Source organism: Mesoplasma photuris ATCC 49581 (assembly GCF_000702725.1).
In the GTDB taxonomy this organism is placed as follows: domain Bacteria; phylum Bacillota_I; class Bacilli_A; order Mycoplasmatales; family Mycoplasmataceae; genus Tullyiplasma; species Tullyiplasma photuris.
On record NZ_JNJI01000002.1, the window covers coordinates 57,672 to 115,342 of the forward strand.

47 protein-coding genes and 4 tRNA genes (2 of these 51 cut by a window edge) are annotated in these 57,671 nt (G+C 28.3%); 9 read left to right on the top strand and 42 right to left on the bottom strand.

Annotation, left to right across the window (positions count from 1 at the left end):
* The 14 genes from T347_RS0100255 to T347_RS0100325 all read right to left on the bottom strand — a co-directional run.
* Positions 1-104, bottom strand: the 5' portion of a protein-coding gene (locus T347_RS0100255; RefSeq protein WP_031542082.1) for an AAA family ATPase. It extends 433 nt beyond the left edge of the window; only the first 104 of its 537 coding nucleotides appear in the window; it begins with the start codon at positions 102-104; the stop codon falls past the left edge of the window.
* Between the two features lie 65 nt (positions 105-169).
* Entirely contained in the window at positions 170-985 is an 816-nt protein-coding gene (locus T347_RS0100260) for a hypothetical protein (RefSeq protein ID WP_031542084.1), read from the bottom strand.
* Between the two features lie 71 nt (positions 986-1,056).
* The gene (glpK, locus tag T347_RS0100265) at positions 1,057-2,565 is read right to left on the bottom strand and encodes a glycerol kinase GlpK (protein ID WP_031542086.1); all 1,509 of its coding nucleotides are present in this window, start codon (positions 2,563-2,565) and stop codon (positions 1,057-1,059) included.
* A 15-nt stretch (positions 2,566-2,580) separates the two neighbouring features.
* Complete coding sequence (gene glpO, locus T347_RS0100270; RefSeq protein WP_031542088.1) at positions 2,581-3,741, bottom strand: type 2 glycerol-3-phosphate oxidase; 1,161 nt, start codon at positions 3,739-3,741, stop codon at positions 2,581-2,583.
* A gap of 22 nt (positions 3,742-3,763) precedes the next feature.
* The gene (locus T347_RS0100275) at positions 3,764-4,528 is read right to left on the bottom strand and encodes an MIP/aquaporin family protein (RefSeq protein ID WP_031542091.1); all 765 of its coding nucleotides are present in this window, start codon (positions 4,526-4,528) and stop codon (positions 3,764-3,766) included.
* A 156-nt stretch (positions 4,529-4,684) separates the two neighbouring features.
* Positions 4,685-5,893 carry a phosphoglycerate kinase gene (locus tag T347_RS0100285; RefSeq protein ID WP_031542094.1) on the bottom strand — a complete coding sequence of 403 codons (1,209 nt, stop codon included), beginning with the start codon at positions 5,891-5,893 and terminating at the stop codon, positions 4,685-4,687.
* A gap of 120 nt (positions 5,894-6,013) precedes the next feature.
* On the bottom strand, positions 6,014-7,030 hold the full coding sequence (gap, locus tag T347_RS0100290; protein ID WP_031542096.1) for a type I glyceraldehyde-3-phosphate dehydrogenase: 1,017 nt from the start codon (positions 7,028-7,030) through the stop codon (positions 6,014-6,016).
* 86 nt (positions 7,031-7,116) lie between these two features.
* On the bottom strand, positions 7,117-8,007 hold the full coding sequence (locus tag T347_RS0100295) for an ATP-binding protein (protein ID WP_051635996.1): 891 nt from the start codon (positions 8,005-8,007) through the stop codon (positions 7,117-7,119).
* Between the two features lie 12 nt (positions 8,008-8,019).
* The gene (locus T347_RS0100300) at positions 8,020-9,240 is read right to left on the bottom strand and encodes a DnaD domain protein (protein WP_031542101.1); all 1,221 of its coding nucleotides are present in this window, start codon (positions 9,238-9,240) and stop codon (positions 8,020-8,022) included.
* A 143-nt stretch (positions 9,241-9,383) separates the two neighbouring features.
* Positions 9,384-10,217: a DNA-formamidopyrimidine glycosylase gene (gene mutM / locus T347_RS0100305; RefSeq protein WP_031542103.1), complete on the bottom strand. Its 834-nt coding sequence runs from the start codon at positions 10,215-10,217 to the stop codon at positions 9,384-9,386.
* Positions 10,218-10,225: 8 nt separating this feature from the next.
* Positions 10,226-12,943: a DNA polymerase I gene (gene polA, locus T347_RS0100310; RefSeq protein WP_031542104.1), complete on the bottom strand. Its 2,718-nt coding sequence runs from the start codon at positions 12,941-12,943 to the stop codon at positions 10,226-10,228.
* A 12-nt stretch (positions 12,944-12,955) separates the two neighbouring features.
* Positions 12,956-15,910 carry a DNA polymerase III subunit alpha gene (gene dnaE, locus T347_RS0100315; protein ID WP_031542106.1) on the bottom strand — a complete coding sequence of 985 codons (2,955 nt, stop codon included), beginning with the start codon at positions 15,908-15,910 and terminating at the stop codon, positions 12,956-12,958.
* A 42-nt stretch (positions 15,911-15,952) separates the two neighbouring features.
* Positions 15,953-17,164: a tRNA uracil 4-sulfurtransferase ThiI gene (gene thiI, locus T347_RS0100320; RefSeq protein ID WP_031542108.1), complete on the bottom strand. Its 1,212-nt coding sequence runs from the start codon at positions 17,162-17,164 to the stop codon at positions 15,953-15,955.
* Positions 17,164-18,939 (bottom strand): hypothetical protein, encoded by a 1,776-nt coding sequence (locus T347_RS0100325; RefSeq protein WP_031542111.1) that lies wholly within the window; start codon positions 18,937-18,939, stop codon positions 17,164-17,166. The genes thiI and T347_RS0100325 overlap by 1 nt, the downstream gene beginning before the upstream one ends.
* Before the next feature lie 243 nt (positions 18,940-19,182).
* Between T347_RS0100325 and rpsD the strand changes: the two genes are divergently transcribed.
* Complete coding sequence (rpsD, locus tag T347_RS0100330; protein ID WP_031542112.1) at positions 19,183-19,806, top strand: 30S ribosomal protein S4; 624 nt, start codon at positions 19,183-19,185, stop codon at positions 19,804-19,806.
* Positions 19,807-20,034: 228 nt separating this feature from the next.
* On the opposite strand, the gene tyrS is transcribed toward rpsD, so the two are convergent.
* From tyrS to ytpR, 3 genes are read right to left on the bottom strand one after another with little or no spacing between them, the layout of a single operon-like run.
* Positions 20,035-21,276, bottom strand: coding sequence for a tyrosine--tRNA ligase (tyrS, locus tag T347_RS0100340; protein ID WP_031542114.1), 1,242 nt, complete (start codon positions 21,274-21,276; stop codon positions 20,035-20,037).
* An 8-nt stretch (positions 21,277-21,284) separates the two neighbouring features.
* On the bottom strand, positions 21,285-22,349 hold the full coding sequence (locus T347_RS0100345) for a nicotinate phosphoribosyltransferase (RefSeq protein ID WP_031542116.1): 1,065 nt from the start codon (positions 22,347-22,349) through the stop codon (positions 21,285-21,287).
* Positions 22,339-22,929, bottom strand: a complete 591-nt coding sequence (gene ytpR, locus T347_RS0100350; protein ID WP_031542119.1) for a YtpR family tRNA-binding protein — start codon at positions 22,927-22,929, stop codon at positions 22,339-22,341. Before ytpR ends, T347_RS0100345 begins: the two co-directional genes overlap by 11 nt.
* Positions 22,930-23,015: 86 nt before the next feature.
* On the opposite strand from ytpR, the gene T347_RS0100355 reads away from it, so the two are divergent.
* Both T347_RS0100355 and T347_RS0100360 read left to right on the top strand, forming a co-directional pair.
* Entirely contained in the window at positions 23,016-23,849 is an 834-nt protein-coding gene (locus T347_RS0100355; RefSeq protein ID WP_031542121.1) for a DegV family protein, read from the top strand.
* Positions 23,850-23,861: 12 nt separating this feature from the next.
* Positions 23,862-24,707 carry a DegV family protein gene (locus T347_RS0100360; RefSeq protein WP_031542124.1) on the top strand — a complete coding sequence of 282 codons (846 nt, stop codon included), beginning with the start codon at positions 23,862-23,864 and terminating at the stop codon, positions 24,705-24,707.
* A gap of 49 nt (positions 24,708-24,756) precedes the next feature.
* Here the strand turns inward: T347_RS0100360 and T347_RS0100365 are convergent.
* Together T347_RS0100365 and T347_RS0100370 are read right to left on the bottom strand one after the other, a co-directional pair.
* A tRNA-Trp gene (locus T347_RS0100365) sits at positions 24,757-24,831 on the bottom strand.
* A 41-nt stretch (positions 24,832-24,872) separates the two neighbouring features.
* A tRNA-Trp gene (locus T347_RS0100370) sits at positions 24,873-24,948 on the bottom strand.
* 121 nt (positions 24,949-25,069) lie between these two features.
* Here T347_RS0100370 and T347_RS0100375 point away from each other — a divergent pair.
* The 6 genes from T347_RS0100375 (at position 25,070) to T347_RS0100400 (ending at position 29,920) form a co-directional block, all read left to right on the top strand.
* Positions 25,070-25,393 carry a hypothetical protein gene (locus T347_RS0100375; RefSeq protein WP_031542126.1) on the top strand — a complete coding sequence of 108 codons (324 nt, stop codon included), beginning with the start codon at positions 25,070-25,072 and terminating at the stop codon, positions 25,391-25,393.
* A gap of 108 nt (positions 25,394-25,501) precedes the next feature.
* On the top strand, positions 25,502-27,298 hold the full coding sequence (locus tag T347_RS0100380; RefSeq protein ID WP_084323916.1) for a PTS transporter subunit EIIC: 1,797 nt from the start codon (positions 25,502-25,504) through the stop codon (positions 27,296-27,298).
* Positions 27,299-27,404: 106 nt separating this feature from the next.
* Positions 27,405-27,614, top strand: coding sequence for a hypothetical protein (locus T347_RS0100385; protein ID WP_031542130.1), 210 nt, complete (start codon positions 27,405-27,407; stop codon positions 27,612-27,614).
* A 2-nt stretch (positions 27,615-27,616) separates the two neighbouring features.
* Positions 27,617-28,375 (top strand): phage minor capsid protein, encoded by a 759-nt coding sequence (locus T347_RS0100390; RefSeq protein ID WP_031542132.1) that lies wholly within the window; start codon positions 27,617-27,619, stop codon positions 28,373-28,375.
* Between the two features lie 8 nt (positions 28,376-28,383).
* A complete protein-coding gene (locus T347_RS0100395) occupies positions 28,384-29,052 on the top strand; it encodes a copper homeostasis protein CutC (RefSeq protein WP_031542133.1) in 669 nt (222 codons plus the stop codon).
* Positions 29,053-29,134: 82 nt separating this feature from the next.
* Entirely contained in the window at positions 29,135-29,920 is a 786-nt protein-coding gene (locus tag T347_RS0100400; protein ID WP_031542135.1) for a GNAT family N-acetyltransferase, read from the top strand.
* A 49-nt stretch (positions 29,921-29,969) separates the two neighbouring features.
* On the opposite strand, the gene T347_RS0100405 is transcribed toward T347_RS0100400, so the two are convergent.
* The 23 genes from T347_RS0100405 to T347_RS0100515 form a co-directional block, all read right to left on the bottom strand.
* On the bottom strand, positions 29,970-30,422 hold the full coding sequence (locus T347_RS0100405) for a Fur family transcriptional regulator (protein WP_031542137.1): 453 nt from the start codon (positions 30,420-30,422) through the stop codon (positions 29,970-29,972).
* Between the two features lies 1 nt (position 30,423).
* Positions 30,424-30,651 (bottom strand): acyl carrier protein, encoded by a 228-nt coding sequence (locus tag T347_RS0100410; RefSeq protein WP_031542138.1) that lies wholly within the window; start codon positions 30,649-30,651, stop codon positions 30,424-30,426.
* Positions 30,652-30,688: 37 nt separating this feature from the next.
* A complete protein-coding gene (locus T347_RS0100415) occupies positions 30,689-31,009 on the bottom strand; it encodes a hypothetical protein (RefSeq protein WP_031542140.1) in 321 nt (106 codons plus the stop codon).
* Positions 30,996-32,042, bottom strand: coding sequence for a hypothetical protein (locus tag T347_RS0100420; protein WP_031542141.1), 1,047 nt, complete (start codon positions 32,040-32,042; stop codon positions 30,996-30,998). Before T347_RS0100420 ends, T347_RS0100415 begins: the two co-directional genes overlap by 14 nt.
* 57 nt (positions 32,043-32,099) lie before the next feature.
* Positions 32,100-32,175: transfer RNA gene (locus tag T347_RS0100425), tRNA-His, on the bottom strand.
* 112 nt (positions 32,176-32,287) lie between these two features.
* Positions 32,288-33,733 (bottom strand): carbohydrate ABC transporter permease, encoded by a 1,446-nt coding sequence (locus T347_RS0100430; RefSeq protein ID WP_031542142.1) that lies wholly within the window; start codon positions 33,731-33,733, stop codon positions 32,288-32,290.
* Positions 33,734-33,742: 9 nt separating this feature from the next.
* Positions 33,743-34,720, bottom strand: coding sequence for a carbohydrate ABC transporter permease (locus T347_RS0100435; RefSeq protein ID WP_031542143.1), 978 nt, complete (start codon positions 34,718-34,720; stop codon positions 33,743-33,745).
* The gene (locus tag T347_RS03940; RefSeq protein WP_051635997.1) at positions 34,720-36,636 is read right to left on the bottom strand and encodes an ATP-binding cassette domain-containing protein; all 1,917 of its coding nucleotides are present in this window, start codon (positions 36,634-36,636) and stop codon (positions 34,720-34,722) included. The genes T347_RS0100435 and T347_RS03940 overlap by 1 nt, the downstream gene beginning before the upstream one ends.
* Position 36,637: 1 nt before the next feature.
* Positions 36,638-39,067: a lipoprotein gene (locus T347_RS0100445; RefSeq protein ID WP_031542144.1), complete on the bottom strand. Its 2,430-nt coding sequence runs from the start codon at positions 39,065-39,067 to the stop codon at positions 36,638-36,640.
* A gap of 1 nt (position 39,068) precedes the next feature.
* Positions 39,069-40,019, bottom strand: a complete 951-nt coding sequence (locus T347_RS0100450; RefSeq protein ID WP_031542145.1) for a DHH family phosphoesterase — start codon at positions 40,017-40,019, stop codon at positions 39,069-39,071.
* 146 nt (positions 40,020-40,165) lie between these two features.
* Positions 40,166-41,788, bottom strand: coding sequence for a hypothetical protein (locus T347_RS0100455; protein WP_031542146.1), 1,623 nt, complete (start codon positions 41,786-41,788; stop codon positions 40,166-40,168).
* 92 nt (positions 41,789-41,880) lie between these two features.
* A complete protein-coding gene (leuS, locus tag T347_RS0100460) occupies positions 41,881-44,298 on the bottom strand; it encodes a leucine--tRNA ligase (protein ID WP_031542147.1) in 2,418 nt (805 codons plus the stop codon).
* 148 nt (positions 44,299-44,446) lie between these two features.
* Positions 44,447-44,523, bottom strand: a tRNA-Ile gene (locus T347_RS0100465).
* A 68-nt stretch (positions 44,524-44,591) separates the two neighbouring features.
* A complete protein-coding gene (locus tag T347_RS0100470) occupies positions 44,592-47,180 on the bottom strand; it encodes an MOLPALP family lipoprotein (RefSeq protein ID WP_031542148.1) in 2,589 nt (862 codons plus the stop codon).
* Between the two features lie 93 nt (positions 47,181-47,273).
* Positions 47,274-47,666, bottom strand: a complete 393-nt coding sequence (gene rpsI / locus T347_RS0100475; protein WP_031542149.1) for a 30S ribosomal protein S9 — start codon at positions 47,664-47,666, stop codon at positions 47,274-47,276.
* Positions 47,666-48,118 carry a 50S ribosomal protein L13 gene (gene rplM, locus T347_RS0100480; protein ID WP_031542151.1) on the bottom strand — a complete coding sequence of 151 codons (453 nt, stop codon included), beginning with the start codon at positions 48,116-48,118 and terminating at the stop codon, positions 47,666-47,668. Before rplM ends, rpsI begins: the two co-directional genes overlap by 1 nt.
* Before the next feature lie 126 nt (positions 48,119-48,244).
* Complete coding sequence (locus T347_RS0100485; protein ID WP_031542152.1) at positions 48,245-52,426, bottom strand: FtsX-like permease family protein; 4,182 nt, start codon at positions 52,424-52,426, stop codon at positions 48,245-48,247.
* 192 nt (positions 52,427-52,618) lie between these two features.
* Positions 52,619-53,359 carry a tRNA pseudouridine(38-40) synthase TruA gene (truA, locus tag T347_RS0100490; RefSeq protein ID WP_031542154.1) on the bottom strand — a complete coding sequence of 247 codons (741 nt, stop codon included), beginning with the start codon at positions 53,357-53,359 and terminating at the stop codon, positions 52,619-52,621.
* A gap of 1 nt (position 53,360) precedes the next feature.
* Entirely contained in the window at positions 53,361-54,341 is a 981-nt protein-coding gene (locus tag T347_RS0100495; protein ID WP_031542156.1) for an energy-coupling factor transporter transmembrane component T family protein, read from the bottom strand.
* Positions 54,342-54,349: 8 nt separating this feature from the next.
* Complete coding sequence (locus tag T347_RS0100500; protein WP_342665912.1) at positions 54,350-55,192, bottom strand: energy-coupling factor transporter ATPase; 843 nt, start codon at positions 55,190-55,192, stop codon at positions 54,350-54,352.
* 305 nt (positions 55,193-55,497) lie between these two features.
* On the bottom strand, positions 55,498-56,361 hold the full coding sequence (locus T347_RS0100505; protein WP_031542161.1) for an energy-coupling factor transporter ATPase: 864 nt from the start codon (positions 56,359-56,361) through the stop codon (positions 55,498-55,500).
* A 571-nt stretch (positions 56,362-56,932) separates the two neighbouring features.
* Positions 56,933-57,292 carry a 50S ribosomal protein L17 gene (gene rplQ, locus T347_RS0100510; RefSeq protein ID WP_031542163.1) on the bottom strand — a complete coding sequence of 120 codons (360 nt, stop codon included), beginning with the start codon at positions 57,290-57,292 and terminating at the stop codon, positions 56,933-56,935.
* A 23-nt stretch (positions 57,293-57,315) separates the two neighbouring features.
* Positions 57,316-57,671: the 3' end of a DNA-directed RNA polymerase subunit alpha gene (locus tag T347_RS0100515; RefSeq protein WP_031542166.1), read on the bottom strand. 607 nt of this gene lie beyond the right edge of the window; 356 of the gene's 963 nt are visible here — the last part of the coding sequence; its start codon lies beyond the right edge, outside the window; the stop codon is at positions 57,316-57,318.

Consider the following 57,671-nt stretch of genomic DNA (forward strand, 5'->3'; position numbering starts at 1 on the left):
AGGTAGTGATCAGTATCAATAAATTTAATATTTTCTTTTTCTGAAATATATTTTCCTAATGTAGTTTTACCAACACCAGCAGCACCAATAATTTGAATTTTCATACTACCTCCAATTAATATAATATTATCAAAAAATAGGACGAAGTCCTATTTTAAATTTGAGTGCTTTAGAAAATGAATGATATAGGTAAGAAATAATTAGTATTGCCAAATTGGTCGAATAAAGGCTTACCAATAAATATTTCTTTATTGTAATTAATCATTCGATAAAAGTAATTATTAATTAAAACATGAACTTTGTTTTCATCTTTAATACTAAAGATAAAAGTTTCTTTTAATTCTTTTGATGATATCAAAATTGAAAATTCATCAAATTTAGTTATAGTTAAATCATCATTTGATTTAAAAATTTCTTTATCATTTTTATAAATCTTATTGTCATTTGTTAAATAAATTGTGTAATCATCAAAATTAATAATATTTGTTATGTTTTCTTTGAAATTTTTAATTATGTTATTTTCAAATAAATAAATTTTTTTATCTGAGAAACTTTTTAAAACCAATTCGTTTTGTTTGACACCTAAGATCACATAGTTATTAAGTTTTTCAATTATTTTTCCATTTGAATTTTTAACATAAGATTTATCACTATCAATAATCGAAGTTAATTTATCATTTTCAAAATCTATTAAAGAAAAAATAAATCCACGATGATATTCTAATAATTCTAATTCTGATTCAGATATTTCCAATAAATTAGAATAATTTGGATCAGGATTATTTAAAAAATTATTTTGAAAACTTTTAATCACTAAATTTTCTTTTAAAATTTTTGCATCAATCTTCGCTAAAAAATTTTGATCATGATCAAAATCAGAATTTGTAAAATATATATCATTACCAGTTACTCAAAAATTAGTTATTCATGAAGAATTTAAATATTCTTTTAAAACCAAACCTTTTTTAACTTTAATTTTAGCCATATAAATCCCTCTACTTATTTAATATTTTATATAAAAAAATAGGCAAAAACCTATTTTTGAATTATTTAATATTATTCAATATCTGTTAATCAACTAAATGTTCTTTGAACAGCAGTTGTTCATCCTTTAATTAAATGATCTGCTTCTTTTTGAGAAATTGATGGACTTAATTTAAAATCAACAGCAACATTTTTTTTAATTTCTTCAACTGAATTTCAATAGCCAACTTTTAAACCAGCTAAATAAGCTGCTCCCATTGCTGTTGTTTCAATATTTTTCGGTTTAACAACAACTGATTGAGTTATATCAGATTGGAATTGCATCATAAATTTATTTTGAGATGCACCGCCATCAACCTTAATTTCTTTGATTGGTGCTTTTGTGTCTTTTGCCATTGCACTTACGACATCATAAGCTTGGTATGCAATTGCTTCAAGTGTTGCTCTAACAATGTGTTCACGTTTTGTACCTCTATCAAGTCCAAAGATTGCTCCACGAGAATATGAATCTCAATATGGTGAACCTAGACCTGTAAATGATGGTACTACATAAACCCTTCTATTATCATTAACTTGACCAGCATATCATTCTGTTTCAATTGCGTTATAAATAATTCTTAAATTATCTCTCAACCATTGAATAGCGGCTCCCGCCATCATTACTGATCCTTCTAAAGCATAAGTTATTTTTCCATCATATGCATTTGCAACAGTTGTTAATAAACCATGAGTTGAAAATACCCTTTCTTCTCCTGTATTCATTAAAATAAAGCATCCAGTTCCATAAGTAACTTTAGATTCTCCTTTATTAACACATAGTTGACCAAATAAGGCTGATTGTTGATCACCAATTGATGAGTTAATTGGAATTTGAGTTAAATCATTTCTTGAAATTAAACCTGGATAAGTTTTTCCAAAATCATCAGCACAATTTTTGATTTCTGGTAAGATATTTCTTGGAATATCAAATAAAGCTAATAATTCATCATCTCAATCGTTGGTATGGATATTATAAAGCAATGTTCTCTGAGCATTAGTGTGGTCTGTTAAAAATAATTCTCCACCTGTTAAACGGAAAATTAATCATGTATTAATTGTTCCGAACATCAATTTTCCTTCAGCAGCTAATTTTCTAGCATCTTCAACATTATCTAATATTCATTTTACTTTAGTACCTGAGAAGTATGGATTAATAATCAAACCCGTTTTCTCTCTAACCATATCAACTTCTTTTTGACCCATTGATTCACAATATTTTGCAGTTCTTTGATCTTGTCAAACAATAGCATTATAAATTGGAAGTCCGGTTTCTTTATTTCAAATAACAACAGTTTCACGTTGATTTGTAATACCGATAGTTTCGATTTGTGAACCTTTAATTTTTGATTTATTTAAAACTTGTGTAAAAGTAGATCTTTGAGTATTTCAAATTTCAACTGCATCATGTTCAACTCATCCTTCTTGTGGAAAGTATTGAGTAAATTCTAATTGATCAACTGCGACAATTTCACCTTTTTTATTTGTGATAAGTGTTCTTGCTGACGTTGTTCCTTCATCAAGAGTTATAATATATTTTTCCATAGTTTCTCCTTTATATTAAAATAGGGGTAAAATTGATTTTTCTTTTGGGATTCAATTTTTATTTTTTTCTAATTCACCAGCTGTTTCTTTCACTAAATCAATTACCATATCAGCTATTGCTGGTGCCGAGGCAATTGCTGGTGATTTCATACCAGCAACGTTAATAAATTTTTTATCACCGCTTGCATGTTTGATTCAAAAATCATCATTAATTGGTTCAATTGGTCTTGATCCAGATAATGTCATGCAAGTTTTATCCATATTTATTGATGGAATTAGTTTTTTACCAATATTTCCAATGTTATTAAATTGTTCAGCTGTAACTAATCTTGTTTCATCTTTTGGTACATTATCAACCGCTGTTGGACCCACTAAAACGTGACCATCTAACATCGGAGCAACAATTACACCTTTTCCATGAATTGTTGGAACCATGAATACTACAGAATTTACAATTCCGGCTTCGGTTTTTTCTAAAATTCTATATTCACCTCTTTTTGTAACTAAATTAAAGTCAGCATATCCAGCCATTTTAGAAATCATGTCTGCATAGTGTCCTGCTGCATTAATCACATACTCAGCTTCAATTGTTTCACCTTTTGATGTTGTGATTAAATATTTTGAATTATTATGTTTAATACTTACAACTTTTGCATTAACCTTTAAATCTACACCATTTCTAACTGCATTTGTGAATAAAGTTTTTGTTAATTCTGGAGTGTCAACAGCAATTGAAGAGTTGCATACAAGAGCACCAACTGCTTCTTTTGAAATATTCGGTTCTCTTTTTTGCAATTCCTTTGCATCAATTATTTCTAATTCAGAGGCTTGTAATCCGTTTGTCAATCCTCGTTCATATAGCATATGAATATGTTTCATTTCCTCTTCACTAAAAGCTACAATTGTTGAGTCAATTCTTAAAAATGGAAATTCCATTTCTTTGATTCAATCTTCATATCTTAATTTACCTAATTGATTTAATTTGGCATTGAGTTTTCCTGGTGTCGGATCAAATCCACCATGCACCAATCCTGAGTTACCAGCAGTTGTTTCCATAGCAACTCTTGCGTTTGCTTCTAATACAACAACTTTTTTATTATATTGAGCAATTTCTCTTGCAATAGAGGCTCCAATAATCCCTCCACCGATAATACAAATATCATATTTATTATTCATACAATTTCCTTCTTTATTTTTTCTAGAATGCTAAGAAAATAGCTCCTACTAAGATTCCACCTAGCATTGGTCCTGCCACTGGAATTCATGAATATGATCAATCTGAGTCGCTTTTTCCTTTTAAAGGTAAAGCAAAGTGAACTAGACGTGGTCCTAAATCACGAACTGGGTTAATTGCATAACCAGTTGTTCCTCCAAGTGATAATCCGATAGCAATAATTACAATACCAACAACAATTGGTCCAAAGAATTCTCCATTGAATCTTCCCATTGATAAGGCAGCAAATACTAACACTCCTGTTCCAACAGTTTCCATAGCTAAATTTAATCATTTTGCTCTTGTTGTTGCTCCAGTTGCATGCATTCCTAAAACATTTGCAGTTGCGAATTCATCGTTTCCTTGTAATGTCATTTGAATGTGTTTGAAGTATAATAAGTCAATAATTAATTGACCCAACATTGCTCCAATCAATTGAATTGCTAATAGTCCGATAAATATACCAGTAGCCGCACCACCTGAATATCCCATATTCATAATTGGTGCTCCTTCATCAGCAATCATAGCTCCAATCATTACAGCTGGATTGAATCATCCAGGACCACTAAAGGCTGCTGCTATCATCGCCGATACTGTTACGGCAAAACCTCAACCAATTGTAATTGCTAATCAACCAGCATTATTTCCTTTTGTACCTTTAAGTACACAATTTGCAACAATACCATTACCCAATATAATCAATAGCATTGTTCCAAATAATTCTGTTAAGAATAATTCTGTTAAGTTCATGTTTTTCCTTCCTTTTTTTGTTTTGTTACCTTCGTTCAAAGGTTATTATCATTATACTTTATTTTTCCATTTTTTCCATTTTTTAAACAAAAAACTGGAAAAAATGGAATGTTATCTCATTTTGAGACAAAAAAAATAACCCGTAGGTTATTATAATTATTTAGATTGAATTGCTTCAATTCCAGGTAAAGCTTTACCTTCCATGTATTGTAGTGAAGCTCCTCCACCTGTTGAGATTCATGAAAAATCATCTTTGAAACCTAATTTAATTGCAGCAGCAGCAGAATCACCACCACCAATTAAAGTAAATGCATTATCTAATTTAGCAGCTGATTCACAAACTGCAACTGTTCCAGCTTTAAAGTTTTCAAATTCTGAAACTCCCATTGGTCCATTTCAAACAACTGTTTTAGCTCCAGCTAATTCTTTTTGGAATAATTCAATTGTTTTTGGTCCAATGTCTAATCCCATTAATCCTTCTGGCACATCTAGTCCACAAAATGTTGGTTCAACATCAGCGAATGTTGAAGCACAAGCAGCATCAACTGGTAAGATAATTTTACCGTTTGCTTTAGCTAAATATTCTTTTGCTAATTCAACTTTATCTTCTTCTAATAGTGAGTTTCCAATTTCGTGTCCTAATGCTTTCATGAATGTGAAAGTCATTCCTCCACCAACTAAAATTTTGTCAACTTTAGTTAATAAGTGATCAATAACTCCAATTTTATCTGAAACTTTTGCTCCACCTAAAATTGCTACGAATGGACGCTCAGGCGCATCAATTCCTTTACCTAAGTTTTCAACTTCTTTTTCAACTAAAAATCCTAATGCAGATTCAGCAATGTTTTCTGAAATTCCTACGTTTGAAGCGTGTGCACGGTGTGCTGTTCCAAAAGCATCATTTACGAATACATCACCAAGTGATGCTCAGTATTTACCTAATTCAGGATCATTTTTAGATTCAGCTTTAACAACTTCTCCATTTTTAACATCTTCAAAACGTGTGTTTTCAAATAATAATACTTCTCCGTTTTTTAATTCATTAATTGCAGCTTCTAATTCAGCACCACGAGTTTGAGGAACAAATTTAACTGTTTTACCTAAAACTTCTTCTAATTTTTTAGCAACTACTGCTAAAGATTTAGTAGCTTTATCTTCTTCTGTTTTAATTCTTGATAAGTGTGAAAATAAAATAATTTTCGCATCATTTTCAATTAAATGTTTAATTGTTGGCATAGCTGCTTGAATACGGTTATCATCAGTAATAACACCTTCTTTAACTGGAACGTTAAAGTCAACACGAACTAATACTTTTTTACCATTAACTTCAATATCTTTTAAAGTTTTTTTGTTGTTGTAATTCATGATATTTCTCTCCTTTTAATATACATAATAATTTTATAACAATTAGGTAATTAATTGTCAAAAATATAAAAAGAACCCTTGGGTTCTTTTTACTATTAACTATATTTTAAGTACTTAAAATTATAATCCTGTGAAGTATCCAATTGTTCTTACTAATTGTGATACATATGATGATTCATTATCATATCATGAGTTAACTTTAACTAATTGTTTTCCATCTTGACCTAAAATAACTTTTGTCATTGTAGCGTCATAAATTGAACCAAATGATGATCCAATAACGTCTGAAGAAACGATTGGTTGAGTGTTGTATTTGATTGCTTTAGCTAAATCAGCATCTGCTGCAATAGCTTTTTTCATTGTATCGTTGATTAATTCAACTGAAACTTCTTTTTCAAATTCAACTGTTAAGTCAGTAATTGATCCTGTAATTGTTGGAACACGTAAAGCAGCTCCATCTAATTTACCTTTTAATTGAGGTAAAACTAATGAAACAGCTACAGCAGCACCTGTTGTTGAAGGGATAATGTTTGCCATAGCAGCACGTCCTCTTCTTAAATCAGCGTGTGGTAAGTCTAATAATTTTTGGTCATTAGTTACAGCGTGAACTGTTGTCATTAATCCTTTTTTAATTGTGAATGCTTCATCTAAAATTTTAGCCATTGGTGCTAAACAGTTAGTTGTACATGAAGCTCCTGAAATGATGATATCGTCAGCTGATAAATCTTTGTGGTTTACTCCGTAAACAACAGTTTTTAAATCACCAGTAGCTGGTGCTGAGATAACAACTTTTTTAGCTCCTGCTTCAACGTGTTGAGCAGCTGCTTCTTTTTTAGTATAGAATCCTGTTGATTCAACTACTAGATCAATTCCAAGTTCTCCTCAAGGTAAGTTTTTAGCTTCTCTTTCAGCGAAGATTTTTACTTCTTTTCCATCAACAATGATTGAATTTTCAGTAAATGAAATTTTTCCTTCTTGGAATTTTCCTTGTGCTGAATCGAATTCTAATAAGTACGCTAATGTTTTAGTATCTGTTAAGTCATTAACAGCAACAATATCAAAACCTTGGTTAAATAATTGTCTAAAAGTTAAACGTCCGATTCTTCCGAATCCATTAATAGCAATTTTTTTTGACATAATTAAATTTTCCTCTCTTATTTAATATACATAATTATTATATAACTTTATTTTGAAATATAGTATAAAAAAACAATCAAAAGGTTTTACACTCTATGATTGTTTCCTTTTAATTCAGCCTCATCTGCAAGTACTTTAATACGCTCCATAAATCTTTGTTGTTTTATTTTTTCTAGTGCTGAGTTATCATTTTTAATTGAATAGTTTTTTTCTAATTCATTCATACTAAAGTTTGAAGAAAAGAAAGTCATTTTTTTATTTTCCATTCTATAATTTAATATTGAAAATAAGAAATCATCTCTTCATCAAGTTGAAATAGATTCACCACCAATATCGTCTAAAAATAGAAATTCTGAATGTTTTAAAATAGAATTTAATGATTCGCTTTTTTTAGTTTTAACTTGATCGGTAAAACCTTCTTTCATGGTATTGATTAAATTACCAACACCAATAAAAGCAACTTTCCTTCCATTGGCAGCTAATGTATTTGCTAAAACTTTTAATAAGGTTGTTTTTCCAACTCCAGGAGTACCAAATAAATAAATACCTTTTCCAGTCTTGTTATTAATTTTTTTAAGTGCTGTTGATAAAAACATTTTTCTTTGTTCAATTTCGCTGTTAGAAAATTGATCATATGCTTCAACTTCTTTAATATATTGACCAGGTGATGCAATATTAAATGAATCGATATCATAATCTATATAATTAAAATTATTTTTTAGTTCAAAGTTTTTATTTTCAAATCTTCAATGTGCACATTTTTTTAAAGAAATATAAAAACGTTCGTTCTCATATTGTAAAGATGATCGATATCCTTTTGTTTTTTGTTTACATTCTGACATTGGACCAGCTTCACACAAAATATATTTATCAACAAAATCCTCTAAAACGAACTGGTTTCGTTTTAGAGTATCATCAGATATATTAAATTTTTCAATAACTCTAGCTACTGCTGGATTTTGTTTAATATGATCCATGTGATTCCTTTTCTATAATAATTTTTCTAGATTGTCCAATTCTTCTAAAGTTGTAGTTGTTGTCAAATCAATTGATTCATATTTTGATACGAATAAATCTTTATTAGTTTTTTCTTCTTTTATTAAAGGTTTTTTTGAATTTGTAATTTCTTTTAGAAATAACATAATTTCTTCAGTTGAGTGAATAGCATTTTCAACTAAAGTATCTGCAATTTTTTGTAAATAATTAGTAATGATTTTACCTTTATTTTTATAGAATGAATAATCAATTAAGCAATTCAGTGCTCCATCAGTTAATTTGTTTTGATCTTTAACTTCTTTTAAAGATTGGGTCATAATTGGTCCTGGTTTTTCTTCTAATAACTGTTCATAATATTCTTCAAAAGTAAAATTTTCAAATTCTTCTACTTTAATTAATTCATTCTTAGATAATTTTGTTTTTAATTTAACTTTTGGTTTAGCTAATTCTTTAGCAATTTCACTTTTAAAAATATTTTCATTAATAACTTTTGTTGCAAAATTATATGATTTTTCAATAATTAAAACCAATTCGATTTCAGTAAAAGTTTTAGCTCCTAATGCTGTTTCAATTAAAGAAATTGTTTGAGGATCTTCTAAACTAATTTGAAGATTTCTTTTATTTAAAAGTGAAGTTAAGGTTTTTTTATCAACAAATTTATCCATTAAATTTTTTCTTTTTCTTGAAATAATTACAGATGTGTATGCTGTTTTTAAATCATCAGAAATATCTTCTTCAAAAACTTCAGCGAAATTAGAAGTAATTTCTTCAAATTCATCTAAATCATTATGTAAAGAAGTTTCTATAAAAGTAAATTTGACTGCTTCATAATTTTCTTCACCCAATTTTTTAATTAAGGCACAATTGAATCATTCGTTATTTAAAAAATCTTGCGGAGATAATGGAGTTAAAATTTGAAATTTACGATTTTGGGTTTTTCTTGATATTGAAGTTTTAATTAATTTTAAAGCTTCTAATTTTTTCAAATTTTTGTCAAGTTGTTTTTCTGTACCGCTTGTTAATGCAATAAGCCTACCTAATTGGAATGATACTCCATATTTTTTCATGAACTTATATTCATCAACTAAAGTTAAATATAGACCAATTGCAGACGATCCCGCGATTGGCTGATAAAGTTTTATTAAAATAGAGGTATCAAATTCACTTATATGCTCATTACAAACAACATTATATTTAGCGTCTAGAAAGTTCATTTTTACCTCCATTTGTATATAACAATTATTCCACTAAAAATAATTTTTTTTGAGAATTTTTTCAACTTTTTAAATTATACATTTCAAAAAAAATCTAAACCTTTAATTTAATAAGGTTTAGATAAGTTTTCCACTTTTCCACATTAAAATTTTTGACATTTTGGACAATATTCAGTGCCTCTTCCATTAACTTTAGTAAATAAAATAGTTTCTCCACAAACAAGACAAGCTTGTTTTCTACGTGAGTGGACCATTAATTTATCTTGATAGTGTCCTGTTTCAGTTGCAGAAGATTTAAATGAGTGGAAAGTTGTTCCTCCCATTTCAATAGCCGCTAAAAGAATTTCTTTAGAATTTTGTAAAATTGCTTTTACTTCTTCGAGATTTAAAGAATCTGCTGATCTTTCAGGATTTACTTTAGACTTGAACAAAACTTCATTAACATAGATATTTCCAAGTCCTGCTAGCTTTTCTTGATCTAAAAGCAAGGTTTTAATTGCTTTTTTAGACTTTTTAGTAATTTTATATAAATACTCTGGAGTTGCTAAATCAGTTTGCATTGGAGTTGGACCTAATTTATGAATAGAACTCTTTGCAATGTAATCTTCTTTTGAATATAATTCCAAAGTTCCAAATTTACGTGAATCATAATATCTCAAAACTTGATTATTATCTAAATGAATTTGAGCTTCTAATCAACTTTCTTTAAACTGTAATTCATCTATTTCTTCAACAGATCATTTACCTTCCATTCTCAAATGAGAAACCATAACATGTGTATCTAATTCAATTAATAAGTATTTAGCAATGTTTGTTACACGTTGAATAGTTTGCCCTTTGATTATCGATTTAAATTCTTCTATACTAGGAGTTTTCAACAGTTTAGTATAGAAAATTTTCGAATCTAATATTTTTGTATTTTGAATCTTTTTATTTAAAATTTTTGCAACCGTGGTTACTTCTGGTAATTCTGGCATGTTTCCTCCTATTTTAGTTCAAATCAATTATTTCCGCTTGATTCAGAAACCTTAAGTTTAACTTTAACTTCTTGTTCAATATTAAATTGTTTAAACATAGAAATTAAAGCATCATTCATTAGTGCTTTTATTTTCACTATATGATCATTTTCGTCTTTATGAATTTCAAAAATAATTTCATCGTGAACTTGAGCAATCATTTTCGATTTAAGATTATTAGTTCTTAAATAGTTGTTAATATTTATCATTGCAACTTTTAAAATATCAGCAGCTGTTCCTTGTATTGGCATATTTACTGCAACTCTTTCACCAAATTGACGTAATAAATATTTGGTTGACTTTAATTCATCGATCAACCTTTTTCGATTAACTAATGTTGATGCATAATTAGTAGAATTTGCATTTGCGATCATTTCATTTTTAAAAGCTAAGATATCTGGGAAAGATTTATAATATGCTTCAATAAATATTTTTGCTTCAGGAATCGATATATTTAAATCTTGTGCTAAACCATAATCACTTAAACCATAAATAATACCAAAGTTAAAAACCTTAGCAATTCTTCTTTTATCTTCATCGACAATTTCATTTTGATCTAAATTAAAAATTTTACGAGCAGCTTCTGCGTGAACATCTCTATCTTCTATGAAAATATCAATCAAGCTTTTTTCATTTCCCATTTGTGCTAATACTCTTAATTCAATTTGAGAATAGTCGAATGAATAAAATTTATAATCTTTTTCAGTGACAAATATTTTACGAACTTGTTTTTGATCATTATCATGAACAGAAATATTTTGAACATTAGGTTCTGAAGAAGATAATCTTCCAGTATTTGTTAATGTTTGATTAAAAATGGTATGTATTTTTCCATCTTTAAAAATGTATTTTTCAAAACCTCTTAAATATGTTGAATATAGTTTTGAGAATTTTCGATGTTTAAGTAACAAAGGGATGATTGGATGATCATTTTTTAATTTATCTAAAACATCTTTCCCTGTGCTTCCTTTTGCTAGGTCTTTTAGCCCTAATTTAATAAATAAAAGTTCTTGAATTTGTTTTGGAGATTGGAAATTGAAAGATTCTCCAACAAAATCTTTAATCATTTCTTTCATTTCACTTTCGACTTCATTCAATTTTGCAAGTATATAAATTGTTTGAGCTTTTAGTTCTTTCTTATCAATATTAATTCCGTTTTGTTCCATTTCAAATAAAACAAATGCAAAAGGTAAATCGATTAAGTTATATAAATCAAATTGTTCTGTTTTTATCATTCTTTCAATTGCGTTTTGTTTTGTTTTGTTAATAATGAAAGCTTTTTTAGAAATAAATTCAGCTTTTTTATCTATATCAATTTCAGAATTTTTCTTAACTCCTCTACCAAAAATGAACTCATCTTCGATGATGTTTAAATCAGGAGAAATAACTCTTGTATGAGATGAGATATTAGATTTAACATTGGCATCAATTGTGTAACCAGCAATCATCATGTCATAAACAAAACTTTTTATTGAAAAATCATATCCAGAATTTTTAAGTAAAGTTAGTGTAGCTTTGATATCATAAGTATTTTTTAATTTAGTTTCGTCTTTTAGAAATTCGCTTAATGCATCATCAAATGAGCTGATGATTTCAGTATTGAAAATACTCAATTGTTGTTGAGCTGGTTTAACATCAATAAAAAAGTTTCCATTATCATTTGAAATTCCATATCCCACTATTTTAGAAGTGTGGTAATTTTCATCCAGTGTTTGAATGTAAATTGAGTTTTCTAAGCATTCTAAAGATCTATCTCATTTTTTTAAAATTTTATATTTAATAATTTCTTCAGAATTAATACCTTCAGCCCTTGTTGATAATCTTTTTACTAAAGAATACATTTCGTATTTTTTTAAAAATTCTATCAGAGGATAAACAGAGATATTTAAAGGTCTAAATTTTAAATTATCGATATGAATATCTGTTGATATAGTTGCAATTTTTTTACATAAATATGCAGATTCTTTACCAACTTCAAGTTTATTCTTAAGAGTCCCTTTGATATTTTCAATATTTTCATAAATAGATTCAATAGTACCATATTCAGTAACTAGTTTGATGGCTGTTTTTTCACCGACACCTTCAACTCCTCTTAAATTATCTGATGGGTCACCCATCAAACCTTTTAAATCACAAACTTGAGTTGGTGTACATTTTCATTTTTCAAATAATTCATCAAAACTGTATTCTTTTAAATCACTTGTACCAGAAATTGGTAATAGAATTTTAGTTTGATCAGAAATTAATTGAAACATATCTTTATCTGATGTTAAAATTTCGATTTCATAATCAGTACCTAAATTAGTTTCAATATATTTTGAAAGAGATCCAATGATGTCATCAGCTTCAATGTTCTCTAATTCATATCAATCAATTCCTGCTGCATCTAAAAATTCTCTAACCATTGCAAATTGGGGAATTAAATCTTCTGGTGTTTCTGATCTACCAGCTTTATAATCTTCAAGCATATCATGTCTAAACGTTTTTTTGCCAGCATCAAAAGCAACTTTAACATCATAGTAATCTCTTCTATCTAAGAGAGAAGTTAGCATATTTGCAAAAGAATAAATTGCATTTGTAGGAATTCCTGTTGATGTTCTTAAAATATTTCCTTTATATGCTCCAGCGAAATATGCTCTAAACAATAATGAATTTCCATCTACTAGTAGTATTTTTTTTGATCCCATTGTTTCTCTTTTCTATTTTTTTACTATTTTAACAATTTTATTAAAGACTGCCTTTACATTTTGATTGTATTTTTCAATTTTTATTTCTAAAATCAAAATCATATCTAATGTTAAATCATATTTAATATTTTCAAAACTCGATGAGAATATTGTCATGTCAATCGAGTCAGTATTATCTGTTAATTTAACAAATGCCATTTCCAAATTGTTTTTATCTTTGATAATTTTTATATCTTCTACTCTAACCAAAATATTACATGTTTGGATTTTATTTTTTGCAACAATTAAATCGACTGGTTTAGATATAGCGTTTTCATTTTTGAATCTGATAATTGGATCACCATTAATATAAAAACCATACATTTCTTTTTCAAACTCAGATATCAACATTTCATCAATTGTTATTTCATCTAATAATAAAGGAAATTTTGCTAACGGATCATCAATTCCCGTTGTTGCTTGAGCTTTATTATAAATTGCATCAATATTTTCTAATATCGTTAATCTATTATAACCAAAATTATCAAAAACTCCCGCTTTTGCTAACAATGCAAATTTTGATTTAGTAAGACCTTTATTGTGCATAAAAGTTATAAATAATGTTAAGTTTTCAAAAACATCAGAATTTAATTGATGGGCTTCTCTAAATATTTTTACCATTTCTCTTGAAATACCTTTAATTGAAGTTAGAGGCATAAAAATAACTTTATTTGATGGTACATAACCAAAATTAATGCTTTTAACGGTTGGTGTTTTTATTTTAATTCCATATTGATTTAATTCTTTAATATATTGATTTGTTTTAACACTGTCACCAATTACTGAATTTAATAGTGAACTGTAAAATTCTTCAGTGTAATGGGTTTTAAAATATGCCAATCAATAACTTATTAAAGAATATGCAATTGAATGTGACTTATTGAAACCATATTCAGCAAATTTAGATATTCACTGTCAAATGGTAATTGCTTTTTCTTCGGTGTAACCATTTTTGATAGCTTCTAATAAAAATTCTTGGTGCACTGAATTCATATATTCATAATTTTTCTTACCCATAGCTCTACGAACAACATCAGCTTTTGCTAATGAAAAATTAGCGACTTTTTGCAACATTTGAATTACTTGTTCTTGATAAACAATAATTCCATAAGTTGGTCTTAATATTTCTGACAAACTTTCATCAATTAAATAATTATTTAAATTAGAATTTTTTCTTTTTAAATATTCTGGGATGAATTCTTGCGGTCCTGGTCTATATAATGCAGAAACTGTTGAAATATCTTCTAAAGAATTGACTTTCATTTGCATAGCTAAATTTGTCATTCCTTCTGATTCAAGTTGAAAAATACCACTTGTGTTCCCTTTTTGCAATTCATTAAATGTTGCTTGATCATTTAAAGGAATTTTTCGTAAATCAATTGATAATTTTCTAGTTCTTAAAACAGTTGCCCTAATTTCTTGAATGGTTCTTAAATTTTTTAGTCCTAGTATATCCATTTTAATTAGACCTAGATCTTCTAAAAAATTCATATCATATTGTGTTTGATTAATACCGTTGTAACCAATTTTAATAGGTAATATTTCCCTTAAGTCTTTATCACTTAAAATAATACCAGCAGCATGTGTACCTGTTTGTCTTGGTAAAGAATTTAATTTTTTAGCTACACTAAAAATTTCTGGATAAACTTTAGAATACATTTTTAGTTTTTCGTTATTAGCAATTATTTCATCTGGTGATTGATCATTTTTAACTGGAGCATGTTTTGTAATTTCGTTCATCAATGATACTTCATGACCAAAAAAACGACCAACATCTTTTAAAGCCATTTTCATACCAATTGTTTGGTATGTTACGATTGTTCCAACATTATAAACACCATATTTTTCAAATAAATATTCAATAACCAAATCTCTTCTATCATCTTGAAAATCAATATCTATATCTGGAAGTGTAATACGTTCAGGATTTAAAAAACGTTCAAATAATAAATCAAATTTCAAAGGATCAACTTCGGTAATATTTAATAAAAATGATACTAAACTACCAGCTGCTGAACCTCTTCCCGGACCAACTATTATTCCGTTATCTTTGGCAAATTTAACATAATCTCAAACTACTAAAAAATAATCATTAAAATTCATCGAATTAATAACTTCTAATTCAAAATCTAATCTATTTAAATACTCTTGCTCACTTTTAACAGGACTAAAATTTGATAAATACATCTTTAAATTGTTAAGACATAATTCTCTCATGAAAGTTTTGCTTGGCATATTATTTGGTGTTTTATATTTGATGAAGTGCTGTTCATTATTTTCAAAAATATTTAGATTTACTTTTGATGCAATTAAATTAACCAAACTGTTATGATTATCAAAATTATAATTTCTTAAATCTTCATTTTTGGGATAATGCGCTTTTTCAACTAAAATATGATCATTAATCGTTAAATTGTTTTTTATACCCATCAAAACTTTGAAATCTTGAAATTCTTCATTATAGAAATAATTTATATCTCTAAAATATATTTTTGCATTGTTTGTATTAATAAAATTTTCATTTCCAACAATATTTATTATTTGTTCATCTAAATTATTAAAATTTGAAATAACAAAAATATTAGAATTAATATTTTTAAACATTAATTCAATTTTTTGTTCATTAGTCATTTTATTTGAAGATAACTTTGATGAAATAAATAAAATCTTTTTATAACCATCAGAATTTAAAGGATACAGATTGATTTTAAATTCTTCAAGCATGATTGTTATACCAATTATCGGTTTAATATTTACAGCTGTAGCTTTTTTAACAAATTCTGCAACTCCATACATTGTTTCTTTTTCAGAATAAAATAATACATTCAAATTATTGGTTTGAGCAAATGAAATATAATCATCTATTTTAATAAATGATTCTTGAAAATTATATGCTGATCTAATATTAAAATGAGAAATATAATTCATCGTGCTCCTCTCTAAACCGAAAAATTAACGTTGCCGTTAATTTTATTCTTCAGTTTTTATTATTTTTTCAACTTTAGTGAATTCACCATCTTTAAAAACAAATTCTTCAATGAAATTTTCGATAGTATAGTCTAAAATTTCATTTCACATAATCGCATTTTCTTGTGCTTCAGCAACTCACATTTTTGGTTTTGTTACTGGGTTTTTAGGAACAAACAAAGAACACGCATCATCAAATGGAAGAATTGATGTTTCATAAGTATTGATAAATTTTGAAATTTCAATAATTTCTTCTTTATCATAAGTTAATACCGGTCTTAAAATAGGATAAATACTTGTAGCGTTAATTACATTTATACTATCAATAGTTTGTGAAGCTACTTGACCTAAACTTTCTCCAGTTATAATGCCTTTAATTTTATTTTTTCTTGCTAGTTCATTAGCGATTCTCATAAACATTCTTCGCATAATAGTTATTTTGTAACTTTCATCCGGAATATGATTCAATTCTTCTAAAAGCATTGTGAAATTACATACATACAATTTGAATTGATTTGAATTATAACGAGAAGTTTTTTTAGCTAACTCAAAAACTTTGTGTAAAGCTTTTTCATTTGTGTGAGGTGGTGTCATAAAATGTAAAAAATCTACATGCATTCCACGCTTCATTGTTAAAAAAGAAGCGACAGGAGAATCTATTCCTCCACTTAATAGTGATAATCCTTTTCCAGAAACTCCAACAGGTAAACCTTTTAATGCTGAAATTCTTGAATCAAAAATGTCTACATGATCTTTTTTAACAACAATTTCAATTTTTAAGTCAGGATTATGAACATCAACAATCAAATCACCAATCTCTCTCAAAACTTTTGGAGCAATCGTTTGTTTCATTTCAGTTGAAGTCATTGCAAAAGATTTATCTTTTCTTGTAGCTTCTAATTTGAAGCGTTTTTTATTGGATTTTTTAGCGATTTCAATAACAGCTTTAGTAATTGCATCAATATCTTTTTTTGTTTTTTCAACAACAGAAATTGAGTAAATACCGAAAACAGTTTGTAACTCTGCTACAACATGGTCAACAATTTCAGCATCGACCTCTAAAGTTAAAGAATTATTGTCTCTAATGTATTGAACTTGATCCTTATATCTTTTTAATTTGAACTTTATATTTTGAATCAATTTTTGAATAAAGACGTTTCGATTACCACCTTTTAAAGTTAATTCTCCGTATCTTATTAATATGTTTTTTTTCATTATCTTCCCATTTCCCTTCTTAAACTTTCTAGAGTTTTTATAGACTTATTAATCATTTCTATTGGTGAAAGAGTTTCATAATCATAAATCATATCATCAATTGTGCTTTGAGCCATTGTTTCATCAAATTTTGCCAAATATGCAGTTGTGTATCCAATTATTTCGTTTGCAAAAACATCTAATGAAACAATCATAATTAACTGATTAAATATTGTTCTTAATTGAGAACCCACTAATAAGTCCATTTCTTTTTCTAGTGATCTTAATTTACCTAAACTAATTTTTATATCAGAATTCTTAATTGAATTTTCGATCGATTTCAAATCTTTTTCAATTGCTATAATTTTTTCTGTATATTCTTTTTTTCTAATGATTGAATCGTATTTATCAACTATTAAATCTATTGTGTGAATCATTTCATAATTTTCATTGATTAGGTTTTCAAAATCATTCATTTTATCTTCTTTAGATGCTAAATCTTGCATAACATCTTGATATTTAATAAAAATGAATTTGATTGTTGAAATTACTTTTGATAAATCTATTTTAAATTCATCCATATCAAAAGAATTTTTATTTCTTCTTTCATTTAAATCATCAAAAGTAGTAATTGTATCGAAAGTTATTTTTTTAAGATCGCGTAATAATTTTTCGCGTTTTTTTAAATCTTCTGGTAGTAAATCATTTCTATTATAAGCAATCATTTCTGAAACAGAGTTATAAATTGTTGAATTAAGTGCGTTTAAATAACCATAAATATCTTTTTGGTTTTTATTGAAAAACATTTGAATTTGTTCATAAAAATAAAATGTGTTTTTGAAAATTTTAATATCTGATAATAACGCATCTAATTTAACTACAGCCTCTACTCACAATCTGTCATTTGTTTGTCTTAATTCAGATTTAATTTGTAACAAGTCCTTTTCAAATTTAAAGATTCGATTTCTTTGAATTTCAATTGAAGGATCACTTTTAATTTTGTGCTCAATTCCTTCTAAAATATATTCTCCATTTGAAATACCATCAAAAATATTGCAGTGAAAAGAAATGTTGTCATAGATTTTTTTGAAATCATCTAAAAATGATTGATCATGAACAATATTTAATAAATAAGAATCTATTTCCAAAGAAAGTTTTTTTCATGAATAAATTAATTGTGATTTAAATTTATCAAAAGTATTCCCTTCAGACATTTGTCTTTGATCATCAGGAAATTTTTTTACAAAAAGATCGATATCTTCAATACCTTTGTAAATGTTAATTTTTTCATCTTGGAGTTTTTTTATGTAGTCAAAAATATAACGCATATCTTTATCAATTGCATCAAGTTCTAAATTATCATTTTCAATTTTTTTTGATAACAAATTTACTTGTTTAATAAGACTTGGAGTAATAATTTTTCTTGTTCTTAAATTTTGTAATACCGTTGTTAATTCTAAAGCATTTTCTTCATATCTATTTTCAATAATATTTATGTATTGTGCGTATCACTTATGAACAGCACCACTTAACGATTTCATTGAAGGAACAATATTATTATTTTTCTGAGCTAAAAAACGACGTAATAGTTTAATTTTTTTAAATAGAGGACTATATCTTTGATCATCTAATCTGTTAATTGATCTTAATACTTTTTGGAAAATATTTTTATAAGTTATTAAATAAATAATAGATAAAATAATTATTACAAATGCAACTGAAAAAATTACAATTGCAATTATGTTTGATGTAGGAAGTTTACCCTGAATATCTCATGCCAAAATTGTTTTATTCATAGTGCCCCCTTTTCTATAAGATTATAACAAAATTAAAGAGTTTAAAAATGGTGTTGAACAACTAAAAAAATAAGTTATAATTAAATAGTTATTTACATATATCTGCATTTAAATATACATTAAACACCGTCTAACACTTTATTTAAAGTAACTCTTGGCAGTAAGAGCGAATCGTTAGACAGATTAATGTAGAATTTAAACAAATATTTTAATTAACACGAAAAATTGAATAGGAGACTTTTTATGTCAAGATACACTGGATCAACATTTAAAAAAGCTCGTCGTTATGGTTTTTCAATTCTTGAAAATGGGAAAGAATTCTCAAAAGGTAAAAAAAGAGTAACTACACCTGGACAACATGGTAAAGATAAAGCAAGAATCAAAATGTCTGGATATGGTTCACAATTACAAGAAAAACAAAAAGTTAAATTTATGTATGGTGTTTCTGAAAGACAATTCAGAAACACATTCTCAAAAGCTAAAAAAATCCATGGTGGAATTTTAGGGGAAAACTTCTTAGTTCTTTTAGAATCAAGATTAGATAATATTGCTTTCCGTTTAGGATTTGCTATGACAAGACAAGGTGCAAGACAATTAGTTAACCACGGTCACGTTTTAGTAAATGGTAAAAAAGTTGATATTGCATCATACCAAGTTAAACCTGGAGATGAAATTGAAGTTAAAGAATCAATGAAGAAAAACGATAAAATTTTAGAAGCATTACAAAATAATGAATCTACAGTTGAATTCGTAAAAGTTGATAAAGCTAATGTAAAAGGAACTTTTGTTAGAATACCTGAAAGAAAAGAATTGAATAACGAAATTAACGAAGCTTTAATCGTTGAATGATACAACCGTTTAGTTTAATCACTAAACTTAAAAATACAGCAAATGCTGTATTTTTTTATTCATTTTAATAATAAAAAAGCAGCGAGAGAAACCGCTGCATCAAATAATTTAAATATTGACAGTGAGAGAATGTCTGTCTAAATTTAAGGCTTATTTAGAAATAAAAGAACTTGGGTGTGGTATTACCACACTTTAATAATACCTTTTTTCCAAAAAAAGTAAATATTTTTGGAAAAATTTTTGAAATTATTTTTGAATAATTCCGAAATATTTCTTTTTACCTTTTTTAACGAAAATAAATTTGTTATGAACTGGATTTATTGAGTCTAATAAATCATTTTCATTTTCTAAAACGATATCATTTAATGTAATTGCTTTTGCTACAATAAATTCTCTAGCTTCACGTTTAGAACTTGCTGCTCCAACTTCAATAATTGCATCGATTAATGTCGAATCTTTACTAATCTCTTTTGATGGAATAGCACTGAACGCGATTGTTAATAATTCTTGGTCTAACTCAGTTACTTTACCTTCGAAGAATGCTTCAGTGATTTTTAACGCCTTTTCTAATCCATCTGTTCCATGAACAAATGTTGTAATTTCTTCAGCTAAACGTTTTTGAGCCATTCTTTTAAATGGTTCTTTTTTGTGTTCATTTAATAAAGCTTCGATTTCGTTTTGCTCTAAAAATGTTAAGAATTTTAACATTTTTTCACAATCAGCATCATCTTGATTTAATCAAAATTGGTAGAACTCATATTCACTTGTTTTGCTTGGATCTAATCAAACAGCACCTGATTCAGATTTACCAAATTTATTACCATCAGATTTAGTTAATAGTGGGATTGTAAATCCTGCAGCTTTTGAATTTGCTTGTCCAATTTTTGAATTGATGTAATCTGTACCTGAAGTGATGTTTCCTCATTGATCAGAACCACCAATTTGCACTTTACAGTCCATTTCTGAATATAAATTTCAGAAATCATAAGCTTGTAGCATTGTGTATGAAAATTCTGTAATTGATAAACCAGTCTCGATTCGAGTTTTAATAGATTCTTTAGCTAATAAATAACTTAAGTTGAAATCTTTACCAACATCTCTTAAAAATTCTATTAAAGTCATTTTTTTCAATCAATCTGCATTATTTGCAAAAGTAACATTTGGAATGATTTTTACCATTTGTGACATGATACCTTTAACATTTTCATCGATTTGTTCGATAGTTTGAAGTTGGCGTTCACCAGCTTTAAATGAAGGATCACCAATCATTCCTGTTCCACCACCCATTAAGAAAATTGGCTTAAAACCTTGTCTACCAAATCTTTCTAAAGTGACGATCATCATTAAATGACCAACATGTAATGAGTCTGCTGTTGGATCAAATCCACAATATACTGCACTTCCACTTTTTTGTGCTTCAATTAATTTTTCTTCATTTGTTATTTGTTTGACTAATCCACGTCAATTTAATTCTTCAATAATTGTCATATATTCTCCTATTCAACTTTCTTTAATCTATCTGATTCAATGTTTTTACGACCAACTTTAGCTTCTGGTTTTCCATCAATCAAAACAGCATCACCAGTAAATCCTATATTTACTTTTGCAAGCGATCCACCCATTCCATAAATATCTACTGGAATGTTATTTGCTTCAAAATAAGCAATTTTTTCAGCATCAAAAGATGATGAAACTATTATTTTTACATGATTATGACCAGCAGCATCAAGAGCTTTTCTAACTTCAGTTACTAAATATTCACTTACACCATTTAATTTAGCATCAACTGGATATTTATCTTTATTTTCTTCAAGAAATTTATCAGTCATATTTGCACCAGTATCTAAACGTACTGCTCATAATTTTTTGCCAAAATAATTAGCAACTTTTACAGCATCATTAACACAATCGTTATTATAGTCTACAAGTGATAATAAATTATTATTTGGAAAAACTTCAGCAAATGCTTTGGTAGCTTCTAAGATGTCACCACCAAATGATTGAATTAAAGCATGTGGCATTGTTCCTGATGGTGCTTTAACTTCTGCATCATCAATATATTCGATTGCAGCCTCTGTTACAAATGTTCTGAATCCACCAACATATGATGCATATCCATCGCTTGGCAATGTTGAGTAGTAATCCGCTCTATCTAACATGTTTAAAAGTGGTTTTCCATTAGCAGCATCAACAATTCTTCTTGAGTTAGTAGCAATTGATGAGTTTCTAGCTAAAATTCCATCAATCATTCCTTCTAATCAACCATAATCTTGATATCTACCCATTATTTTTAAAACTGGTTCTAATGGTTGAACAATATCACCATCATTTAAAGCTCATATTTTTAGGTCATCAAAATTATGTGCTGCATATTTTAATAGCGCAATTGATTCATCAATACCACATAAAACAGTGTTGTCTTTTCTTTGAAAAAATTGCATTGTTACAATTTGATTTGGTTTATATTTTGCAATAATTTCGTTTGTTTTTTTAAAATAATCTGCGATAAAATATCCATCTTTAACTCTAGGATCAAATTTAAAATTTTTTTTATTTGGCATTGTGATATCCTCAAAAACTTTCTCCAACAACTCCATCTGTTAATTCAATAATTCCAGAGTCATTATAAACTCCTTCTTCAATACCTAATTCTTTAGCACTACATAACATTCCAAATGAGTCAATTCCCCTAAGTTTACCTTCAACAATTCTCATTCCATTAGGCATTCATGATCCAACTGTGGCAACCACAACTTTTAAGTCTTTCTGTGCATTTTTAGCACCACAAACGATTTGTTGAGTTTCATTTCCTAAATCAACTAAACATTTATGTAAATGAGTTCCTTCAATATCTTCAATTTCAATAATTTGGCCAATTCTAAATTGAACATTATTTTCTAATTTATAAATACCATTTAAACGTTTATTTAAATAATTAATAACTGTAGGATTTTCTGAACATAAAACACTTTCAATACTTATTTCTACATCAAAAACATTAAAACCAATAATCTCATCATTGTGTTTTAAAATTGCAATTCCATTTTCTTCAATAAAATTATTAACGGTGTTTTTTTCATCAACACTAATCATTAAAACATTAAATTGTTTATTATAAAAAATTCCTACTTTATTATTCATTATTTTTCTCCATTACACTTTATTTAAATTATAAACAATTTCATTGTATAATATTACAAATAATTAAATAAGAGGAGACACAGTGTATGAGAATAGCTATCTTAACAGATTCAGCTTATGATGGTAAAGCATCGAGTTTCAAAGACTTATATGTTATACCACTTATGATAACGACCGAGGATAATCAATCAATTTATGATAACGATGATTTATCTCGAGATGAATTTTATGAATTACTATCAAAACAAGGATTAAAAACTTCACAAACAACGCCTGGAGATATGATGGCGATGTGAGATAAATTATTAGTTGATTATGATCAAGTAATCTTTGCAGGAATCTCATCAGGATTAAGTGGACAATTTAATACTATGAGAATGTTAAGTGAAACTGAAGAAGCGTACAAAGGAAGAGTTTTTGTATGTGATACAAAAGGAGTTTCAATTGTTTTACAAAACGTAATTAAAAATATTGCCTTTTGAATTGCAGAAAATAAAACAGGATTTGAAATATTAGAACTTGTAAATGAATTATCAAAAAATTTTACATCATTTATTATTCCAAAAAATTTAGAGACACTGAAGCGTGGTGGGAGAATTTCACCAGCAGCTGCAGGACTAGCTAAAATGTTAAAAATAGTTCCTATTTTAAGATATGACGGATCAATTGATAAAGAAACAACAGCAAGAACATTCAAAAAAGCAATTCATGAGTCTTTAAACTTAATTAAAAAACAACATAAAGGTATTAAAAAAATCGATTTAGCTTACTCTAGATTAGATGAAATTGAATTAGAAACAATCATTGAAATGATTGAAAGTGAAGGTTTGAAAGTAAACTTATGTAGTGAGTTAACTAAAGTAATTTGTGCTCATACTGGTAAAAATACAGTGGCATTAGTTGGATGAAATGATTTATAGGAGGCCAAAATTATGAAAATTGGTATTTTAGTAGATAGTGCTTCAACAAGCACACCAAAAGTTTTTGAAGGAACAAACATTAGATGAATTCCTTTACATATAACATTCCCAGACAATAGTGATATTTTAGATATTACTGAAGCTGTGGAAAAAAATAATGTTTATAAAAGATTAGAAAATGGTGAAGATCTTAAAACTTCACAAGCCAGTCCTGGTGAATTAGAAAATAAATATATTGAATTATTAAAAGAATTCGATCATTTAATTCATATTCCAATTACAGGAAACTTATCATCAATGTTACAAACAGCATTTATGGTCGCAAATGATGAACAATTCGAAGGAAAAGTAACAGTTTATCCAAATTATGAATTAGCTGCTCAAGCGATTAAAGAAGCTGCCTTATATTTAAATAAATTAATTGCTAATAACGATGTTAAAACACCTAAAGAAGCAATTGCTGCTATTGATGAGTTTGTAGAATCAGTTTACATCGGAATGATCCCTGGTGATTTAAGAAAATTAGCTAGCAGTGGTCGTTTAAGATTTATGGCTAGTGTGTTAAATTTCTTAAAAACAAAAACTTTAATTCGTTGAGGATCTAAACCTGAAAAAGAAGGCATGAGTAGAACTTATGGTGCTCTTGTTGAAAAAATAATTGACAATATGAAAAATTATCCAGCAACATCAAAATTGATATTTTTAAGAACTCCTTTTACAAGTAGTAAAACTTACAATACTATAGTTGAGGCTTTAAAAGAAGCAAAAATTAACTTTGCAGAAGAATTTGTGCCATCAATTTACACAGTTCATGCTGGTGTTGAAACGGTTGGTTTTATTATTGTTAAAATTTATTAATCAAAAAACACACATGATTAAATCATGTGTGTTTTTGTTTATAAAATATTGGCAGGGATGAAAGGAATCGAACCCTCAACGCTTGGTTTTGGAGACCAACGTTCTACCATTGAACTACATCCCTAGAAAATAAAATCGCACAAAGTGCGATTTTTATATTTTTATTGGCAGGGGCAACAAGACTCGAACTCGTGACACTCGGTTTTGAAGACCGATGTTCTACCAACTGAACTATGCCCCTATATCAACTTTAATATTATAACAATAAAAATAATTTAAGTGAATAGTGGGAAAGAAAAATAGGTTTTTTTATGCAAATGATAGCTTTGTTATATATAATAAAAATTAATAGGAGGTATTTTATGATGAATTTATTTAAAAGTAATGATTTTAATTCTAATGGTACTGTTCAAACAGCAGAAAATGCTACATCGGGATTAAGTCATACTGGAGCTATATGAATGTTATGTGCTGGAATCTTATGTATTTTTGTAGGAATTGCTTTAGTTTTCTTATATAGATCTAAAAGAATTACTAAAAAAAGAGCTGAGCAAAATTCATTTAAATTAATACCTGGTCGTTATAAGGTTTTTGATTTTTGAATTGGATATGCTTATGTTTTTGGATTTGTAGTATGTTTTATCGCAGCAATAGTTTTAATTCCGGTTGCTGCTGGTGCTCTTTAATTTTAATAGTCTCAAAATGAAAAATCATTTTGAGACTATTTTTTTATTCAAAATTAGAATATTTTTCTCTTAATAGTATAAAATTATAAGTATGAAAGGATAAAAAATATGACAAGTACAGTAAATATTAAAAGTAAATTTGGTTCTATTTTTAAGAAAAAAGAATCAGGTTTAAATACAAAAAAATCTGGACCTAGTGGTTGATCAAACTTCTTAACAAAGTTACAAGAACTTGGTAAAGCATTACAGTTCCCGATTGCCGTTCTTCCATTCGCAGCGATTCTGAACAGATTCGGTGGATTAGGAATTACTTATACAACAGGTGCTGAAGGTGAAATTACTAACCAAGTTGGATACTGAATTTCATTCATTATTCAAAAACCTGGTGCGGTTGTGTTTGATAACTTAGCGTTATTATTCGCATTAGGTACAGCGTTTGGTCTTTCAAAAGATCACCGTGGTGAAGTTACATTAGTAGCAGCCATTTTCTTCTTTGCTTTAATTGCCCTAACATCAGAAGGTGGATTACCACAAATGATTTATGGTAAAGTAATGACATTTGAAACTTATGAAATGGTTGATGGAAATTATGTACCAACTGGTGAAAAACTTTCAGAGTTATTCTATGTTAAAGAATTTGCAGATGATGGTAAAACAGTTATTGGTGGAGCTTACGTTCTTAACATTGGGGTTTTAGGAGGAATTACAGCTGGATGTATGTCAGCATTCCTATACAACAAATATAGTGAAACTAAATTACCAGAAGCATTATCATTCTTCTCAGGTAAAAGATTCGTACCAATGATGGCATTAGTTATTGCAATTCCAATGGCATTTGCTTTTGCAATTATTTGACCATGAATTCAATTAGGATTAATGAAATTCGGTAGTGCGATTGCTGATCCTACAAATCCAGCAGTTGCAATTCCAGGAACTGCAGCTTATGCATTCTTAAACCGTTTATTATTACCATTTGGATTACACCAAATTTTAAACACATTCTTCTGATTCCAATTACCAATTGGTGGAGAATCAATTGCACCAATAACTGGTAATCACGGTGAATTTGAATGAGTTAACGGAGATATCAACGCTTTCGCAGCAGGTATCGAAGGATCAGGATTATTCCAAGGAGGATTCTTCCCAGTAATGATGGGGGGGGTTCCCGCAATTGCTTTAGCTATGATTTTTGCAGCTAAAAAAGAAAACAGAAAACAAGTAGCAGGATTCTTAGGAGGGGTTGCAGCGGTTTCATTTATTTCAGGTATTACTGAACCAATTGAATTCTCATTCGCATTCATCTCACCATTATTATTAATTATTCATGCTACATTGTCTGCAATCTTTGTTGCAATATCAACAGCAATGCAAATTCAAATCGGATTTGGATTCTCAGCAGGATTAATCGATTACGCTGCTTCATTTGCTCAATCATGAGGATTCGCAAATAGTGGTGGATCAATGAACATTTCTGCTAACCCATTATGAACATTAGTATTAACAGCTGGAGCTGCAGGAATTTGATTCCCAACATTCTACTACATCATTAAACTAAAAGATATTCAAACACCTGGACGTGAAAATGATTATGTAGCACCTATTGATGATACTAAAGCTGTAAAAGGTTCAGCTAAATCAGTTAACGCAAGTGCTGATAAGTTTGAAGTAATGGCAGAAAAAATCATTGCCGCAATTGGTGAAGACAACTTCAAAAACATTGACAACTGTACAACAAGATTAAGACTAATCTTAAAAGACAATAAGAAAATTGATGATGGTGCTATTAAAGCAGCCGGAACATTTGGTATTAAACGTCTTGGAGATGAAGGATTACAAATTGTTGTTGGAACAAATGTACCATTTGTTGCTGATCACATGAGAAACAAAGTTAAAATTAAAAAATAACTTTTAATCATTTTAAACATACGCTTAGCGTATGTTTTTCTTTTGTGTTGATATTGTTTAGTTATTGTGATATTTTTTATATAATTAAAATATAAAAGAGGTAAAAATGAAATTAGATTTTGACAAAGAAATAGACTATTTGTTTTTCTTTTGTAAATCATGTTGAAAATATACAAAATTTTTAAGTGATGGGAATATTGATTGAACAAAAACAAATGCTGTTTTTGTTTGTGTTGAATGTAAAAATGAACAAGCTTTTGCTGATTTGAAAGAACTGGAGGAATATTATGATCACTTAAATGATCATAATGATTAATTATGAATAATTTAATATTAAGTAGTTTAGCTCCGGGAGTTGAAGGATGACCATGATGAGCTTTTGTGATTATTATTGTAGTTGCTTTAGTTTTGGTAATGTTTATTCCATGAAAAAAAATATACAATCGAAAAAATCGTAGATATCATCAAGAAATTAAATACAAAGAAAAATTTGTTGAAGATAAAGAAAAAGAAAACACTAAAAGATTATCTAAAGAAGATGTAGTTAAGTCTAAGAAAAAAAAGACAGATAACTTCTTTGATGCGGCATTTGGTAATTACAACACAAATGGATCTAAACAAGCTATTAAAGTAGAAACATTAATCTACGTTCAAGAAGAACCAGATTCATGTGAATTATGTCGTCCTTTTGAAAATACAGTTATTTCATTAGAGCCTTATAGTAAGAATGTAATTACAATGAATGAGGCCATTGGTAAAGGTTATCATCACGCAGGATGTAAACACGTTGATTTAGATTTCATTAATACAGTTACTATATTGCCTAAAAATCAATGAACTGATGAAGAAAAGCAACAAAGATTTGAATTACGTTTAAAACAATATAAATTAGAAAATGAAATTAGATCTATTAAATATGAATTAGATAATTGTGCTGATAAATTAAAACGTGAAGAGTTAAAGAAAAAGCTTAAAAAATACGAAACTAAAATTGAAAAATTTTGTGAAGAAAATAATCTTGAAAGAAATGAAAAACATGAATTACCTTTCATTTCAGATTTAGAAAAATTTAATTAGGAGAAAATATGAAATTAGAAGTTATAGCAGCCGATATTAAAGATATTGAATTAATTAACAAAACAAATGCTGATAGAATTGAATTCTGTGCAGATTTACAAACTGGTGGAGGAGGTTTAACTCCAACTTATGAAGATATTAAAAAAGCTGGAGAAATTTCAAAATTACCAGTTAATGTTATGTTGAGACCAACTGATCGTGATTTTTATTACACTGAAGAAGAATTTCAATTAATGCTTAAAGATTGCGAATATATGGCAACAACAAAGATCAATGCAATCGTTGTAGGAATAATTACACCAGAAGGTGAAATTAATATGGAACGTATGAAAAAAATAATGGAAAAAGCTGGTAACAAAAAAGTTACTTTCCATAAAGCATTTGATGAAGTTAAGGATCTTAAAAAAGCATTAAAAGATTTAGAAAAACTTGGAGTTGATACTGTATTAACTTCTGGTGGTGGAAACATTAATGAAAAAATCGAGGTTTTAAAAGAATTAAAAGGATATACTAATGTTACTATTTTAGCTGGTGGTGGTGTTTCTTTTGAAAACATCAACAAAGTAAAAGATGTTGTTGATCAAGTTCACGTAGGTACTTGTGTTCGTCAAAACAGTAATTGATTTGGTGAAGTTAATGTTGATCAAGTAAATAAAATGAAAGCGCTAGTAAAATAATATTTTGACCACCTTTATAAGAGTGGTCATTTTTTTATTAGAACTTTTTAAGATATACTCAAATTAATAGGAGGGAAAAATCATGAAAAAAAGATTTAAATTCAATAACGATTTTCAAAAGGAGTTAGTTAATAATTTTGCTAAATATTTTTCAAGTCCTTTTGAGGAATATATTGAAAGTAATTTTGATTGGATAAACGATGATATTTTAAAAATTAATAAAATTAATTCGGATTCTTATGTAGTTGTTTCACTTGGTTTAGAAAAAATAAATGTTAATCAAATAAGTAAAATTATCAGTAACCAAAATAATGTATCTTGAATTAATTTTTCAGATAATTCTAACTGTTTAAATCACGAAGTTTTAACTACTAATGGTTTTGAATTTCTTCATTCATATCAGGCGATGATTTTAAAAACGCAAAATTGAAGTCATGAAGATAGTTTAAATAATCAAAGGGTTAAAGTTGTCGAAACAAAATCAGAAACAGATATTTTTAAAAATATCATCAATCAAACTTTTGACTTAGAAACAATTGATTTAGAAAAATACGCGCATATTAATGAATATAATTTAAGAAATAACGTTAATCACGCAATATTAATTAAAGACGATAATGATAATTATGTTGGAACGGGCAATATTTATTTCGATTCTCAATATGCCATCATCGATGATATTTCAGTTTTAGCTTCTGCAAGAGGCAAAGGATATGCTAAGATAATCATGTTTTATTTAATTTCTTATGCCAAAAAGATCGGTAAGGAAAGTGTTTTATTATTTGGTACAGAAGATGGAACTCCAGTTTATGAAAAGATTGGTTTTGATTTAATAGATACTTACATGGAAGTCTTTTACAAAAAATAAATTCATATAAAAAACTAGAATGACTCTAATTGATAGTCATTCTAGTTTTTTATTTACATTTTTCACATAAACCATGTGCTTCGATTTTAAAGTGTTCTAGTTTTACATTATGCATTTCAGCCAAATCAGCAATTTCAGAAAAAATATATTTTTCCAAACAAGCATCTTCGATATGTTTTACATCACCACATTGATCACATTTTAAATGAAATGATTTATCTGTTGCTAATTCATAAGAAATAGTTTTTCCATTAAATGTATTAGCAAACAAAATGTGATTTTCTAAAAGTAAATCTAATGTATTGTAAACACTTGTAATGTTAACACCTTTAAACATTGGCTCAAGTTCTTTAATAATATCTTGAGTAGTTAAGTGGTCATTACTTGTCATAATAATTTTAATAATAGCTCTTCTAATATCTGTAATACGGATATTTTTGTTTTTTAGACGTTCAATTATTTGATTATATTTTTTTTGCTGATTTTTAGTTAAATCTAACATATTATCCTTTTTGTAATTCTTCTACAATTAAAACTAAGTCTTTAATTGTATTAATTTCACTTAATTTTGAATCAGGAACCAAAATATTTAATTTCTCTTCTAAAACAATGATCATATCCATTAAGTCTAATGAATCAATTCCCATATCTGCAAATTTAGATCCGCTATTTAAAGTACCTTTAGCACCCTTGTTTTTTAATTCTTTTATAATTTCTTCATTTATATTCATATTTATCACCAAATAAATTATAGCATATTTATAATTTTTATAAATAGTTAAAACTGTAGACTCAATTATAAGAAATTTGTTTATATTTAAAATTTAATTTGACACTTTTATCTTTTTGAGATTTTATATTTATATATTCTGGTTTAGCTGAAGTATTATTTAAAACTTCATAAATAAATCTGTTGTGATTAATAGTTTCTTTATCAATTGTTGAAATGTATTGACCCACTTCAATTTTTGGTTGTATGATTCCTCCATTAAATATACCAATAATTTTGTACCAATTAAGCACAAACATTGTTACAAATGTTGCAACAACAATTATAGATAAAATTAATTCAATTTTATTTCTCTTCATAAATTGCAAGTTCCTTGATCAAACTTTCTTTTTCATTATTTAAAGCAAGTTTATTATAAAAAGCAGTTGGTAATTTATATTTTTGATTTTTTGAGTATTTATCATTTCTATAATCATGGCTTATAGTCGCAAATTTGGCGTTTTTAACGGGTATATCGATGATTTGTTCATTATTATTAATATCTACACTAATTCTGATAGATTGTTGATTTAAATAAGGATTTAACTGTAATCCTTTAATTTTAGAATTAACAATCTTTTTGTCAACCATCTCTGAGAAGTTATTCACATACATCTCATAGCCTCGAGTGCTTTTTAATAATTCTAAACTAGGATTAACTTTATAAAAATGTCCTGAAGATTCAGCTCCATAAATTTTTATATCGTCAGTTAGTCAATCATAATTAATCAATTTATTTTCTAAATTCGATATTTCATTTTGAACTAAACTATTATTAATAATGTCATCGTTTATTCGTTTGAAGGTTTCTGAGATATATCCCAAATTAGTAACTCGTTGTTCTACATTTAATTGGTTAATATTGTTTATTTTTTGAACTGAATTAATAATTGTTTTTGTATCGAAATCATCATTATAAAATATACTCATTTCCTCAGGATTAATATTTATATTAATTTCTCCTTTAAATTTATGTTTAATTTCATTTAAATCATATGAATAATTATATAAAAACTTTAATTGGTCATTTTTGACTAAATTTTCTGAGATTTCAAAAACGAAAAATTCTTTGTCTTCGATATTTGTTTTGTAAAAATACTCCTTTGATATTTTATTTACTGGTTTAATTGTTTCTAAATTTTTATTTTTGCACAACAACTTTAGATCGAAATTCTTTAGAGATTCTTCTTCATCTCCAAATTCATATTGTTTAGGAAGTTTTAAAGCAAAAAATAATTTATAGTATTTTTTATCCTCATATTTATACTTGTTATTAACATAGACAACTTGAGGAATTAGCAAGTTATTTTCGCTTGTAATATTTTGTTTTATTTTTATTTCATTGTTTATCATATTAGGTATTAGATTAAAAATAAAAAAATAGACCTAAGTCTATTCTAATTTTTAAAATGGGGCGTCGAACGGGAATTGAACCCGCGAATGCTAGAGCCACAACCTAGTGTGTTAACCACTTCACCACCGACGCCATTTATGTTGCTTAACAACATATTAATTATACTTATTTTTGTAATGATTTGTCAAATAAATTTGATAAAGAAAAACAAACATAAAATGTTTGTTTTAAATAATTAGTTATTTTATTCTTTTGCTCCAGAATCTTTTGTAATTCCTTTAACCAAGTATTTTTTAGTTAATAAGAATAATACAAACATCGGAACGATAGCAATAATTGAACCCGCCATTTTCAAGTTTTGAGGGTCTGCTAAATCAGCTTGTTTTCAAATTGAAGTAGGATCTGAACTTGATTCCATGATTTGTCATAATAACATTGGTAATGTCATTCATTCTGAATCTGGTTTTAACACCATTGTTGGTCATAATACAGAGTTTCATGAAGCAATAAATGCCATTAATCCCGCTGTAAAGATAGTTGATCTAATTAAAGGCATAGCAACTTTTCAGAAGAATTTGAATGTTGATACTCCATCAACTTTAGCAGCGGCCTTAATTGATCCATTGACACCATCAAATGCATTCTTGAACATAAAGATCGTGAATGCATTACCAATAAATGGTACGAATAGGGCAAATAATGTATTGGTAATTTGAATTTGTGTTGAGAAGATATATTGACCAATTAATAACGCTTCTCCTGGCAACATCATCGTTGCTAGGATAACTATAATCAATAGTTCTTTTCCCCTTGAATTATAGTGTGATAATCCAAATCCAGCAACTAGTGAAACTGAAATTTGAGTAATTGTTGAAATAACAGCAATCAGGAATGAGTTACCAATATATCTTGTAACATCAATTTTTACATCTGGATTATTGAATAAGAATTCATAAGCGTCTGTTACTCATTCAGTTGGTCAAATTGGTAGTGTACCTTTAATACCATCGCTTATTTCTGCATTTGATCTAAATGATATTGATAACATTCAGTAAAATGGAAATACAACGATCAACACCATGAACATTAAGAATAATGCTCTAACAGCTGTCATAGCAAGAAATTTAGATCTAGTTTCACCAGCCATTGATACAGTGAATATTTTTTTCTTATTTACATAATGGTTATATGTAAAATTAGAAAATCAATAATTGAAGCTTCTAAATTTGAATCCAATTTTATTAAATGTTTGAATTGATAACATATAAAACTTATTATTAGAAGCATCATTCATTTGATCTAAATATTGAATATCCAATGCTTGTTTTGCTTCGAATAATTCATGTTTTAAAGAACCACGTTCATGCTTTGAAAATGATTTTCATATTTTTTTTCTAAAATCACGAGAAGTAGATTTTAAAGATCTTAAATAAGTTTTTCTAATTTCAGAAAAGGAATCATTTTTATCTTTAATTTTAGAAAGAGTAATTGATATTCCTAAACCGATTAAAAGCAATAGTCCAGCTATCAAACCAATGATTCATAAATTTTCATTAAACATGAAAATTAATAATGATGAAAGAATTACTAAGTTAGCACCAACAAGTAATACTAATGCTCATAAAATAGTTCTTCATTTTTTTCCTTCTTTGATAAAAACAGAAGGATTGTTATTTTTATTATTTGACATTTTATCCTCCTATTTATATCTTCTTGATAAGTATTTAGTTGCAATCCTTGAAAGAATTGTTACACCTAAAATAATTGCTAACAGAATTATTGAAGCGGCTCCTGATTTTTGATATGAAACCGCACCAAGACTTGCACCAGTTGTTCTTTCATAAATTCAGAACACAATTGTTTGTGCATTAACTGCTTCAGCTGCAGCTTCAGTTGGGAACAGTCCTAAAGGCATAGCTTTAAATGATAAAATAATTCCCATTGTTGTTAGATAAATAATCATCGGCATGATCTGAGGAATACTTACTCTTCAGAATTGTTTTCATTTTTTCATACCATCAATCGATGCTGCTGCATAATATTGAGGATTAACTCTCATGAATGCCGCTGTTAACATAACAATATTAAATGGTAATGCTCTTCAGATACCAAAGATTAATAATACTCAAATGGCTGTATTAGAGTTTGTCATTCATTGAACTGGATCTAAACCAAGACTAGTTAATAATTGGTTTAATAAACCACCTGGATTTGAATCGAAAATGAATGCAAACGCCATCGCAATCGCCATCGCTGATGTTACATATGGTAAGAAGAATACCCCTTGTAGGAAAGAAAATATTCTTTTATTCAAAACTGTTGATAATGCTTTGGCAACTCCGATTGAAATGATCATACCAACCGGAAGTACAACCGCAACATATAGTAATGAATTTTTTAAAGCAACTTGGAAGGTTGGATCTGCAAGTGTTGCTTGGAATGCTTTTATTGAAAATTCTCAATCAAATAAGAACATTGGAGAACCGTTGAATCCATTTTTAAATACAATAAATGCTGCAAAGAATATGAACATTGCTAAAAAGGCAAATGCTGGTGTTACTCAGATTAATTGTAAGAAAAAGCTATCGTGTTTTTTATTTGTTTTACGAGTTTTCTTTTGTTGGTTTTTTCAACGAATATCAAAACCATTACTTTCTTTAATTTTTACAGCACTCATTATGCTACTCCAATTAATTTTTGATCTTTATCATTTTCAAAAATATAAATTTTTCCATTCATGATGTTTAATCCAACTTTATTATCTTCAAATTCTTTTTTGTAATGTGAAGCATCATAAATTACTCTTACTTCTTGTTTATTATCTAATATAACTTTTAAATAATCTGATCTTCCTAATTTTTCAATAACATCTATTTTTGCACTGATTGGTTGTTTGTTAGAGTGCTTAATTTTAGTTTCAGAACCAGCTAATTCAATGTGTTCGGGTCTAATTCCTAAAGTTACTACTTGGTTTTTAACTAAATCAGTTTTACCAATAACTTCTTTATTTAAGATGATGTTTCCTTTTTCGTCAATTTTTACATTTTCAAAAAAGTTCATTGATGGTGTTCCAATAAAGTTAGCAACAAATCTGTTTGCTGGATTATTATAAACATTCATCGGTGTATCACCTTGTTGTAATTGACCCTTACTCATAATGAAAATTTTATCTGAAATACTCATCGCTTCTTCTTGATCGTGAGTAACGAAGATAGTTGTAATTCCTGTGTCTCTTTGGAATTTTTTAATTCATTCTCTTGTTGATACCCTTAGTTTTGCATCTAAGTTTGATAATGGCTCATCAAGTAAAAGTACTTTTGGTTTTTTAACAATAGCACGGGCAATCGCAACACGCTGTTGTTGACCACCAGATAATTCTGAAGGTTTCTTTTTAAGTTGTGTTGTGATTTCTACTTTTTCAGCAACTTCTCAAACAGCTTTTTTAACTTCACGTTTAAATGATTTAATATTTTTATTAAATTCTGACATTTGACTTGTATATTCAGCTTCAGAAATAGTTTTATCTTTGTACTGAATTGCGTTATCAAGAGTTTGTTCTAAACCTGAATTAACAGATTCTAAGTTGTTAACACTAGCTAAAATGTTATCATTATAAATTTCCATGAAATCACTTCTTCAATTGTTTGCAAATTCTTTTTGGTCTTTAACAATTGCTGCTTTTTCTGAAACAGATAATGGTCAGTTTAATTCTCTACCTTCTGTTTTAGCAAGTTGTTCAGAAACTTTAATTTCTGAAATTAAAGTTTTCTTATGTGTTTTAACCGCTTCAGTAATTCCTTTAAATTTATTTTCATAATCAGCGATTTGGATCATTTTTAATTTTTCAATGATTTGATCAGTTATAAATTTAACAGATTCAGTTACAACATTTTTTTTATCTGCAGTTTTGGCATTTTCATTAACAAATTCTTTAATTCAATTTTTTAAAGTGTTTTCAATAGATTTATACATTTGCACTTTAACATTACTAATGTATGCTCTTGAATCATCGTATCATTGAATATATACTCTTGATCTAAAAGTATTGAATTCTGTTGTTCCATAAATAGCAATAGCAAACTCATTTGATTTTTCTTTTGATAATCTTAAAAATTTTGTTGAATGTGTTTCAAATAGTTTTTCTTGTTTTGAAATATATTTTGTAATGATTTTTTCTAATTCATTTTTTAAGAATTCAACTTGTTTAGATCTTTTGCTTTGTTTTAAACTTTCAATATCCATTTTAATTAATTTATTGTTTAATTTGATTTCATTTTTAAATGAATTATTTTGATGTAATGGGAAAGCAATATTTTGGAATACTGATAAATGTGGATACAATGCATAATTTTGGAAAACTAAACCAATATTTCTCTTTTGAGGTGATTTTTTAGTTACATCCAATCCATCAAATAGAATTTGCCCTTGACTAATTTGTAATAAACCAGCAACTGCATTTAAAGTCGTTGATTTACCACATCCTGATGGTCCTAAAAGAGAAACAAGTTCTCCTTTTTGAATTTCAAATGTTAATTTTTCAACAGCAATAGAGTTACCATAATCAACTAACATGTTTCTAATTTTTACGCTCATATTATTTTCTTCCTCTCTTATTTAAAATAATTGCTTTTACATGATCTGATTCATATGTTAAGTTTGATGCTAGGTTAGTTTCTTCAACCATTGCTTCAATTGTTGTTTTCATTTCATCACCGAAAAAGTTTGTAGCATTTAAGGCTTGAGATTTACGTATTTCTGGATTAACAATTGTTTCACCATTTTCAATTGTGAAACCAATGTTTGCATTTTCTTTCAATCCATAACGCATTTTAATGAATTGATCAACAACTTTAAAACGCATTCCATTTCCATATGGACTTGGTCCTTGTGAATACATAATTCCTTGATCTTGTCTAATAGCTTCTTCTTGAGTAAGTGATTCATCTTTTGCTGGTTCTTGAACTATTTTTTCACCATCAAAAATATTTTGCAAGACTTGTTTCATAAATGGTGCCGCACTTACCGTTGGTTTTTGAACATAACCAACGATTTCATCTCCATCTTTAATTTCGTTAACTATTGGAACTTCATTTAATTTTGCAAAGTAATCATCTGATTTAGCAATTTCTTTTGCTGTTTGATTTCTAGATTCATAAGCATTGTAATGTGATGGTATATAACCACCCTTAATTGAATAATCAGTTAAATTTTTATTATTCATAAAGTAATTTAAGAATGCGATTGAAATTTCATTTTTCTCTTTGTTATCAGATTTAAACATTCCCATTCCTGGACCTTGTTGAATTCCATATTGTCTTCTAACTGTATACTCAGGAGCAATTTCTTTACCTGTTTCAGGATCTATTTCTCTATAGAAAGTAGGTGGTGCTATAGGCATTACATCTTTAGCATTAACAGCTCCCGGTTTAATGATTTTACCTGGTATTTCTGTTGCAAAATCAGTCTTATCTTTATTGTAATATGTATCTTTTACAACATATTGAGCACCAGCTGTTGACCCATTAGATACAAGCATTGTTCCATCTACAAAGAAGTCAGATGAATAAGCTTTATCAAATCCTGATCCAAATAATCCACCATAGTGTTTTTCCTCATCTGGGAATGGTGCTAATAAGTTCATATACTCATAGAATTTTAGTCCATTATTTAAAGATTTTAATGACCCTTCATTTTGATCGTTAATTTCAAAATCAAATGAACCATTGTAGTTATCTTCTTCAGTTCCAGGTTTTCATGTGAAAATATTTTTTGCAATTTCAGAGTTTTTATTTTCTAATTCTTTACCCTGAGTATTTCTATATGACGAATAAATTCATCCACCCGTATCATCGATTCCGTATGAGAAATATTGACCATATGTATTTCCAGATTCAGGATCTGAAGGATCAATGTCTGCTGCTTTTAAAATATTTTTATAAGCTGTTAACAAAGTTAGTACTTTATCTGCATCAGCCATGAAATATTGAATTTCTTTAACTTGCGCTTTGATATCACCAGCATTAATAATTTCTGAACCTCATTTAGTCATTAATTCGTTAATGTCTTTACCAGCATAAATATTAATTGGTTGTGAGTTATCGCCATTCAAATCTTCAAATGATTTAACTGTTCCCATATCTCAATCTTGAATTTTTGTTTTATCATGACCGGTTTCAAAAATATCTGATTTTTCAGGACTAACAACTCGTTTAAGTGCATCATCTCAAATATTTCAAATTCCGTCAGCGTTTTCTTGTGATTTAGTTTCATTATCTTCAATTCCAAGTGCAGCTTCTAAATCAATCTCTCCACCTGTAGCAACTCAAAACACTTCGGCTAGTAATTTTTTGTTTAATGTACCACTAAACATAGATTTACCAATTGGCGCTGAATAAAGTTTATTATTAGCAGCCATTCCTTCACCGATAAATGAATAAGTTAATGGTTTGTACTGTTCTTGCTCATTATCAATTCCAAATTTATCATAAATTGATGAAACACCAGTGATATTTTCACTAACACCTGTTTTTCACATATCGTGTTCTTGCTTATTAGCATTATCACTATTATGTGCATAAGCTTCTAATGTTGATTGTTCTAAATCAGTTAGGGTAGGACCTGTTCCGGTTTTTTCTAATCATTTAGTATCTCAATCAATAACTTCTCTCATATCAACAACTTTACCTTTATCAGGAAATTGAGTTTCGTACATTGTTGTACTGTCCGGATATGACATATATAAGTTTGGTAGTGCTTCATTGGCAAACATTTTTTTAACAATACCACCTTTTGGTGCAGATTCAACTTCAACTCGGATGTTTGTTTGTCCACCAGCTTCTAATAATTTATTGAAATCATCAGCAATTGTTTTAATTTGAGCAACAGCTGGTTTAGTTGAAGCTAAAACATCTTGATCAATTTCAATAATAACATTTTTAGGTTCACGAGGAGCACAAGCAACAACGCTGGCTGTAGTTGTTGTTATCATTGTAACTGCTGCTAATACAGATAAAAGTTTTTTCATATTAGTTCCCCTTGTTCTCTTTCATTAATTGGTTTGCATCTTCAACAATTTGTAATGCTTGATCGAGATTATCAACGATTGCTCCTGCAGCTAATGCGTGGCCTCCTCCGCCTCATTTAACTGCAATTTGATTAATTTGAATATTGTTTGCTCTAAATTCAACTCGATAACGTCCATCTTCTCTAATAGCAAAGGTTAATCAAATGTGAATTCCTTTAATGCCTTTTAAAAGATTTGAATATTTTCCATTTTCATCATATCTTAAGTTATATTTTTTAACCATTTCATCAGTTAAAACAATATAACCAACTCCATATTCAGTAATTTTAGCATTACTAATTAATTCTGATTCTAGTTCTAGATCAGTAAATGTTCTTTCATACATTGTGTGGTAAAGTTCTTCGAAATCAAATCCTGTTGCAAATAAAGTTGCGGCAACCTCAAATGTTCTTGAAGTAGTTCCTCTAAACATAAAACGCCCCGAATCAGTAACAATACCGTGATAAATTACTCTGGCAGCTTCTTTAGATATTTCTCAATCTAATTCTTTGGCCATAAAACCTACCATCTCACTTGCACTTGTAAATGAAGTATCTACTCAAGAGATATCTCCAAATGGTGTTGCATCTGGATGGTGATCTATTTTAATAATTTTAGATGCTAAAGAAAAACGTTGATCGTCAATTCTTTCTACATTTCCACAATCTGTTACGATTACTAAGGCGTTTTTATATAATTCGTCTGCTATTGGTTTATCCATTAAACCAATGAATTTAAGGTAATTTATATCCTCTCCTTGGACATAAACTTCTTTGTTTGGGTAATTTGAAGTAATTAAATACTTTAACCCTAATTGTGAGCCATAAGCATCACCATCAGGGATAACGTGTCGATGAATTATAATCCTTTCAAATTTTTCAATCTGGTCTCTAATTAGAGCGGGTTTATTCATATATATTCTTTCCTTCTACCTAAAAAGGGTTTTATATTATTTATATTATATATTTTTTGAAACTCAAAAATGTTTATTTTTTTAAAAAAACAAATTTTACAAAAGAAAAAGTTGCCTAAGCAACTTTTAAAATTTAATGATTTTTATTATTCAGCACTTTTTTTAGCAGCAGCTTTTTTAGCAGCAGCTTCTTTACCTTGTTGAGCTAATTCAGCTTGTAAAGCTAATTTTTGCTTAGTTGAAGGTAACACAATGTTGTTTAACAAGAACCCTGAGATTGATAAGTAGATTCAGAAACCAACTAATACAGCTGTATTTGCAACTGCTAGTGAGTTTTTAAGATCTAAATGTTGATCACCTAAGAATAAACCTGTGAAGTTTGCAGTTGTTGCGATTGTTCAAGCCACTAATGGTAAAACAATTCCATCAACTAATAATTTTTTAGTCATTCCATAAGGAGATCTATTTGCATCTACTAAAGTTGCGATAACATAAACAACTAATGAAGTAGATAACACTAAGTATGATAAAGCTGAGAATCATACTCAAATTTGGTTGATTGATCCCATTTCTACCATGTTTGGTGCTTTTGACATACCAACCATACCAGCAGAAATTGTGATTGCAGTTAAGATTACTAATAGGTAGTAAACTGTTGCAACTTTAATAATTTCTTTTTTAATGTTTTTGTAGTCAGCTTTTGTTAATGTAAATGTTGCGTGTAAAGCTATTGCTGAACCGAATCAAATTAACATTGTAGTTAATGATGTAACTAGAGTTTTAATATCTCCTTGTAAATCAGTTGTTCCTAAAACTGGTCCTAAAATAGTTCCAACAATAATTGCAGGAATAATTGCTACAACTAAGAACATCATGAATCTATTCATTTCTAAGCTAAATAATTTTCAAGCTAAGTGTGATTTAGTTTCATTTTTTGTATCAATTGCTTTAAAGTAAGCGATTGAGTATTTTGATCCAGTTGAAGTATATTCATATCCTCTTTTTAAGTCAAAGAACATTTCATCAGATCTTCCAACGATTGCTGCTCTTCTTTCTTTTTCATACATTTCTGTAATTGAGTCAATGATTACTTGACAAGGTTTAGCGAATAATGATAAATCAGATTCTTTAATAACCCCTTCTCCAATTTCGTCGATCATGTTATCTAAGAATTTAGGTTTGAATGCTAATCCTCCGTATGTAGAGTATTGAGCTTTAATGTCTTCAAAGTTCCCTGATTCTAATTTTACTTTCATATCTGTTGTTCAAGTAATTGCTTTTTGGTAGTTGTATAAAACGTTTGTTCTACGAGCTTTAAGGTAGTTTTTAATTCCCATAAATGTACCAAAGAAAATTTCTTTAACCAATGGTATGAACATTGCAAATACCCCCCCAACTAAAATCATTTTAAATGGATCTAAAATTGATTTAGCTAATGAGTTATGTGCAAAAATACCTTTAACAGTAAAGTTAGCGTTTTCTGCTAAAGCTGTTCTAACAGAATCTATTTCAGAAGCATTCATGTTTAGACCAAATAATGCATTTATTTCTAAAATAAACTTACCTCAGTTAGCACTTGAAGTATTAATTGCAACACCGATATTAGATTCCAGTAATCCACCTGATTCTAATCCAGGTTTAACAGCGCCTTCAAGACCACCAAGATAAGTGATGTTGAAAATTGATGCTCCATCAATTCATGCTGAATAACCGAAGTAGATTACTGAAACAACTAATAAAAGTATTACTAATTTTGTAGTTTTTCTCATGTTTTTGTATTCCTTTCTTTAACATAAATTATTATATCAAAATATTAAAAAAATAAATAAAAAAAGCACAAATGTGCTTTTTGTGATTACTTTTATTTGATAACTATATTAACAATCTTATCTGGAACAACAATTTCTTTAATAATTTGTGCATTTTCTAAGAATTTTGCAACATTTTCATCTGCTTTAGCCAGTGTTAATAATTCTTCTTTTGATAGGCCTTTAACAACTTCAGCAGTTCCACGTAATTTACCATTAACTTGGAATGCGATTGTTACTGTAGATTTAACTAATTTAGTTTCATCAAAAGTTGGTCATTTAGTTTGAGTAACACTTCCAACATTACCTAAAATCGCTCATAATTCTTCAGCAATATGCGGAGCAAATACTGATAACATTTTTACAAAACCTTCAATGTATGGTTTGTAAACTGTTCCAGACTCTTCTTTATAAACGGCATTTACAAACATCATCAATTGTGAAATTGCCGTGTTGAATTTTAAATCATTAATCATTGATGTTGTTTTTTTAACAACATCATTATAAATAAAGTCTAAATTACCATTGTTTGATTCTGAGAATTTTACTTTATTAATCATTCTAAATGAACGATCAATTCATTTAAGTGCAGCATCTAATCCATCATAACTTCAAGGTAATGAAGCATCTAATGGACCCATAAACATTTCATATAACCTTAAAGTATCAGCACCATGTGATGATATAACATCATCTGGATTAATTACATTACCTCAAGATTTAGACATTTTACGACCATCTGGTCCTAGAATCATTCCTTGATTAAATAAATTTTTAAATGGTTCTGGATTTGGAACAATTCCTAAATCATATAAAACGTGTGTTCAGAATCTAGAATATAATAAGTGTCCAACAGCATGTTCTTGACCACCAACATATAAATCAACTGGCATTCATTTTTCAAATCTTGCTTTAGCTTCTTCTGAAGTGATATCAATTAATTGATTTGGCTTATCAGTTAATACATAAGCTAAGAAATATCAACTTGATCCAGCTGATTGAGGCATAGTATTTGTTTCTCTTCTAGCTGGTGCTCCATTATGTGTTGTATTAACTCATGAATCTACATTTGCTAATGGAGATTCACCAGTCCCTGATGGTTTAATATATTCACCACTTGGTAATGTAATCGGTAGTGAGTCGTCTTCAACTAAAGCGATATTTCCGTCTTGGGTAAAGACAACAGGAAATGGTTCACCATAAAATCTTTGACGTGAGAATAATCAATCTCTTAATTTATAATTAACTTTTTTATCACCAAGATTTTTTTCCAATAATCATTGAGTTATTTTAGCGATTGCCGCAACTCGATCTAAACCATCTAAGAAATCAGAGTTAATGTGAACTCCTTCTCCAACAAAAGATTTACCTTCTTCTTTTGGTTGAATTACATAAGTGATTGGTAGATTAAATTTTTTAGCAAAATCTCAATCTCTAGTATCGTGCGCAGGAACTGCCATCACCGCACCACTTCCATAATCATTTAATACATAATCAGCTATTCAAATTTCAATTTTTTGATTGTTTACTGGATTAATTGCATAAGCACCAGTAAATACTCCAGTTTTTGGTTTAGATTCATCTTTACGATCAATCTCTGATTTTTGAGATGTTAATTCTAAATATTCATTAACCTTATCTAAATTGTTTTTAGTTGTGATTTGTTTAACTAAATTGTGTTCTGGGGCAAGCACGATATAACTTACACCAAAAATAGTGTCTGCTCTTGTTGTGAATACTGGAATTTCTATACCATCAGTTGTAGAAAATTTAATTTCTACACCTTCAGATTTACCAATTCAGTTTTTTTGTAAATCTTTAATTGATTGGTTTCATTCTAAAGTTTCTAAACCAGCTAAAAGTTTTTCAGCGTATTGTGTAATTTTCAAAACTCATTGACGCATATTACGTTTAGTTACTGGATATTCTCCACGTTCACTAACCATTTTTCCATCAACATTAATAATTTCATCATTTGCCAATACTGTTCCTAGTTCTTGACATCAGTTAACTTCAACATCACGTAATTCGGCTAAGTTTTGTTTGTATAATTGTTTAAAGATTCATTGAGTTACTTTATAAAAAGATGGATCGGCTGTATTAACTTCTTTATCATAGTCATAACTAAATCCTAAAGCTTGTAATTGTCTTCTAAAAGTATCAATGTTTTGTAAAGTAAATTCACGAGGATCATTTCCAGTTTTTAAAGCGTATTGTTCTGCAGGTAAACCGAATGCATCTCATCCAATTGGGTGAAGCACATCATAACCTTGCATTCTTCTAAAACGAGCAAAAACATCGGTTGCTGTATAACCTTTAACGTGTCCAACATGTAATCCTGCTCCTGATGGATATGGAAACATATCTAATACATAAGCTTTTTTATCACTTGCATTAGTTGTTTTGTATGTTTCGTTTTCTTTTCAATATTTTTGTCATTTTTTTTCAATCGCTTTATGTGAAAAATCCATTGTTATATCTCCTTTTACTCAATAATAATATTTTACCTTTTTGTAGACAAATAAAAAGAAAAAACGAGTAAAACTCGCTTTGTTAATTGTAATATTTATTAATATAAATTAAAAACAACACCTAAGTGTTGTTTTTCTGGTTTTTAAATGGTCGGAATAATTGGACTTGAACCAACGACCTCTCCGTTATCAGCGGAGTGCTCTAACCAGCTGAGCTATATTCCGAATAACATAAAGATTTTAAATCTTTTGAGGTTTAAAATCAATAGTTAATTCGTGTTTTTTATTTTTTATTACTCAGCTGTTTGTATTGTTTTATTAATTGCAGTGAATTTAAAAGTATCTATTTTTGAATTACGTTCACTTGTGAAATTATAAATATAAGTTTTTTGTTCAATTGGATTATAGTATCTAACTTCCATTAAACTTTTTACAATTGCGCCTTCATTATCTAAAACTGGTTGTTTGTGTGAAAATACAAAGTCATTTGCATTATTTTTTTCATTAATGAAATCTGAATAATCTTTTGAATCATTTACAGAGTTATATATTCCACTTATTATTCTTGTAATGTCTCCAATGATATCTTTTTCACCAGGAGCATAAACAAAATTAATGAATTTATCCATGAATGAATCAGGTCTTATTGTTCAAACAGGATCTGTTTTTGCAATTCCAATATAATCAAGGATATCTTCTGAGTTAAAGATTCTATAAAGTTCATTTTCATACATATCGGTTGCACTATTTAGTTCACTATGTAATAAATCAGTTAATATTCCTGATACAAGTGTATTAGAAAGCATTAAATTTGATTCGCTTAATTTTAAAGCGGGATTTATTTTTAATTGATCTTTTAAAAGTTGGAAATTTTGAGTAATACTTTTATCTAAGAAAAAGTTTAAGAATTCTGAGTCAAAACCAGGCATTATTAATTTAATTAAGTCATTAATACTAATATTGAATATTGATTTTAAGTTCAAGGGCTTGTCTTCAAAGAAATCTACTATATTTTTAGGTAAAACCCCTTTTAACAAATCATAAATTTTAATACCTAAAGGTATTCCTGCTGGATTCATTTTGATTTCTTTAAAGTCTTTTGAATATAACATTGTGAATAGATTTTTAGAATCTGGTATTCATGTATCTAAATTAGCAACAATGTTTTCATTTAATGGTGTCAAAATATTAACGATATCATTTAATATTTTTTTAATATTATCTATTCCTGGAATTGGCAACATAGAAACTATAGGTCCGGAAAGATTTTCAGAAATTTGTTTTATAATATTAGTCAAATGTCCTAACGTAGGAGAATAACCTTGTAAAGAAGAATCATCTACTAAAATTTTTGAAAGATTACCTAAAAGCAAATCTATAAGCAACGATAAGGCTCCTTCATTAGGTCCTATTATTAGAGATTGAATTATTCCAACGGGTATTTCACTTGGGATCACTCCACTTTCGGATAATACAGGAAGCAATTCTTCAATAACCCCTATCAAAATTGGTGATAGCTGAGTTTTCTTAGTTTCAACTTGCGGTTCATTAACTAAAGTAATAATAAATGCTGCAGTAATTTTAATATCTTTTTTAACTGTAGGACCAGCTGTCATTAATGCCAATAATTGTTGTAGTGGTAATCCCTTTTCACTTTCATCGGTTGATGAACTACCTAGGAAATAAGTTAATTCAGATAATAAATAAGCAAAGTCTACTCCATCAAATTTTGAAATATCAAATCCATCACTTAATATTTTCTTATTAGTTATTTCTCATATAGTATCACTATTAGTTTTACCTTCTTCGTTTTTGAATAAACGAGAATTGTTAGCCTCTGATCCATTATCGAATAGCAGTTTGCCATTTGATGCTTCATTAATTTTATAATCATCCATTGTTGATAAAAATAATTGTAATAGTGCTAAAGATTTTACAAGTGATTTAATTCCATCAAGAATACCATTTAGTGATACTTCACCTTTTTCGGCAGTAAATACATTAACTATTTTTTTACCAAGTTTTATCAGAGATTTTTCATTAATAGGACCACTTAGTAAGTTTGAATGAAAATCTATTGGTTCACTTGGTGCAACACCCATAAAGCTACCAATACCACTAATTAAATGATCTAAAAACATTGGCATTAAGTTAGCGTATGTTGTTTTGTCAGTAACTAAATCTTTAATACTAAAAGTTTGAATAAAGTCAATTGCTTGTTTTTCAAGATTTGGATTAGTAATCATTAAGTTAATAGCTCCAACAACAATACCACCTAAGCCACCAGGGATTAGATCAGAAATTAAACCAGATAAACTAAGTTTAGTAGAACTTCCTAAAAAGGTTTGTAAAATAGTGGGTAGACTTCCTAAAATTTCACCATCAACAATTGGTAGGATCATCATAATCGCATCAATCGCTTCTTCAAGTTGTTGTTTATTCATACCAAGTAAACCATCTTGTGGAAGAATTGAACCAATTAAAGTATGATCATCACCTTTAGTACCACTTAAGTTTAAGTCAGTTTGAGGTAAAGCTGAAAAAGGATCATTTCCAAAATATCGATTTTGAACATCACCAATTGTAGCGTCTTCTCCCAATTCACGATCATCGGCGTCTAGTGTTTCATCAAAAGCAGCGTATTGTTTTTTAGCACCTAAACCATTTAATTGAGAATTAATTGCATCTTTAGATAAATTATACTGATCAGCTAAAATCAACTCTTTAGCTAACATTGCTGATGAACCATTGATATTAGATTCAGAATTATTAAATTGTTGACCATCAATATTATTATTTGTATTTTGACCACAAGCCACCACAGTTGCTGCTGATGAAGCTGTTAAAGTAATTGCGCCCATAATTGCTATTAATCTTTTCATGGTTACCTCCATTTAATTTATATTATTATACTTTATAAATTCAAAGAATGTAAATAAAAAACCAATCTCAAAGATTGGTTTTTAAAGTTTTTACTAACGTTTTGAGAATTGAGGTGCTCTACGTGCTCCACGTAATCCGTATTTTTTACGTTCTTTAATACGTGCATCACGAGTTAATAGACCCGCTGCTCTTAAAGTTTTTCTGTAGTCTTCACTTGCTACTAATAAAGCTCTAGCAATCCCTAAACGAGTTGCTCCAGCTTGACCAGTGAATCCTCCACCTTTAACAGTAACTGTGATATCAAAATCTGATTTTGTACCAGTAGCTACTAAAGCTTGTTCTAATTCTTGAACTAATGTTGCATATGGGAAGAATTCTAATGCAGGTTCACCGTTAACAATAATGTTTCCAGTACCAGGAGTTAGAATTACTTGAGCTGTAGAAGTTTTTCTTCTTCCAGTTCCTCTATAAATAACTTTTTCCATTATTTAACTCCTTTTCTTGTATTAATTTCTAATACAGTTGGTTTTTGCGCTGCATATGGGTGTTCTGATCCCACAAAAACGTGTAAAGCTCTAAATTGGTTAGCTCCTTGAACGTTTTTAGGTAACATTAACTTGATTGCTCTTTCAAGAATTTTTCTTGCGTCTAATTCTCTTTGAGTATCTACAGTTCTTCTTCTCAATCCACCTGGGTGCATTGAGTGGTGGTAGTAAGTTTTATCTGATTCTTTTTTACCAGTAAATTTTACTTTCTCCGCGTTAATAATAATAACGTGATCTCCGTTATTAATGTGAGGTGTAAATGAAGGTTTATTTTTCCCTCTTAATACAGTAGCTACTTGAGTAGCTAATCTCCCCACTGTTTGATCTGCTGCATCAACGATATATCAATCTTTTTTGATGTCTTTTGCAGAAATAAGTGTTGTTTGGTTCATGTGCTTGTTTCTCCTTATGACCTGTCCGGGGTTAAAGTGTAGTAAGCATATATATTATAAATAAAATTAAAAATTTATTCAATAATTACTTCTCAATAAATAAAAAAGGCATAAGCCTTTTTTAAATTAAATATCTCCGTCTTTTAGAGTTAATGTCGCATCAAGTTTAGCAATTGATCGGTAACCTACAATAATAGTAATTAAGTAAATTCCAACCACTGATAAAGCAACAGATGGTATTAATCAAATTGGTAAAGCTAGTGGCAATACCATAGATGAATATTGAGTCATTATTGCTATGATTCCATATAGAGAACCACCTCCACAAAATAGACCAAGAATAAAGGTAATTACAATTACGATTAAATACATTCCTAATACGTTTTTAGAAATATATCTATCACTATAACCAAGCACCTTCATTGTTGCAATGAAACGAGTATTATCTGAAATAATCAACGATGTCGTTAATAAGATAATTACAAAGGTAATTACAATGATCATCGCAATCAATAAGAATAATAAAGCATTAACAATATCTGACATTTGATTTAACATTTCTTTTGAAATTTGTATTGGTACAATTGTAGACATTGCCCCTTCTCCAATACCGTCATAAATACGTTTATCTGTAACAGTACCATTTAAACCAAGTGGAGTATAATCACCAAATTTTTGGTAAATTGAGAATGAGTTACTTAAATCTCCAACATCATCTTTGTTTGAATATTTATAGTTAAAAATTGGATAAGCATTATTAAATATTATGTCAATATTTTTAGCTGCAAGTGCAATTTCTTCATCTTCATTATTAATCATATCTCTTTTGAATTCATCATATGTCATTTTTGTAATGTCATTTTTCTTACCAATGAATGTATTAGAATCTTTACTAAATTCTTTCTTTTCAAATATATGACCAAATTGTTTTACAAATTGTTTTTCTCAGAAGAAATCTTGCACATCATTATAAGAAAGTATTTCTTTAGCATCATCATTTTTAATTCAAGCTTGAAGTGTTCCATATCCATCATGAACTCCAATTACTTTGAATTTTTCATTATGAACATTATTTCCTACTTTTGTATCTCCTTTAAGAACAGAGTCGTAAAGTGGACCTGGGGAACTTCCTAAATCAACTAACGGTTTAATTCTTAAAGTTTTTCCATGATTATTTTTAACTGCGATGCTGTTAGTATCCATATCAGTGTACTGAATAAAATCTTGATCTGAAGAAACTTCACCTGGACCACCACTTCAATTTTCTAACTTAATTGCTGAAGCATTGTTTTTATCGGTTGAGTCTTGCATCTCTCTTTGAATAACATCTAAATCAACTTCATCGCCAACTGATAATTTAAGTTTTTTAGCAATTGATTGGTTAATAACAATCGCATTTTCTTCTTCTGATGTAAATAATTTTTCAATTAAATCATCACCTTTTTTAGATTCTAAATCTAAAAATTGATGAGTATTTTCAATCCCATAAATTTTAAATTCATTTCCATTAGCATCTTGAACATTGATTTTATTACCTAATTGTTCAAGTTCTTTATTAAATGGTGTTATTCCAAATGATTCGGTAAATGGTTTACCTTCTTCGAAAGCTTCCTTCATCGACTGTTTCATGAAGTAAGCAGCTCTTGAGTAACCTGCTTGAACAATTGCCTGATCGATTCTTTGACTATATAAAGTACCATATCAAGTTAATAGATACACCATGTATTTTTCAACTGTTTCAATATCAACTTCATCAATATTTACTTCAGAAAAGAAATCAGTTTCACTTTCAAGTGTATTCATTTCACCATCTAAAATTTTAAATGCTGGTAAGATAGACCCTTGTGTCGCGTCTTGTCCTGGTGTTAATTTAAATTTATAGTCGTCTTCTCATTTTAATTTTTGGATTGTTGGACTATTTCAACCATTTTCATTTTCCATAAATTCATTAAAGGCAATCTCTGCAATTTCAGGATTTTCATTAAATGAATTAATTTTTTCTTCTTTTGATGCATTTGGTTTGATTTCAGGACTAATGAAATCTCTTGTGATTGACATTCCAATTGTTGTTGAATAAACATTATAGAAATTTTGTAATAATTTGAATTGATATCTTAAAATTTCTTCTTCATTTGGATTAGCATTTCCTGGTATTACTGGTTTTTCCATAGAAAGTAGTAAAGTAACTAAATCTGGTCATTGTTGTTTTAACATCGCTCAACCAAAAGGATTTCCAGCAATAGCTAAACTTGACATGTATCTAAAGTAATCAACTGTTAATGTTTTACTGTAAGAATTTAAAACCTTCATATTTGATAACATCATTTCTCAACTATCCATATGATCAGGATCATTTTGAGTTAACTTAATTGAATAAAATTCATTTTGAATATTGTTGTTTAAATACGCATCTAAAATGTATTTATAATCATAATCACCTTTTTCATCCATTGGTAAAGCGGTTACAAATTTATGTTTGTCTGATCTTTTATAAATATCACCTTCTGGATTTTTTAAATCAGAATTAAATGTTTTTAAGAAACTGTATGGATTATTGTATGAAGGTTCATTATATTCCACAACTTGCTTATACTTTATACCTGTGTATGATTTTATTTTGTTGATATTCATAATATTTGGTGCTGAATAAGCAACAGTCATCATAATTGTTGCACCAAAAACAACAATTCCAACACCAAACATTTTTCCACTAGCACCTAATAAAAGTGCTGTTCTCATTTTTGAATCAAATGAGTTTCTAACTTTATGTGATTTTACTCACATACCAAATTTTGAAATTTTCATTTTTTTATTAGCTGATAAAAGTTCTAAGGTATTACCTTTTAAAATTAGGTATGCAATTAAGAATGTAATTGCTGATAAAACAAATCACATTAAAATGATTGCTGCTAAGAAACCTCAAGTATCAAATCTTCATGCTTGCATATCAATAGAGAAATATGATTTAAACATATCCACGATTGCAAATTGAATAGCCTGAGCAATTGCATATCCTGAAATACCACCAACAATTGCGGTAAATACTGGTGTCATCACATAACTTAAAATTAATTTACGTTTTCTGTAACCAAGTGCACGCATTGTTCCGATTTGTCCACGTGTTTTTTCAATTTGCTTTCTTGTCATAATTCCGGCAGTGTATAAACTTACCACCAATAACGATAACAAAATTACTGCAGCAATTAATTCATAAGTAATGATTACATCTTCAAGATTTTGTGTTCTTCCGCTAAGCGCATAATCTGCATCTCCAATTGCAAAGAAAAGTTTAGTGCTAATATCTTGTTTATTAAGCATTTTTTTGAAATCTTCATTGATTCTCGCCATATCAGCATCACTTGGAATTTCTCCATTTTTAGTTTTTAAAGAATAGTAAGATTCCATTTCGCTAGTTGATGAAACTAATAACTTTGTTTTAGTTGCATCATAGTAATAAAGACCTTTGCTATCTTCTCTTTGAAATAAACCAAGTGCTGATGGATCAACATAAATTAATCCCTCTTTTTTTCTATTAGGCATTGGTGAGTTAGCATTTATAATTGGCATTGTTAAATCAGCTGAGTTACCAAAACCTACAACTTGATATCAATCAAATTGTTTATAAACTTTTTGATAAATTCCAGCCGGATCATCTAATCCTTCTTCTAACATTGATTCGATTTGTTGAAATTGAGCTTCTGAGGTATTAGTGTTTTCTCTAGAAGCAACTAACATTTGATCACCTAAAATATCATTTTGAAATCTAATGATATCTCCGATTTCAATATTATTTTTTTCTGCGAAAGTAGCATCGATCACAGCTTGTCTATTTGATTCAATGTCATGACCATTAGAAATAATTAATTTATCAACAGCTTCACTCTTTTTAGAAGTTGTTTTAGCAACGGCTCTTAAAGTCATTTGTTCATCATTATGAATAACTTGAGTGAACTCTCTCATCTCAGTTCTTGATCAATCAAAATCTAAAACATCATTTCTATTAAAGTAATTTTCTTCTAAAGTATAAACTCAATGTTGTTGAGCCTCGATTTGATTAACTGGAATATTAGAATTTTCATCTTCTCCCGCGGGAACACTATCACGAGGATTTAAATTTAAAATAATGTTGTGTTGATTAGAACTTTTCTTAAGAGACTCGTGTTGTTCAATAACACGAGCATTAAGTGCGGTCATCAAAGAAAGAACAACTGCCAACAAGGTTACTAGTAGTGTTAGACCTAGAAGTTGGGCTTTGTTTTTAAAAGTGTTTTTAAAAGAATTTTTTAAAATTAAAAATATACTTCTCATATGACTTTCTCCATTTGATATATTTTATCATTTTTAAATAAAAAAACACCTATTTAGGTGTTAGGGAATTTAAATTAATACTCTCATATTGACGATGTATCTCTTCTCGTTTTTGACTTATACAAGATCCCATAGTTTGTATCAGGTTATTAATAAGTGACATTGTTATCCCTTATTAATAATAATACATCATTAAAATGTAATATGTTGTAAAACTAATCCTTTCGAATCAATGACGATAGTTGATTTTTCACCAATACCATTCAACTTTTCTTTAATTTGTTCTATAGTAATTCTTTTGTTTTGTAAACAATGTAAAGATGCACCAACAATCATTCTAATTTGATATCTAATAAATGATTTCGCTTCAAAAATAATCTTTATTTTTGAATCTTGATCAATAACTTTAATAGAATCGATAGTTCTGATGGTGTTAATTGTTAATTGTTCATCTAAAGTTAGACCAGAAAAAAGCTTGAAGTCATGTTTACCAACAAATAAATTCAAAATATCTTGAAGTCTTTTTATATCAATTTTAAAATCTTTTAAATTAAGTTCAAATCTTTGATCAAAGATGTTTGTATTTCTATCGTTAATAGTATAAACGTATTGTTTTTGTTTTACGTTTCTAATACTAAAATCGTCATCTACAAAATCAATACTATTTAAAATGATATCACTGGGTAAAGCATTATTAATTGCTCTTTGAAATCTTGATAACTCTGGTTTAAATTCAATTTCTAATAACACTTTTTGATCAAGAGCATGTACTCCTGAATCTGTTTTAGAAGCACCCATCAATTTAAAATTGTTAGTTTTAGTAACTAAAGATATAGCTTTAGTTAACTCTCCTTGTATAGTTTTAACTTTGGGTTGAATTATTCAACCATTATAGTCTGTTCCATCATAACTTATACTTAATAATAATTTCATATTAATATAAAACTAATTGATCGATATATAGTGGTTTAACTCATGAAAGATCTGAAGACAAGTTTCCATAAACTATTCCCATAATTGCAATTGCTACAACAACTATGAAGATTGAAAAATCTACTCATGAGAATTTGAATCTAACAAAACGAGTTCTTGGTGCGTGTGGATCATATCCTCTAGCATCCATTGCATAAGCTAAATCTTCTGCTTTTTGGAAAGAAGAAACTAATAAGGGAATAATCAATGAAGTGATTCCTTTTGCTTTATCCTTTGTTTTACCATTTTTCATATCAATCCCTCTTGAAGATTGAGCTTTCATAATTCTTCCAGCTTCATCAATTAAAGTAGGAATCATTCTTAAAGCGATTGAAATAATCATTGATAAAATATAAACCGGTATTTTAATAACTTTTAATGGTCATAACAAATCTTCAATAGCTAAAGTTAATTGTAATGGTTGAGTTGTTCCTGTTAATATAGAAGTTAACATAATCATTAGATAAATTCTTCAAGACATTAACAATGCACTATAAACGGCCTTTTCTGAAAATCAGAATGGTCCTAACTTAGCAAATTTACCAATTGATTGGAATCCATCTTCGGCTCCAACCAAACTATCAATTCCTAATTTGATTTCTCCGTTTGTTCCATCAAATCAAGCAAACTCTTTATAAAATTCTGGATTGTTTTTTAAAGCATCAAAAGCAGCAGAGCTTGGATGCATTACAAAAACATTAATTCCTAAAATTACGATAAAAATAAATAATACCGGTCAAATTAAACTAGTAAGCATTCTTCAATTTAATTTTGACATTACAAATAATGTTCCAACTGTTGCTGTCATAAAAATATAACCAGTAAATCCTATTGGAAAAAATATAGCAACAATAAGTAAAATTATCATAGCCAATTTAAATCTTGGGTCCATTCTGTGGATTACAGAATTTTTCGGAATGTATCTTCCAAATGTAACTCTCATATTGCCTCCTATTTTCTATTTTTAAATGCAACAGCAAATTCTTCAACTGTTCTAATTTCTTGCCCTAATAAATCAATACCTTTATCTTTTAATAGATACATTAATCTAAATAATTTCGGTGGTTCAATTTCTATTTTTTCTAATAATTGTCTATTAGAAAAAATTTCAAATGGAGTTCCTTTATCAATTAATTTACCTTCATGCATAACTACAACTTGATCAGCGATTTTTAAAACTTGATCCATGTTGTGGGTAACCATAATAATACGTTTATTTTTTTCTTTATTTAGCTTTTTGAACAATCTCATAAAGTCTTCTTCACCTTTAGGGTCTAGACCACCAGTTGGTTCATCTAAAACTAAAGTGTTTCCATCCATTGCAATAATACCAGCGATTGCAACACGACGTTTTTGACCACCAGATAATTCAAATGGAGATCTAGTTAAGTAATCGGCTGGCAATTCAACCAATTTCAATAACTCTGGTACTGATTTAATAGCATTTTCTTTGTTTCCACCCATATTTATTGGACCAAATGAAATATCTTTTTCAACTGTATCTCTAAATAACTGATATTCAGGGAATTGGAAAACTAAACCAATTTCTTTTCTTAGTTTTTTAACATTAGGAATTTTTTTAATTCCTGCAGGAATTTGATAATCACCAATTTTTGTTCTACCTGTTTCAGATATTAATAAACCATTTGTTAATTGAATCATTGTTGATTTACCTGAACCGGTTGTCCCAATTACACAAGTGATTTTTCCTTTTTCTAAAACTAAATCAGCATTATCAAGAGCTCTAAATTCAAATGGTGAGTTTTTTGAATATGTGTATGAAACATTTTCCATAACAATATCACCTGTAAAATCAAATTCTTTTTTTGCTTTAAGATCTTTCTTCAATTCTTTTAAGTAACTTTTTTGAATTTGTTTATCTTTTTTTGCTTTAATCTTTTTTTCAATTTTTGCTTGCGCAATTTCTTCAGAAATAAAAGAACAATTTTCACTATAAGTTTTTGAAATTGAATTTATGATATCATTTCGTTCTTCTTTTGAAATTTTTCCATTTTCAAATTCAACTTTTGTGTTTTCTAAAACCTCTTTATAATTTTCTTTATTTTCTGCTAACATTTGTTTTAGTTTTTCAATTTTATTTATTTGCATAATTGATCCACCAACTCTTTCATATCTTTTGAATGATTAACTGTTATTCCTTGTTCAGCTAAAGCTTCTTCAACAGTTCCAACAAACGGAATATCTAACTTAATTGAACGTAAGAAGTCTTTATCTTTTAATACTTCTTCAGGAGTTCCTATTTGAACCATTTTTCCACCGTTCATAACAATTACTTTATCTGCATTTAGTATTTCATCCATATCATGAGTAATTGAAATAATTGTTTTATTACCTTGATTACGTAAATCAACCATAATCTCTTTAATTTCTCTATTACCTTTTGGATCTAACATACTTGTTGCTTCATCAAAAATTAAAATTTCTGGATTTAATGCTAATGCAGAAGCAATAGCAACTCTTTGTTTTTGACCACCAGATAAGTTTAATGGTTCTTTATCTAAGAAATTTTCCATACGTACTTTTTTAGCAGCTTCTAAAATAATTTCAGGCATTAAATGTGGTTCAACTCTTTTATTTTCTAAACCAAAAGCAATATCAGCTTGAACAGTTGAACCAATAAATTGATTATCGGGATTTTGAAAAACTATTCCTAAGAATTTTCTAATTTGATCTAAGTTATTTTTATGAACTTTATTACCGAAGATTTCATATGATCCTTCTTCTGGTTTTAAAACACCAATAAATATTTTTGATAATGTAGATTTACCTGAACCATTATGACCAATAATAGTTACGTATTCTCCATGTTTAATTTCAAAATTTACATTATTTAATGCGTAAGGAAAATCGGGAGCATATTTAAATGATAAATTAGAAACTTTAATTGCTATATCGTTATTTTTTTCTAACTTAATACCTCTACCTTTATCTTGAATAGAAATTTTAGATTCTTTCAAAAGTTGCTTTGCTTTTACAAAAGCATTAATTGCTTCTTCATCAATTTCAGCATTATTATTTTCACTTTTAACCATTTTGATAAGCTTCTTAGCATTTTCAAAATTTAAAACAAACGGATTAGAATTAGCAATTTTTGCAATTTCATTTTTTTGAAATGAAACTTCTGCTTTAATTTTTTTAACCTCGTCTTTTTCAACTTCTAATTTTGCATATTTTTCTTTTGCAATTGAAAGTTCAGCCTTGCTTTCAGCTAACTTGTGATGAAATTCATTAATTAATTTTTTATAATCATTTAAATCATTATCAGTTAAAGCTGTTTTATTATATTCTTCGATAATTTTCATAATAATACCCCAATCCTAAATATATTAATAGTTTATAATAATTATAAATAAGAAACAATAACAAACTCCTTTTAATAAATAAAAATAAAAGCAATTTTATTTAATAATTAACTTATAATCACCAAAAAAATAATATAAGTTTAGAAAATGACATTCCAAAAATTGAAATAAAAAAACGAGATGGTTTCTCGTTTTTTTATTTATGATAAAACTAAACTAGTTCAATGATAACGATTGGTGCGTTATCTCCTTTTCTGTTGTCTAGTTTAAGAATTCTTGTGTAACCACCGTTTCTTGTTTCGTATCTTTTAGCAATATCTGTGAATAATTTTTGTAAAGCATTTTCTTTATCTGAAATTTCGATATTTCTTAATCATGATGCTGCTTGACGTCTTGCGTGTAAATCACCACGTTTAGCCAAAGTAATCATATGATCAATATGTGTTCTTAACTCTTTTGCTCTTGCTTCAGTGATTTCTAATCTTTCTGAAATAATTAACTCAGTTGTTAAGTTACGCATTAATGCTTTTCTTCATGTGGTATTTTTACCTCTTTTTTGAATGTATGACATATATTGAGCCTCCTATTTTCTAATTAATATTGTTTAAATGATAAGTTCAATTGTGAAACTTTATCTTTAATTTCTTTTAATGATTTTTTACCTAAATTTCTAATTTCTTCAATTTCATCTTCTGTTTTAGAAACTAAATCACCTAATGTGTGGATTTGAGCACGTTTTAAACAGTTTAATGATCTTTGAGTAAATTCTAAATCTTCAACTTTTTTGTCTAATTCTTTATCAGAATCATCCGCTACACCAATTAAATCTAATTCATCGATTTCTTGGTTTAAATTAATGAAGAATTCTAAGTGAGAAGTTAATACTTTAGCAGCTGTTGCAATTGCATCTGTTGATGTAATTGAACCATCTGTTGTAACTTCAATGTTTA